The organism is Arthrobacter sp. TJ-217, from assembly GCF_058269255.1.
Map to the genome: position 1 here is coordinate 46,440 of NZ_JBZCNJ010000005.1, position 57,362 is coordinate 103,801.

Genomic DNA, 57,362 nt, shown 5'->3' on the forward strand with positions numbered 1-57,362 from the left:
CATGCTGAATCCACTGACGCCGCTGACGCCGCGAGAGACGCTGGCATGCTGAATCCACTGACGCCGCTGACGCCGCGAGAGACGCTGGCATGCTGAATCCACCGACGCCGCTGACGCCGCGAGAGACGCTGGCATGCTGAATCCACCGACGCCGCTGACGCCGCGAGAGACGCTGGCATGCTGAATCCACTGACGCCGCTGACGCCGCGAGAGACGCTGGCATGCTGAATCCACTGACGCCGCTAACGCCGACCAGGAGTATGACGGTAGGTCGGTCGCATCTGTCCGCCCAGGCCCAAGAAATGTCGGCCGCGATGCGGAACCTGTACTCGGAGATCTCAGGATGGAAAGCTCATGCCGATCGCAGGCGCCGAAGAATCTCATCGGTCAGTTCCCTGTCGGAAATCTCTTCCAGCGCCCAGCGTTGACCGGCTGGCCCCGCCGCTTCCGCCTCAGTGATGAGGCCCATCGCAACGAGGCCATCCAGGGGGCGAATTCGGTAGGCGCGGCAGATAGAAACAACTGCCTCCGCCCTAATCGCACCATCCAGCTGTCTAGCGAGAGTGCTTGGCTCTAGGCCTGCTTTCACCGCCATTGCCCTCACGCTGCGTTCGGCGGTTGCGTCGAGAAGGTAGCTCTTTATCTTAGTGGTCACCAACGAACAGTGTCTCACTCTTGAGACATAGTCAACATAGTTGCGAAACCGCAACTGCGCAGGGATGCCCATCAGACCCGAGCGATAGGCCGGGCAGCCGCTCGGCGACGAGAATGGGCGCGGATCTATCTTGCCCGAGCCGTTAATTATCGAGCACTCTCTTACTCTTATTCAAGCCTGACTTTAGAGGGTGCCGAACGTAGGCCACTCTGCTTCCATCGCACGATGGCCTTGGGTTGCCCACGATCTATCGGTCCGCCAAAAATCTCATTACTTATTGAGTGGCTACAGGACAGTCCGGATACTGGGCGTCACCGGTCAACTTCCCGACAAGACTCGACACGGTTCGTGAATCGCCTCCACAGATTTGCCGTTCCGTCACGTTGCCGGTGGCGGTTCGATGAAGGAGCCGTGGTTGGTCCTTGAGGTACACGATGTCGCCGTCTCGCTCGGCCACGACATATATCTGTTGCGCAGTTCCGTCGATGATCGCTGACTCAGGGAATATCCAAGGGGGGCTGAGGAAAAATATGGGAGTAATTAGGGAAACCAGAAGGGGTTGTACGAGATCGAAGCGGAATTTCAGCCAGCCAAAATTTCGCTTCCACTTACGCTTCTGGGCGAGCCGATACGTCGCGTGCATGGCAAAGAGTGAAAAGCTGATACCTGCTACGAAAAGCGACGAGTAGTAGAACCCGGCCAGGACGAGCGCCGTCATGAGTATCACTAGAATCTGGCCTTCCATCCCGGCCCCTCTGGTCATTCGAGCGACATGGATATATGCGTACACCGCGGCCGCTAGCGCCAGAGTTGGAACTACGTTGATCACCATCGCAGAAACAGTAGTCAAGAAGTCGACATTGCCTGCGATCGCCAAGGCGGTGGTCATGTTCCCTTGGGCGATGCTCAAGATTTGGAGGCCATAGTAGATCGCTCCGATTGCGCCAATAGTGACAGGTATTCGTAGACCCGCCCTGTGCATTGCCATAAGCCTGTCCGATGCCTTCCAACTGGCCCCACGACGCGTCGGGCAATGACAGCTTAGGGCGATAGCCGCAGATTCGCATTTTCGCCGGTGTGTCACCGGCATCTCGTTTGTAAAGACGCCGAAGAACGGGGAAGGAGGGGTTACCGCATTTCACGAGTCAATAGGACCCCGATTAGGTCATTCCGTGATAGCACGTCGGCATACCCGTGCTTAGCTCTAGACGCGGTCGATTGGCAGAATGGGTCGTTGTGAGCGGGGCCGCCCACGTCGACTGGCGTCGGTTTAGCAACCGCGACGCCAGCGCAACACTCGGCCGCGCGTATGCCATTGGGCAAGCCGGCTCAAGTAGGATGAACGCCCCGAAGGCCTTGGAAGGAGGGTTGCGGAAAGAAGGTGTGGCTGTGCGGCAGTCAGATTTCGTCCGCAGCGTCGCTTACGTCCATCCAATTCATGCGGACGGATGTGTTCAGATGGTTAGTGACCCTCTCAACGCCCCTTTCTACGGCCTTATGCTCAGCGTTGGACAGCGGGTGTCCGAGTCGAAACTTCTTCGCCATAGCGAGCTGAGACGTTTGGGTGACCCGATCAAATGCGAGACTGAGTAAACCTTCCCCATCAGGCCGCGCACTGCCGTCGCGATCTATCCAAGTGGCCATCCGGGGCATGCGCTCCACCATTCGCCCGGAATAGATCGCTGAGCCGCTGAAATACATGAAGGCTTCTCGTTGATCCCGGCACCACCTCGCCGCTGCGCGGTAGGCGAAGCGCTCCGTGTTCTCTTCTGAGGCCCCAGCCACGTACTTCCAGTTCTCTGCGAAATGGAGCCAAATTTCCTGTTGAATATCCTCGGCAGTGAAGATGTTCGAACCTTTGTGCTGTCGCAACGCGGTCCTTCGAACCATTGCTTGCTGATGGCGGAAGAAGTCCGGGGACAAGGTGTCGGTCAAGGCGGGCAGGTCCCTTTCCAGGATTTATGGGATTGATTTGTTGGCGAGTTATTGCAGAACGACGGGATTCAAGACGTGCATGCGGACGTGAGCCGGTTAGTCCGTAGCGGGCTACTACAAGCACCCACCCCCTTGACCAACGCGGGATCTATTACCTTCATTGACAGCTGTGTCCCCCGGGGTGGTGCCTCTATGGTTTTCGTCAAGCCGCTGGGGACATGTTGCGTGGTTGGGGGTCCTGGTAGAGGGTTCCGTCGCGGAGCATGGCGAAGAGGACGTCGGAGCGTCGGCGGGCGAGGGCGATGAGGGCCTGGTTGTGGCGCTTGCCTTCGGCGCGTTTGCGGTCGTAGTAGGCCCGCGAGGGCGGGTGGTGCAGGGCCGCGAACGCGGAGAGGAACAGGGCGCGTTTGAGTTTCTTGTTGCCGCGCCGGCTGGTCCACCACTAGCAGGATCTTCCCGTGTCCGGCGAGCCCGGCGAAGATCTCGCGCAGCTTCGCTTCGTCATTGGGCAGGGCTTTATCGAACAGCCTCCTGCCCGCCCGGTTCAGGGCCACCGCGTGGTGGCCGGACTTGCCGACGTCCAAACCGATGAACACCTCCACGTCCTGCTGATCCACGATCACCGCCATGCCTGCTCCCTCCTCCGTCACGGTCGTGTGCTGGCGGGTCAGCGGCGGCAGGTGTCGCATCCACGTTACGAAGGACCCCTCGTCGTGCCTCTATCAGCGATCAGCTGCCGCCAAGCCGGTCCCGGTGACAACACCCCCCGGATCATTTACAACTGGGGGCAGCAACCATGCCGGAACCGACCGGCCAACACACCCTCATCCTGCAACAGGACCAGGGCTACGAAAAAGGTAACGGGGGCAGCGCGTGCATCAGGTGGGCCGTTTTCACCGAGAGGCGAGGATGTTGATAGGTGCATTACCGGCAAACGTCAGACGGCACGCCCGAAGGGTACGACTGGTCGGCATTCATCGGGGAACAGTCTGCTGCAGTGCCCACCGGTCCAACTCGGCGAGGTTGTACCGGACGGTCCCAAAGAACCGGGCATATCGAGGGCCATCGCGCACGTGTGCCGCCAAGGTCTTTGCTGCTATGCCGAGATATGTCGCGGCCTCGGCCCGGTTGAGCCACGTTGCCCCCGTGATTTCTCTCGCAGTCGCTGCGTCGATCATGTTTTCAGCTCGTGTCGGCATGGTGCCCCAATCCGTGTTCATTTTTCGGACAACGAAAAAGAGCCACGAGGGAGACGACCCAAAAGGTCAGTCCCTCGCAACTCTCTCGTTAATTTGTATTCAACTCGGTGGCATAGGCCAAGTGAAGGAAAACTTCAATCGAATTCCCTCAACCCGTCAACAGCACCATACAGGTAGTGCAGCGGGGGCCAGCCTATGCACGCACAAACCTGACCCATGAGCCGCTTCAATAATGTCTTGGGGAGCCGGATAATCTTGGGTCCATGGCGATCAAAAGGACAGGCTCCTCAAAGAGCCCCTGGGTGGTGGACTGGACCGACCTTCACGGTAAGCGTCGACGGAAGCGATTTTCGACAAAGAGCGAGGCCCAGGACTTCGACGCGAAGACGCGACAGTCGCTGCGCGGGGGAACCTACATTAATCCGAAGCTTGCCCAAAAACTGACGGTACGCGCGCTGTATGAGGATTGGATCGAAAGGATTGCGACGGTGGGCGCCACGGGCCGCAGGCCCGCCAGCTTGAGAACCGTGGACAACTATCGACGGCAGTATGAAAACTACATCGCCCCCAGGTGGGAGGATTCCCCGATTGCGAATGTTAGCTACGAGGCGACCTCGGATTGGATCACCACCCTGAAAGGCAGGGACGGGGGAGGCGCTGGAGCAGCGACGCGACGAGACGTCGCACTGACCTTTGGTCGACTCATGGGGCATGCGGTCAAGAGGAAATACCTTCCAAGCAACCCGGCTAAAGACGTCACTGGCGAAGCCGACTACGTGCCTGAAAAGCGCAGGAAGAGCGAACATGTGTACCTGACTCTTCCCCAGCTACTGAGGGTGGCGAGTTATGCCAAGGAGTACGAGTTACTGATCATTTTGGCAGGGCTGACCGGCCTGCGATGGGGGGAAATTACCGCCCTTACAATCGGGGACGTACGCTTGGGCGATAGGCCGCAGCTCACGGTTACGAAAGCTTGGTCCGAGGTTCGTGGTCAAGCCCTACTTGGCCCGACCAAGGGCGGCGAGAACCGAGTCGTTCCAGTCCCAGCAAGTCTGTCGCACAGACTCTCAGACGCAATGGCCGGGCGCTCAAGCGGGGAGCTCATTTTCCGCTCCGTGCGGGGCCATCGGCTCCGAAACAGCTTGTTCACTCGCCGCCACTACAAGCCGGCCATCACCGCGGCGTCAGAGGGGCAGGAGAATTTTCCTCGGCCCACCTTCCACAGCCTCCGTCACACGGCGGTGAGCCTCGCAATCAAGAACGGGGCGAACGTGAAGGTCGTGCAGAGGATTGCCGGACATGCATCCGCAACCATGACACTGGACACTTATGCCGGGCTTTTCGACGATGACCTCCACGACAGCGCGAAGCGCCTTGATGATGCGCTCGCCAGCCTCAACTTCAAATAAAATGTCACTTTTCCGTCACCATAGGCAGTCACTTCCCATGTCTTGCAACGGACATAGCTCTCACTCGTAATGAGAAGGTCGCCAGTTCGACTCTGGCAGGAGGCTCAACGAAACCCCTGGAATCTGCGGATTCCGGGGGTTTTCTGGTTCCAGCTCCCAGCTGTGTGCCTGCGGCGCGCCCGCTCCGCCCTTTACGGTCAGGGCGGCTTGCGGGATGATCGGTGCCGGGAGTTGATGTGGAACAAGAACCCGATCTGGTTGACCATACTGCCGTCCGCGCCGCACGGTTCATCACGTCGAACGCCGGCGGGCCGCTTTCCCTCGCCGATATCGCCGACCACGTTAGCTACAGCCCCTTCCACCTGGCCCGGCGCTTCGAGTCGTACATCGGCATTCCGCCCGGCAGGTACCTTGCGAACTCACGGTTCGCACGTGCCAAGAAGCTGCTCCTCGAAACCGATGAACCGGTGGTGGATATCTGCTTCGAGGTGGGATTCACCTCCCTTGGTACATTCAGCAGGAGGTTTGCCGAGGATGTCGGGTTCAGCCCGGGCCGCTTCCGCGTGCTGCCGCACATCCTGGCCGACCACCCGCCCCGGCCTGTCTATCTGCCGCCCCGTCACCCGGGCGGCGGCGTGGTGACCGGAACCCTTGAACTGCTCCCCGCCGCTGCCGAGGCGGTCGGTCATACCCCTGCGGTATATGTTGGCCTGTTTGCGACGCCGTCTCCCCGCGGCCGGCCGGCCGCCGCATGCCTGCTTGATGGCACCGACACGTTCGTGTTCCTCAACGTTCCGGCCGGAAGGTACTGGGTGCTCGCCTACGCTGTTCCGGGTGCCGCGGATCCGGTGGGGCAGTTGGCTCCGCCGCACAGCGTCCTGGGACGGGCGCCGGGGCCGGTCGTGATCACGCCGTCGTCGGCCTTTCACAGCGTGGGCATCGTGCTGGCGCCCGCGAGGGACTGGCAGCTGCCCGTGCTGCTCGCCGCTCCCGCTCTTGCCTCGGCCGGCACCTGATCGACGGGACCTCCGCCGCAGCCGGACGGGCCCTCACGGCCCGGACTGGCGCACCTCGTCCCGGCCCAGCTGGCCGGCCAGCCACTGCCGTTGGGCGTGGCGCTGGTGGCTCTGCCCGCCCTCGTGGTTGTTGAACGGGTAGGCAATGATCTCCTTGACCGTCCCGGCGTAGGAGTTGAACGCGGCATAGACGGTCGACGGCGGGCACACTGTATCCATCAGGGCCACTGAGAACAACGCCGGTGCTGCGGCCCGCCGGGCGAAGTTGACCGCGTCGAAGTATGAAAGCGTGGTGAGGGCCGTCTCCGCCGTTCCCCGGTGCACAGCGAGATACCTGACAATCTCGGAGAACGGGTCGGTCTCGCAAATCTCCAGCGCCCTCTCGAAATGGCACAGGAAAGGGACGTCGGGCAGGACCGCCGCGAGGTCCGGAACCAGGCCGGCAACCGCAAGGGAGATTCCTCCACCCTGGCTGACCCCGTGCACCGCGACCGTGTCAGGGTCGACCTGCGGCAGCGCGCGGGCCGCTTCGACGGCACGCACGGCGTCGGTGAAGACCCTGCGGTAGTAGTACGACTCCGGGCTTCCGATCCCGCGCGTCATAAAGCCCGGGGTGCTGGCCCCGGAGCCGTGCGGGTCCGGTGTCGAGCCCTGCCCGCCGGCGACGGCGCCCTGCCCCCGGGTGTCAACCAGCAGGTGCGCATAGCCCGCGCTCGCCCAGTGCAGCTTCTCCCCGGGCAGGTCCCTGCCGTCGTTGTAGCCGATGAATTCGACGACGGCCGGCAGCGGCCCCGTGGCTTGGGCGGGGGTGGTGAGCCAGGCGCTGATACGGTCACCGCCGAAGCCACGGAAGGAGACATCCCGGACGGTCACCGTCGTGTACGGGGTGTCGACCACCCGGGCGGCGACGTCGAGGTCGTGCTCCCGCGCCTGACTGAGGGTCCGATCCCAGAATGCGTCGAAATCCCCAGGCTCCCGCACCGCCGGCCGGTATCCCACGAGTTCGGCGAGCGGCAGGTCGGTGCGGGGCATGGAGGCTTGTCCTTAGCGGAAGTCGGCGATCGTGGGGTCGGCGCCGAAGCGGCCGGCTTCACCCTTGTCGAGGGCGTTGATTGCCTGGATGTCCTCGTCCTCGAGCGTGAGGTCCAGCGAGGCCCAGTTCTCCTCGATCCGGGACAGGGTCACGGACTTGGGGATGACGACCATGCCCAGGGCCAGATGCCACGCAAGGACAACCTGGGCGGCGGTGGCGTTGCGCCGCTTGGCGATATCCTGCAGCACCGGATCATCGAGCAGGCCCCTGCCGGAGCCCAGCGGTGAGTACGACTGGTGCAGGATGCCGTTGGCTTCCTCGAAGGTGCGCAGTTCCTGCTGGTTGAAGTAAGGATGGGTCTCAACCTGGTTAATGACCGGCGTCACTCCGGTGGCGTCGATGAGTTCCTGCAGCGTGTCGACTGTGAAGTTCGAGACGCCGATGCTCTTGATGCGGCCCTGCTTCTGCAGTTCGATGAAAGCCTTCCACGTCTCCAGGTACTTCCCCTGCTTGGGCTGCAGCCAGTGGATGAGGTAGAGGTCGAGGGATTCGAGCCCGAGGCGGTCCATCGACTCATCGAAGGCGCGAAGGGTGGTGTCGTACCCCTGGTCGCTGTTCCACAGCTTTGTCGTGATGAATAGCTCGTCCCGCTCCAGCTCCGATGAGGCGATGGCGCGGCCCACGCCCGCCTCGTTGCCGTAGATCTTGGCGGTGTCGATGTGTCGGTAGCCGGCCTTGAACGCCTGGCCCACCACGTCTTCGGCCACATTGTCCTCGACCTGCCATACGCCGTAGCCGAGCTGCGGGATGGTGGAGCCGTCGTTGAAGGTCAGATTCGGTGATGTAGTCATATCAGGACAACTAAGCACACTTGAGATTTATTTCGCAAGGCAACCATCGGATGTTTCAACCCGCCCCGGCGGTCAGCCGGGCAGCTGCGCCTCGGCCTCCACCACGTCCTCGGTCACCAGTGCCGCGCGCCTGCGCACGTTTTCGAGACCCGCTGACGCCACCCCCCAGCGTTCGCCGTCGAGCCGGGTCATGGCGGCGGCCTCAGCCGTCGTTGCGAGGGTGTTTCCGGCGCGGGACAGCGCCCGGTGCACCTGGATGCCGCCCCCTGGAATGTCGAGCCCCTCGCTGGGCCAGCTTGCGTGGGCGAGCGCGCACACGGCGCGCACCCGGGGCAGCAGTTCGGCGAGGGTGTTGGCAACGGCCACGAGCTCGTTGTACAGCTCGTCGTCCTCAACGCCCTCAAGGACCTGATGGTAGCGGTCGAGCCCCCGCCGGAAACGGTCATGGGCACGCCGCCACACCCCTGTACCGAGCTCAGCGTCATCCTGGCGGCCCTGTCGGGCCGCTGCGAAAAAGGCCATGTAGTACTAGAGGTACTGGCCGGGACGGCGGGAATCCGGTGGGTGTGTTTCGTCGTGGCCCCGGGCGGCGACGCGCTTGGGTTCGCCATCCTCACCGACGACGATGCCCGGGCCGATCACCGTCCCCGGCGGAAGCTGACGGAGTTGAAGCTTTGCGGCCAGCTGCTGGTTTGCCATCTGCTGGGCGGCAAGGGCGGTCTGGATGCCATGGAACAGGCCTTCAAGCCAGCCAACGAGCTGCGCCTGGGCCACCCGCAGCTCGGCGTCGGTGGGCACCGAGTCCCCGTTGAAGGGCAGATTGATGCGCCGGAGTTCGTTCACCAGTTCGGGCGCGAGGCCGTCCTCAAGCTCGGTCAGGGACCGGTCATGGATTTCGGCGAGGCGTGTGCGGCCGGCATCGTCGAGCGGGGCCGAGCGCACTTCCTCGAGGAGCTGCTTGAGCATCGTGCCGATCCGCATGACTTTCGCAGGCTGGTCGACGAGTTCGGCGAGCGTGGCCGGCCTGCCCTGTTCAGGGGCCCCGGGTGCTGCATCGGGGCCGCCGGCCTTCGGCGTCGTCTCCTGGCCGCCGTCCTCCTGCATCGGCCCGGCAGGCGGTGGAACGCTGCCCGATGGGCTCCCTGGCTGTTCACTCATGTGCCTATATTCTCACGCCCGCCGCCTGCCCGACCGGGAAGTGACGTTCGACGGGCACCTGCGCGGCGGGCCCGCCGGGCCGCGTTAACGCAAGAACCGGCCGGAGACTCCCCGTGGGAAATCTCCGGCCGGCCCGGATGCCGAGGTGCCCCTAGCAGCAGCGGCCTTCGGGATTGCTGTCCTGACGGTCGGTTTTGTCCCGCCAGAACTCCCGCTCGCTCATTGGCTTCTTGCTGCTGTGGGTTGCAGCATGGTGCTCAAGGTACGCCTGGTACGCGTTTTCGCCCATGACCCCCTTGAACAGCCAGGCCAGTTCGCGCGCGGTTTCACGCGCCTTGCCGAAGACGGTTGCCGTGCTCATCAGTGCCCCGACCTCACCGGGCGCTTATTGAGCTCAAGGGCGTTCCACTGCCGTTCGAGATCCTTCTCCGCCGGAGTGGCGATCAGGCCGGACGGTGCGTAGGAGCGTGAGGGAACCGCGGGGTCCTCCATGCTGGTTCCTCCGCCGTTGCGGTAGGCCTTGATCGTGGCGAGGATCGCCGTGATGATCACGATGATCGCCAGCGTCACGAAGACGATGGACAGGGTGCCCTGGATGAAGGTGTTGGTGACCACCTTCTCCATCGCCTCAACCGTCGGGGCGTTGCCGAAGCTCTGCTCGCCGGCGGCAAGGGCGTCCTTGAACGCGTTGTGTTGCGCCCAGTAGCCGATGGCGGGCACCGGGGAGAAGATCTTCAGGAACGACGCCGAGATGGTCACCACGGCGGCGAAGGCCAGCGGAAGGGCGGGGATCCACAGGTATTTGAAGGCCCCCTTCTTCGCGCAGATGGCCATGCAGACGGCAAGCGCGATGGCGGCGAGCAGCTGGTTGGCGATGCCGAACAGCGGGAACAGGGTGTTGATGCCGCCCAGCGGGTCGGTGACGCCCATGATCAGGATCGCCCCCCAGCCCGCGACCATGATCGCTGTGCAGACCCAGGCCCCTACCCGCCAGGAGGTGTCCTTGAAGCGCGGAATGAAGTTGCCGATGCTGTCCTGGAGCATGAACCGCGCAACGCGGGTTCCGGCGTCGACTGCGGTGAGGATGAACAGCGCCTCGAACATGATGGCGAAGTGGTACCAGAAGGCCATCGCCCCGGACCCGCCGAACAGGCCCTGCATGATCTGGGCGATGCCGACGGCGAGCGTCGGTGCGCCGCCGGTGCGTGACACAACAGATTCCTCACCGACATTGCCGGCCAGCTGGGTGAGTGCCTCGGGTGCGAGGTTCACGCCGGTCAGTCCGAGGCCGTTGACGAAGGCGACAGCGCCCTCAACCGTGCCTCCGGTTGCCGCCGCCGAGGAGTTCATGGCGAAGTAGATGCCGCGGTCGATCGAGAGCGCCGCGACGAGCGCCATGATCGCGACGAAGGACTCCATGAGCATTCCGCCGTACCCGATGAAGCGGGTCTGGCGTTCTTTCTCGATCAGTTTCGGCGTCGTTCCTGAGGCGATCAGTGCGTGGAAGCCCGAGAGGGCACCACAGGCGATCGTGACGAAAAGGAACGGGAAGAGCGGGCCGGGGACGACCGGGCCGGCGCCTGTCGCAGCGAATTCGCTGACAGCCGGCACGCTGATTTCCGGACGCGTGATGATGATGGCCACGGCCAGCAGCACGATCGTCCCGATCTTCATGAACGTCGAAAGGTAGTCGCGGGGTGCAAGGAGCAGCCAGACCGGCAGGACGGCGGCGATGAACCCGTAGATGATGATGCCCCAGGCGATGGTGACGCGGTCGAGGGTGAAGAGCGCGACGCCCCACTCGGTTTCGGCGATCCAGCCGCCGGCAACGATGGCGAGCATCAGCAGGACGAATCCGATCAGTGAGACCTCGGTGACCTTGCCCGGCCGCAGGTAGCGCAGGTAGACGCCCATGAACAGCGCAATGGGGATGGTCATGGAGACCGAGAACACGCCCCACGGGCTCTCACCGAGGGCATTGACGACGACGAGGGCGAGGATGGCCACGATGATGATCATGATCGTCAGGGTCGCGATGAGGGCCGCGGTGCCGCCGACGACGCCAAGCTCCTCCCGGGCCATCTGGCCCAGTGAGCGGCCGCCGCGCCGCATCGAGAAGAACATAACGAGGTAGTCCTGCACCGCACCGGCGAGGATCACTCCGAAGATGATCCAGAGCGTGCCGGGGAGGTAGCCCATCTGGGCTGCGAGGACCGGGCCGACGAGCGGGCCGGCGCCGGCGATCGCGGCGAAGTGGTGTCCGTAGAGCACGCGGCGGTCGGTGGCGACGTAGTCCTTGCCGTCGGCCTTGTACTCGGCGGGGGTGGCCCGGCGGTCGTCGGGCTGGAGCAGCTTCCGCTCGATGAACTTCGAGTAGAACCGGTAGGCGATGAAGTAGGTGCAGACAGCCGCGAAGACGAACCAGATGGCGTTGACTGTCTCACCCCGGACGATGGCCAGCATCACCCAGGCGATGCCGCCCAGCAGTGCGATGCCTACCCAGATGGCGATCTTGGCCGGTGTCCACCGGCGGTCCTCCGCGTCAGCCACCGCCGCGTCGATTGCGGTGGGCGGAAGGTCGGGGTCGGTCTTGAGCACTCCTTCGTGCCCGTGCGCCCCGTTGTGCTTCTCACTCATGGTGCTCCCTATGAATACGAGTGGTGTGATGCACAGAAAGGTAGCAACGTACTGAGGTGCGCGTCACATCTCAAGGCCTTCTCCGGGGTTTAGTCGCCGAAAGGCCGTGGATCTGCGGCGAACGACGCCGCTCCGGCATGCCCGTGCGTCCCCCACCCGGTGGTGCGGGCGGGGAGCCAAGGGTCAACCGGTGGGACCTACCGGTCGTCGTCGTTGGCGTTTGAGCCTTCGCTCAGGCTTGAGTGGGTCCGGGTGCGTGGATCTTCGCCCTCGTTGGCGGTGTCGTGCGGCCCACTGTCAATGCCGTCGGGCACCTGGTCGGCAAGGTTCTGGGTCAGGCTTTCGGCCGCCTGGGACAGTCCGCCCTTGTTGTCCTCGTTTTCATCTGCCGGGGTCTGGTTCGACACGGAGTTCCTCCTCGTCGTGGATGCCGTTCGGATGCCTCAAGCTTTCCACGGTTGACGGGCTTTCGGAAGCACACTTACGGACCGGCGGGGGACGCTTCGACGGCGAGCAGGATCTTTCCCGTGTGGTCCCCGGAGTCGAAGTACGCGTGCGCTGCCGCGGCCTCGGCAAGGGGGAAGGTCCGGTCCACGAGGGGCCGCACCCGGCCCTGGCCGACGAGTGGCCACACATGCTCCCGAACGGCGCTCATGATCCGCGCCTTCTCGCTGATTGAACGTGGCCGCAGCAACGTGCCGGTGAGCCAGGCACGCTTGGCCAGGAGCGCACCAAGGTTGAGTTCGGCCGTCACGCCGCCCTGCAGCCCGATGACCACCAGGCGCCCGCCGTCGGCGAGCGCCTCGATGTTGCGCTGCAGGTACTTGGCGCCGATGACGTCGAGGATCACGTCGACACCCGCCCCGTCCGTCGCCGAGACAGCCTCGGCGACGAAGTCCTGGTCGCGGTAGTTGATGAGCGTCTCGGCCCCCAGCGATGCGGCGAGACGCAGTTTTCCGGCGGATCCCGCCGTGACCAGCGGAACCGCACCAAACTCGCGGCAGAGCTGTATCGCCATCGTGCCGATCCCGCCCGCGCCTCCGTGGATCAGCACCCGCTCCCCGGCCTTCAGCCCGGCCGTCAGGAACAGGTTGGAGTAGACAGTGGCGGCGGCTTCGGGCAGGGCGGCGGCTTCGACGAGGCTCACGCCGCCGGGCGCCTCGAGGACCTGACCCGCCGGAACGGCGACCCGCTCGGCGTAACCCCCGCCGGCCAGGAGTGCGACGACCGCGGCGCCCTCACTAAAGCTTGACCCGTTCGGGTCGGCCACCCTGCCCGAGACCTCAAGGCCCGGATAGTCGGATGCGCCGGGAGGCGGCGGATACACGCCGCGGCGCTGCTGAACGTCGGCCCGGTTCAGGCCGGCGGCAACCACCTCGATCAGCACCTCCCCCGGGCCGGGCACGGGATCGGGAACCTCGCGCAGTTCGAGGCTTTCGGGCCCCCCGGGACGGCTGATCACTACGGCTTTCACTGGCTGTGTCCGATCGCAAAGGGATTTGGGGGGAGCAGGTTCACCATGAAAGACTACTGAGGGGAAGGTTGTCCGAGCGGCCGAAGGAGCTGGTCTTGAAAACCAGTGGGCGGTTACCCCGTCTCAAGGGTTCGAATCCCTTACCTTCCGCTCCCTGAGAAACGGTTCCGGCTTCGGCCGGGGCCGTTTCTGTTTAAGCACGATCGGCCCCCACACTCCTCCTTCTGTCAAGGATCCCGGAAAAAAGCCGCGCGGGATGGCGCGTGCTCTTCCCTTCGCCGTCATCGGGAGTTAAGGATGATCTGGTTGACTGCTCGCGAACCACGAATGTCACATGCGTCACTTATTCTTGGCGCAGCTCCACCCGGCCAATAAGGCCGACCCCCACTCATGGCTGTACCCAGCCAGAATTACTGAAAGTCGGACCGAATGAAAAACTCGCCATGGAAAGGCGCGCTGAGCGCGGCGCTGGCGGTAGGAATGTTCGCCACACCGGGGGCAGCGCTCCCGGCGGCCGCGGAGGAAGCAACCCCCGCCGCCGGAGCATCAGTTCTGATCAACGAGGCCTATGTCACGGGCGGCAGCGATGGAGCGCCGTTCCGCAACAAGTTCATTGAGCTCTACAACCCCACCGACGCCGCCGTGAACCTCGACGGCTGGTCGCTCCAGTACCGGTCTGCGACGGGCACGGCGGCCCCGACGGGCACCACCCCCCTGACCGGCACCATCCCTGCCCGCGGCCACTTCCTGGTGCAGGGTTCGAGCAACTCTACCCATGGAGCGCCCCTTCCCGCCCCAGACGTCGTGGGGAACCTCAACTTCAGCGGGAGTTCCGGGACAATCCTGCTCGCCCGCCAGAGCACCGCTGTCAACCCGCTGGCCACGCAGTCGGTCGTCGGGCACGCCGTCGTGGCTGACCTGCTGGGCTACAGCACCTCGAACACCTTTGAGGGCGCCGCCGCATCAGGGCCGGGCGGCACCCAGAAGTCGATGAACCGCACAAACGGCGCCGACGCCGACAACAACCGGGCGGACTTCGCGCTCTCCAGCACGATCACCCCCACCGCCTCGTCGGCAACTCCCACAGACCCGCCCACCGATCCGCCGACCGAGCCTCCGGCACCGGTGCCGGCGGTGGTCATCCGCGAGATCCAGGGTTCCGGGGCTGAAACCCCGTTCAAGGGGAAGACTGTCACCACCCGCGGCAAGGTGACGGCGGCCTACCCCACAGGCGGTCTCGCAGGGTTCTATCTCCAGACCCCCGGCACCGGCGCGGCCGCGGACCAGGACGCATCAGATGCAGTGTTCGTCTTCTCCCCCGCCACCGTCGGTTCTGTCGCCGTCGGCGACCATGTCGAGGTGACCGGGACGGCCGGGGAGTTCTTCTCCCTGACCCAGATCACCGTCGCCGCGGGTTCGCTGACCAAGCTCAGCGAACCCGCCGAGGAAGTCAAGGCTCCGTCCCTTCCCCTTCCGGCGTCCGCAGAAGCCCGTGAGGCGCTCGAGGGTATGCTCCTGACCCCCGAAGGCACCTTCAGCGTCGCCGACAACTACTCGCTGAACCAGTACGGCGAGGTAACGCTCGCGGCCGGCACTAAGCCGCTCCTGCAGCCCACCGAAGTCGCTCCCCCGGGCACCCCCGAGAACGCCGCAGTGGCCGCCGACAACACCGCACGTTCGGTTCGGCTCGACGACGGCGCAACGACCAACTTCCTCAACGACGCCAACCGGAACAAGCCCCTCCCCTACCTCACGCCGGACCAGCCGGTCCGGGTGGGCTCGACGGCCACCTTCACCTCGCCCGTCGTCCTTGACTACCGCAACAGCGCCTGGAAGTTCCAGCCGGTCGGTGAGCTGACTCCGGCGACCGCCGGAACCCTGCAGCCGGTCGCCTTTGCGGGCGGGCGCCCAGCCGCTCCCGCCAATGTCGGAGGCAACCTCAAGATCGCCTCATTCAACGTCCTTAACTACTTCCCGACGACCGGCGACCAGCTCACCGGGTGCACCTACTACACCGACCGCGCCGGCAACCCGATCACCGTGCGCGGCGGGTGCGACGCCCGCGGTGCCGCGAACGCGGAGAACTTCGAGCGGCAGGAGGCGAAGATCGTCTCGGCGATCACCGCTCTCGGTGCCGACGTCGTGACCCTCGCCGAAATCGAGAACTCAGCGAAGTTCGGCAAGGACCGCGACAACGCGCTCGCCACGCTGACAGCAGCGCTGAACGAGCGCAGCCCCGGCGTCTGGGATTACGTCCGTTCGCCCGCCGCGCTGCCTGCCCTCGAGCAGGAAGACGTCATCCGCACGGCGTTCATCTACAAGAAGGCAGCGGCCGTCCCGGTCGGCGAGTCGGTCATCCTCAACGACAACACGGCCTTCGCCAACGCCCGCAAGCCCCTCGCGCAGGCGTTCGAGCGTCCCGGCGGCGGCGCGGAAACCCGCTTCCTCGCCATCGTCAACCACTTCAAGTCGAAGGGTTCCGACCCCAAGACCGGCGAGAACGCCGACACCGGCGACGGCCAGGGCGCCTGGAACGCCGCCCGGGTGCAGCAGGCCACCGCCCTCGTTGGCTTCGCCGATAGGATGAAGGCCGAGGCGGGAACCGACAAGGTGTTCCTGACCGGTGACTTCAACGCCTACTCCGCCGAGGATCCCCTCCAGGTCCTCTACAAGGCCGGCTACCTCAACCAGGGCGAAAAGACCGACAAATACTCGTACATCTTCTCCGGCCTGAGCGGCTCGCTCGACCACATCCTCGCCTCACCGGCCGCCGATGCGACCGTGGCAGGGGTGGACACCTGGAACATCAACGCCGGCGAGTCAGTCGCCCTCGAATACAGCCGCTACAACAACAACATCACCAACTACTACTCCCCCGACCCGTACCGGGCCAGCGACCACGACCCGGTGATCGTGGGGCTGAACCTCGACGCCGCCGACGCGACCACCGAGCTGAACCTCCTGAACATCAACGACTTCCACGGGCGCATCGACTCCAACACGGTGCGTTTCGCCGGAACCGTTGAGAAGCTCAAGGCCGACTTCCCTGAGGGCAGCTCCGCGTTCCTCTCGGCCGGTGACAACATCGGCGCCTCGCTGTTCGCCTCGTCGCTGCAGCAGGACAAGCCGACGCTGGACGTGCTTAACGCTCTTGACCTGCGTGCTTCGGCCGTTGGAAACCACGAGTTCGACGGCGGCCTTGCCGACCTCACCGGACGCGTCAGCGACACGGCCAAGTTCCCCTACCTCGGGGCGAACGTCTACGCCAAGGGCACCGAGGATCCGCTGCTTGAGGAATACGCCCTCCTGGAGGTGGGCGGGCTCGACGTCGCCGTCATCGGCGCCGTCACCGAATCCACGGCAACCCTCGTCAGCCCGGCCGGCATCGCCAACGTTGAGTTCGGCGACCCGGTTGAAGCAGTCAACCGGGTGGCCAAGGAGATCGAGGCGGCCGGGCTTGCCGACGTCATCGTTGCCGAGTACCACGACGGCGCCGGCGACGGCGTTGCCGAGGGCGGAACGATCGAGGAGGAGGTTGCCGCCGGCGGGACCTTCGCCGACATCGTCACCCTGACCACCCCACTCGTCGACGCGATCTACACCGGGCACACGCACAAGCAGTACGCCTGGGATGCACCGATCCCCGGCGCCCCCGGGGAAACCCGGCCGATCCTGCAGACCGGATCCTACGGCGAGTTCATCGGCCAGATCACGCTGACGGTCGACAGCGCCACGGGCGACGTCGAGTCCTACGTGGCGCGGAACGTCCCCCGGACCACCGACAGCAACGAATCCCTCGTCGCTGCCTACCCCCGGGTCGCCCAGGTGAAGGCAATCGTCGACGCCGCGCTGAAGGAGGCAGCCGTGATCGGCGGACAGCCGGTCGCATCGGTGACCGCCGACATCACCACCGCATTCACCGGAACCACCCGCGATGACCGGTCCTCCGAATCGACGCTGGGCAACCTGGTTGCCGATTCGCTGAAGACGAGCCTTTCCTCGCCCGAGCGCGGCGGTGCGGAGATCGGCGTCGCCAACCCGGGAGGCCTTCGCAACGAGCTCTACTACGGACCCGACGGGGTGATCACCTACGCCGAAGCCAACGCGGTTCTCCCGTTCGTGAACAACCTGTGGACCACCACCCTGACCGGTGCGCAGGTCAAGGAACTCCTTGAGCAGCAGTGGCAGCCCGAGGGGAGCTCGCGCTCTTTCCTCGCGCTGGGGCTCTCCAAGAATGTGAGCTACACCTTCGACCCGGCGCTGGAGCGCGGTTCGCGTATCACCTCGGTGACCGTCAACGGCGAGCCGATCGATCCCGCCCGGGGCTACCGGATCGGAACGTTCAGCTTCCTGGCCCAGGGCGGCGACAACTTCTCCGTCTTCGCCCAGGGCACCGGCGTCAAGGACTCCGGCCTCGTCGACCGCGACGCCTGGATCTCCTACCTGAAGGACAACAGCCCGGTGTCGCCGTCCTTCGCCCGCCGCGGGGTTGTCGTCGAGAACGCACCGAGTGCGGTGCGGGCCGGCGAAGCGGTGTCCTTCGGGGTATCCCGTCTGGACCTGACCTCCCTCGGCAGCCCGGTCAACACCTCGTTGAGCGCGGCCTACGTCGGAAGCGACGGCACAACCACGCAGCTTGGGACAATTCCCGTTGCCGCAGGGGCTGCCGCCGTCACCGTGACGGTTCCTGCGACGGCGTCGGGCGCGGGGCGCATCGTGCTCACCGCCGCCGAGTCCGGAACCACCGTGACGCTCTTCGTCACCGCCGAGCAGGGAGCCGTCAAGCCTCCGGTCTGCGGTGACGGAAACGGCAAGGGTGGGGAAAAACCGGGGAAGGGCGCCGATAAGCCGGGCGGCCCGAAGTGCACCCCGCCCGGGAGGCGCTGACCCGGCCTGATCCCTCAGCGGTTACGTTGAGTCCGCAGATCACCACCCCACGGGACGCCCGTGGGGTGGTGATCTGCTATTTGGGGAGGGTCAGGCCTGGTGTTCAGCGGTTTCGCGGGGCTGCAGGGCCCGAAACGAGGCGAGCAGCGCTGCGGCGATGTCGTCGGCGTCGCGCAGGGTGCGTCCGCCCGCGTCGAGTGGAGCCCCGGCCTCGGCGGCGATCGCCGTCCCCCACTGCACCGACGCCAGCTGGAGGCCGAGCACGTACAGGTTGGCCTGAGGCTCACCCGTGCCGCTCACGGGGCGGTACGGCGGCAGCGTGACGTCGAGGCCGGCGGAGAGCACCGGCACGCCGTCTTCGGCCATGCGCAGCCGCGGCCGCACAACGCCCTCCTCGACCATCTGCCGGAGCAGCACTGACAGGCTCGTTGCCACCTGGTTCGCCGGCATCATCGCCTCAACGAGGTAGCCCGCCATGAAACCGGTGCCCGCCACCCACGGCGAGGACGCGCGGAAGATTCCCTCATCCGGGTCGATTCCGAACTTGGGGTTCGACCCAACGAATTCGACGAGCCCCGCCCGGGCCAGGGCGGCGAGCTGGGCGATCCGCAGCGGCGGCGGCCCGCTGGCGAGCCCCTCGACGAGCGGTTCGAACCAGCCGCGCAGCTCGGCGTCCCAGGCCGCATCGGTCAGCCCGCCGTCGGCCACCACCTGCTTGATCACCGAACGGCCCGCGTTGAGGGCGCCGATGGCCATCTTCAGCGGATCGTCCTCCCCGCGGGCGGAGCTTGCGGCGTCTTCGTCAAGGTAGTCGATGACGGCGGCGGTGAACGCCGCGCTGTCGGGGAACCTCCGCCGCGCGAACGGCTGGGCCAGTGCCTCGACGTCGAGCCGCAGCGTCACGGGCAGCGCGCCTTCGAGGACTGCCTCGAGTGCCGCCTGCCACCCGGGGCCGGGGATGTCGAGGGCCGCGCGCAGCTCGGCGAGCACGGTGGGGGCGGGGCGCAGGAACCGCTCGGGCTGCACCCGCGCGAGCGTGGAGTAGTAGGCGGCAATGACGTCGCGGTGGAGCAGGGGCCACACGTCGTGGTCGAAGCCGGGCTGGATGCCCGCGGCTGTGAAAGCGCCAAGCGCCTCAAGGGTGCAGTACCGGAGGGTGACGCTGCGCGGCACGTACGAGTCGATGACGGCCTTCGCCCGGTAGGGGACACCCCTGCGGGAGGCGGCGATGAGGCGCGGTTCCTTCCCGGACGGGATGTAGGTCAGGCGCCCGTCGGGGCCCTCGGTGAACCTGCCGCCGCGGCCTTCGGACAGCTGGATCATGACGTCGAAGAAGTTAAGTCCCAGCCCCCGGACGAGTACGTCCTTGCCGGCCGGAAGGCGTTTCCAGTCGAGGTCGCCGGGAACGGCCGGCGGCCAGTACTGGAGTCCGTGGAGGGCCGCGCCGTCCTGGAGTTCGCTCTGTTCCGGGCTGAGCCGGGCCGGCAGGTGCCCCAGGGCGAGGACGACGCCGTCGGCGCTGAGCCGGGTTCCCCCGCCGAGGGTCAGGTCCCAGCGCGGGCCGGTCCGGGTGAGCGCGAGCACTTCATCGGCGTGGTGGACCACCCGCACGCCCTCGCCCGGATCCGCCGCGAGTGCCGCGTAGACCCAGGCGAGGTACCTGCCGTACAGGGCCCTGCTGGGGAAGTCGGCGCTGCCGAGGCGTGCGGCCTCGGCCGTTTCATCGGCGGTCAAGCCGTCGATGGCTCCGGCGGCCGCCGCTGTCCGCCACTTCTCGAAGTCGAAAGGGACACGTGAGGCAGGGACCTCGCGCGCGGCACCGCGGACGGGAACCACAGTGGGGTAAAGGGCGGGGGTGTTCATGAGGAAAAGCCGCGACTGGTCGGTGCGCCAGACATGGCCGGGCCCGGGCGGGAACGGGTCGATCACGTGGATGGTGAGCTTGCCGGAGGGCACCGGCTCGGCACGCCAACGGGCGATCAGCCGCTCCACGACGGAGGTGCCGCGCGGCCCGCCGCCGATAACGGCAACCTCTGCGCCCTCCATGGTGATCATCCGCCAAGCTTATCGAACGTGCACGGACCGCCTGCACGCGCTGCCGGGCCGGGCCTGCATAGGATGGCCCAATGAACAGCACTCCGGCACCGCACTCGGACGCCCCCGACGACGAATTCCTCTGGCTCGAAGACATTTACGGGGACAAGCCGCTCGACTGGGTCCGGTCGCACAACGCCGTCACCGAGGACCAGCTCATCACGCCGGAGTTCCTTAAGCTCGAGCAGGACATCCTCGCGGTGCTCGACTCCACCGAGCGGATTCCCCTGGTGGGCAAGCGCGGGAACCACTACTACAACTTCTGGCGCGACGCCGCCAACCCGAAGGGGCTCTGGCGCCGCACCACCTGGGACAGCTACAGCTCACCCGAACCGGAATGGGAGGTGCTGCTCGATGTCGACGCCCTCAGCAGGGCCGAAGGCGTTGACTGGGTCTGGGGCGGGTCGATGTTCCTGCGCCCACCCGAGGGCGAGCCGTACCGGCGGGCCCTCGTGGCTCTCTCCCCCGACGGCGGCGACGCGTCCCGGTACCGGGAGTACGACGTCGACTCCCTTACCTTCGTGGCGGACGGCTTCGACATCCCCACGGCGAAGAGCCGGATCAGCTGGGCCGGGCCCGACGCCCTGCACGTCGCGACCGACTTCGGGCCGGGATCGATGACCTCGAGTTCCTACCCCCGCACCGTCCGTACCGTGCGCCGCGGCGAAAGCCTCGAAGACGCCCCACTGTACTTCGAGATTCCCGAAGAGCACATGATGGCGGTTGTCGTCCACGACTCCACCCCCGGCTTCGAGCGCGACATCGCGGTCGACACGATCGACTTCTATTCACGGCGCACCCACCTGCGCAATGGTGACGCGTGGGTGCAGCTCGACGTGCCAGACGACGTCGACGTTTCCCTCCATCGGGAGTGGATCGCTTTGCGCCCGCGCACCGACTGGACCGTCGGCGGTGCCGTTCACCAGGGCGGATCCCTCCTGGTGATGCCGCTCGAGGCCTTCCTTGCCGGAGACCGCGCCTTCACCACGATCTTCGCCCCGGACCCGGCGACCTCCCTCCAGTCCTGGAGCTGGACGCGGAACTACCTGCTGGTAAACCTCCTTCGCGATGTCTCATCGGAGATCCTCGTGCTCGACCCGGCCGACGGCTGGTCCGCTTCCCCCCTTGGCGCCCCCGGCCTGTCCACCGTCGACGCCTATGCGGTTGACGACGAAGACGAGGACGCCGGCGACGACTACTGGCTGATCGCTACCGGTTTCCTGACCCCGTCGACGCTGCACCGGGGCACGATCGGTGCCGGGAGCGGCCCGGTGAAGGCCGCTCCGTCCTTCTTCGACGAGGACCGGTTTGCGGTGGAGCAGCACTTCGCCGTCTCCAAGGACGGGACGCGCGTGCCCTACTTCCAGGTGGCGGCCAAGGACCTGCGGCTCGACGGCGGCAACCCGACGCTCCTGTCCGGGTACGGCGGCTTCGAGCACGCCCTGACCCCCGCGTACAGCGGCGTGATCGGGCGCGGCTGGCTCGATCGCACCACCGAGGACGGCCGGCACGGGGTCTACGTCCTGGCGAACATCCGCGGCGGCGGGGAGTACGGCCCGGGCTGGCACAGGGCCGCGCTCCAGGAGAACCGCCACCGCGCCTTCGAGGACTTCGCGGCGATCGCCGAAGACCTCGTGGCCCGTGGCGTCACCCGCCCGGAGCTGCTTGCCGCTTCGGGGCGCAGCAACGGCGGCCTCCTCGTGGGGAACATGCTGACGAACTATCCCGAGCTCTTCGGCGCGATCTCCTGCGGTGTCCCGCTGCTCGACATGCGCCGCTACACCAAGCTCTCTGCGGGCTACTCCTGGATCGCCGAGTACGGTGACCCGGACAAGCCCGAAGAGTGGGAGTTCGTCCGCACGTTCTCCCCGTACCATCTGCTGCGCAAGGGCGCCGCCTACCCGAAGACCCTGATCTGGACCGCGACGAGCGATGACCGGGTGGGGCCGGTCCAGGCGCGGAAGATGGCGGCGCGCATGGAAGCGATGGGAGTGAAGAACGTCTGGTTCCACGAGGCGCTCGAGGGCGGCCATGCCGGTGCCTCCGACAACCGGCAGGCGGCGCGGATGCACGTGATGACCTTCGAGTTCCTGTGGAAGGCGCTGACCGGCGTCCTGTAACCGGGGGCGTCAACGGTTTTGCTCTTGTGTGCCCTTCTGGGTAACCTTGGGTGGCTAGCAATAGCCATTGGAGACGTGCCAGAGCGGCCGAATGGGCTTCACTGCTAATGAAGTGTGGGCCTAAAGCCTACCGGGGGTTCAAATCCCCCCGTCTCCGCGTCAAGACCCCCTAGCGATAGGGGGTCTTTTTGCGTTGCGGGTCCGGAACAGATCCGCAACGCACGGCTCAGGCCCGCAGCGCCAGGGTGAAGGGAAGCACCGATTGCGCTCCCGCCTTGCGCAGCGCCCTTCCCGCGACCGTGATTGTCCACCGGCTGTCGGCAAGATCATCGACAAGCAGCACCGGACCCGGATTGGCGGCGAACCACGCCGCTCCCTCCTCGGGGACCTGGAAGCGGTCCCACACGGAGGCGAGCCGGAACGCGCTGTTCCCGCCCGGCTGCCCCTCCGGCCACCCGTGCGGAAGGTTGAGGGCGCCGAGGTGGGGTATGCGGCCGATGCCGGCAAGGGCCTGGGCGAGGGACGCGATCAGGGCCGGGCGCCGGCGCGAGGGCATCGACACGACGGCGACCGGCCGGGTTTCCCAGTTCCACTGGGCCAGCACCTTCACGCAGGCCTCGACGACATTCGGCTCAAGGGGTGCGTCGGGCGCCGTCTCGGCGAGCAGTTCGCGCAGGACCGAACCCCAGCCAAGGTCGGTCATCCGTGCCAGCGCCCTGCCCGGAGCCGAGACCTCGTCGGGCTTCAGCTTGCCCTTCACCGGCACGCCGAGCTTGTCCATCCCCGAGGGCCACTGGCCGCGCGGTTCAAGCTCGACGCCCACCCGGCTCAGCGCCTGCTGGGCGCTGTCGGAGGCTTCCTGGGCGACGTCGTCGGAGTACCACGCTCCGGCGCAGTTGTCACAGCGTCCGCAGGGGGCTGCGGCGGGATCGTCGAGGGCGTGAGCGAGGAACTCCATGCGGCAGCCGGCCGTGTTCTCGTAGTCGAGCATCGCCCGCTGCTCGGCGACGCGCGCCTTCCGGATCCGGCCGTAGCGGTCGGCGTCGTAGGTCCACGGATTTCCCGTGCTCTCCCACCCGCCGGTGACCTTGCGGACGGCACCGTCGACGTCGAGGACCTTGAGCAGGAGCTCAAGGGGCGAGCGTTTCAGGTTGACCCGGGCCTCCAGCGCCGGGGTGGAGAGGACGGTGCCGGGTTCGAGGGCTTCGAGGACGCGGTGCGCGGCGTCTTCGGAGGGCATCGAGGCGGTGGCGAAGTATTCCCAGATGTCGCGGTCCTCGGGGCCGGGAAGCAGCAGCACGTCGGCGTTGGGCGTGCCGCGTCCGGCGCGGCCCACCTGCTGGTAGTAGGCCACCGGCGACGACGGCGCTCCGAGGTGCACAACGAACCCCAGGTCGGGCTTGTCGAAGCCCATGCCCAGCGCGCTTGTCGCGATGAGCGCCTTGACCTCGTTGGCCTTGAGTGCCGCCTCGGCCGCTTCGCGGTCGGCAGGGTCGGTGCGTCCGGTATAGGCGCGCACCGGATGCCCGTGCTCGCGCAGCAGGCGCGCGGTGTCTTCAGCGGCCGAAACGGTTAGGGCGTAGATGATGCCGCTGCCGGGCAGCGAGTCGAGGTGGGTCAGCAGCCAGGCGAGCCGGGAGCGGGCGCTGGGCAGCCGGAGGACCCCGAGGCGCAGCGAATCGCGGGCGAGCTTGCCCCGGAGGGTGAAGACGTCGGTGCCCCCTGTGCCAAGCTGCTCCTCGACGTCGCGGACGACACGGGCGTTGGCCGTGGCCGTCGTGGCGAGGACCGGCACCCCGGCAGGGAGGGAACTGATAAGTTCGCGCAGCCGCCGGTAGTCGGGGCGGAAGTCGTGACCCCAGTCGGAGATGCAGTGTGCTTCGTCGATCACCAGCAGGCCGGTCCTGCGCATCAGTTCCGGCAGCTGGTGTTCCCGGAAGGCGGGATTGTTGAGGCGCTCCGGCGAGACGAGCAGGACGTCGACCTCGTTTGCCTCAAGCCGAGCCGTCACTTCCTGCCACTCGGTCTGGTTCGCCGAGTTGATCGCCTCGGCCCGCACCCCTGCGCGGGCGGCCGCGGCGACCTGGTCGCGCATCAGCGCCAGCAGCGGCGAAACGATAAGGGTTGGGCCCGCTCCGCGCGAGCGCAGCAGCAGGCTCGCGACGAAGTACACCGCCGATTTCCCCCACCCGGTCCGCTGCACCACGAGGGCGCGCCGACCGCCCTCGACCAGCGCTTCGATCGCCTCGTACTGCCCGTCGTGGAAACGCGCGTCCTCCCTGCCCACGAGGGTGCGGAGGATTGCTGTTGCCTGATCACTGAGGGTGGTTGTCTCGGCCATGCACCCCAGTATCCCAGCCGGCACCCCCTCTTTCCGGGCCGGGGCCCCTTTGGGGATATCCCACGGCATGCACAATGGGGGAGACAAAGGCCGGGGAGCCAGAGATAGACTGCGAGCGTGAACAGTACCTATGATCTCTCTGCATCGTTCAAGGCCTACGACGTACGCGGCATCGTGGGTGAGACAATCACCGTCGAGACCGTGACGGCGGTTGGGGCGGCTTTCGTCGATTCGCTTGGCCTCGCAGGGCAGACGGTCCTCGTCGGCGGCGACATGAGGCCCTCCTCGCCCGAGTTCTCCAAGGCGTTCGCGAAGGGCGCCACCCGCCGGGGAGCGGACGTGGTGCTGCTCGACCTCATCTCCACCGATGAGCTGTATTTCGCCAGCGGAACCCTCAACGCCGCCGGCGTGACCTTCACGGCGAGCCACAACCCGGCCGAGTACAACGGGATGAAGCTCACGCGCCCGGGCGCGGTTCCGGTCTCCTCCGAAACCGGCCTCAAGGAAATCCAGTCCCTCGCCGAGCAATACCTCGAGCGGGGCTTCATCGCCTCGGTTGACCGGCCCGGACAGATCAGCGTGCACGACGTCCTCGAGGACTACTCCCGCTTCCTGCGTGCCCAGGTCGACCTCTCGGCGTCGCGGCCGCTCAAGATCGTCGTCGACGCCGGGAACGGCATGGCCGGGCTGACCACCCCTGCGGTGCTGGGCGACCGGCTGCTGCCTGCCCTGCCCTTCGAGATCGTTCCCCTGTACTTCGAGCTTGACGGCTCGTTCCCCAACCACCCCGCCAACCCGCTTGAGCCGGAGAACCTGCGCGACCTCCAGGCAGCGGTTGTCGCCCATGGAGCGGACATCGGCATCGCGTTCGACGGCGACGCCGACCGCTGCTTCATCATCGACGAACAGGGCGATCCCGTCTCCCCCAGTGCCATCACGGCGATGGTCGCCCGGCGCGAAATCGCCCGCGCCCAGGCCGCGGGCGAGGAGGAACCGGTGATCATCCACAACCTGATCACCTCCCGCGCGGTGCCCGAACTCGTCACCCGCTCCGGCGGCCGGCCGGTCCGGACCCGCGTCGGCCATTCCTTCATCAAGGCGGTCATGGCCGATGAGGGCGCGGTCTTCGGCGGCGAACACTCGGCCCACTACTACTTCCGGGATTTCTGGAACGCCGACACCGGCATGCTCGCCGCGATGCACGTGCTCGCCGCGCTCGGCGAGCAGGATGGTCCGCTGTCGGATCTTGGCCGCGAATACGAGCCGTACTTCTCCTCGGGCGAGGTCAACTCAAGGGTTGCCGACGTGCCGGCCGCGGTGTCCCGCGTGCGTGAGGAATTCGAAGTCGACGGCGTCTCAATTGACCGGCTCGACGGGGAGACCTTCACCGCGGACAACGGCAACTGGTGGTTCAACCTCCGGCCTTCGAACACCGAGCCGTACCTGCGCCTCAACGCCGAAGCGGTGAACCCGCAGACCCTGAAGGAGATCGTGAACCGGGTCCTGGCGCTGGTGCGCCAGTAACTCTCCGGCACATCTGCCTTCGGGCCGCGCGTGCTCCCCTAGGATGGTCGAATGAAAACGGGGCTCGAACGCGTTCAGGCCGATGCCGCGGCGCGCGGCATCCCGGTGGAGTTCATCGCCCGCTCGGCAATTGACCCAAACACGGCCGACCGGTCGAACTTCGTGAAGTCAATGGTCGTCAAACGCCACGACGGAACGTTCCTGTTTGCCCTCATCCCCGTTCCCCGGAAGATCTCCTGGCCCAAGCTCCGCACGGTGGTGGGGGTGAACAAGCTGGTGCTGCCCGATGCCTCAACCGCGTTCGAGGCAACCGGACATGTGCGGGGCACCATCACGCCGCTCGGCAGCACAACTCCGTGGCCGGTGTTCATCGATGAACGCCTCGCTGGCCGCCGCATCGGCATGGGCAGCGGGGCTCTCGACACGGCTGTGTTCCTCGACTCCGATACCCTCATCCGCAAGCTCACCGCGACAGTCGCCGACATCTCCGACTAGCACGCAGGAAGACGGGCGGCCCCGCCTACGAAGGGCCACCCGCCTTCCGGCCCTAAGGCCGGTTCAAACGCTCAGTTCAGCTGCTTGGCGCTCAACCGACAGTGAAACTCAACCGACAGTGAAACGCTCCTTGAGTTCGTTGAGCTGCCCGCGGAGTTCCTCGGGAAGGGATTCGCCGAACTGCTCGTACCACTGCTCGATTCCCTCAAGCTCGGCTGCCCATTCGGCGGAATCGACGTGCACTGCGGCTTCAACCTCGGCCGGGGTCATGTCGAGGCCGGTGAGGTCGAGGGCATCCGGGGTCGGGACGAACCCGATGGGGGTCTCCACGGCGTCGGCGGTTCCCTCGATGCGCTCGACAACCCATTTCAGGACGCGCGAGTTGTCACCGAATCCGGGCCAGGCGAACCCGCCCTCGGCTGTGCGCCTGAACCAGTTCACGAGGAAGATCTTCGGCAGCCGCTCCTGGTTGGCCTTCGAACTCAGGGCGATCCAGTGCTTGAGGTAGTCCCCGGCGTCGTAGCCGATGAACGGCAGCATCGCCATGGGGTCCCGGCGTACCCGCCCGATCTGCCCGGCCGCCGCTGCGGTCGTCTCCGAGGAGAGGGTTGAGCCCATGAAGATGCCGTTCGCCCAGTTGCGGGACTGCGTCACAAGCGGCACCGTGGTCTTGCGGCGCCCGCCGAACAGGATGGCCGAGAGTTCGACGCCGTCGGGCCTGTAGTATTCCTCGGCGAGCATATCGATCTGGTCGATCGGCGTGCAGAACCGGGCGTTCGGGTGCGCGGCAGGTTCCCCGGACTCGGGGGTCCACTCGTTGCCCCGCCAGTCCGTCAGGTGGGCGGGCACTTCCTTGGTCATTCCCTCCCACCACACGCCGCCGTCGTCAGTCAGGGCGACATTGGTGAAGATCGAGTTTCCCTTGGCGATGGCTCGCATCGCGTTCGGGTTCGTCTCCCAGCCCGTGCCGGGGGCGACCCCGAACAAGCCCGATTCCGGGTTGACCGCGCGCAGCTCACCCTCCTTCCCGAAACGCATCCACGTGATGTCGTCACCGAGGGTCTCGACCTTCCACCCTTCGATGGTGGGGTCGAGGAGGGCAAGGTTGGTTTTTCCGCACGCCGAGGGGAACGCGGCGGAGAGGTAGTAGCTCTTCTGCTGGGGCGAGGTGAGCTTGAGGATCAGCATGTGCTCGGCGAGCCAGCCCTCGTCGCGGGCCATCACCGATGCGATCCGCAGCGAGTAACACTTCTTGCCGAGCAGCGCGTTGCCGCCATAACCGGAGCCGAAGGACCAGATGGAGCGTTCCTCGGGGAAGTGGACAATCCACTTATCGTCGTTGCACGGCCACGGAACGTCCGTTTGGCCCGGCTCAAGCGGCGCGCCGAGGGAATGGAGTGCGGGGACGAAGTCGGCGTCGAGTTCGGTCATCCGGTCGAGCACATCGGTCCCGATGCGCGCCATGATGCGCATGGAGGCAACAACGTACCCGCTGTCGGAGATTTCGACGCCGAACTTGGGATCCTCCGCGTCGAGGTGTCCCATGACGAATGGGATCACGTACATGGTCCTGCCGCGCATCGACCCGTTGAAGAGCAGGCGCAGCTTGTTCTTCATCTCCCCCGGATCCATCCAGTTGTTGGTGAAGCCGGCCGCACGCTCGTCCTCGGAGCAGATGAAGGTCTGCTCCTCGACACGGGCGACGTCCTTGGGGTCCGAAAACGCCGCGAAGGAGTTGGGGAAGGTTTCGGGATTGAGGCGGACCAGGGTGCCGGCCTCGACCAGCTCATCGGTCAGCGCCCGGTTTTCCTCTTCCGATCCATTGACCCAGTACACGCTGTCCGGCTGTGTAAGCGCCGCGACTTCCTCAACCCAGGCAAGCAGGCGAGCGTGGGTGGTGGGCGCTGTGCCGGCGGTTCCCACCGCGGCAGCAGGACTCTGGTCGGCCGTGCCGAAATTACCGTCAACCTTCTGGCGCACGGAATCTCCCATTACTGTTCCCTTCGTTGGGTGCATGGTGTGTATCGATGCTAAGGCGGCGGAACCGGCGCTCCGGCGGCTTTTTTGCCGTGCGGGGTGCCCGGCGTTGAGGGAAAACACTGCAACTGCACGGAATCGGCCCGGCCCATGCTTCGTTTATGTGACGAAGGTCACATAGACCGGTCTAGTTCACGGGGAGCCTTAGAGGCAATTAGGTGCAGATGCTTTTTGCCTGTAAAGTTGTCTACGGCCAAACGGCCCGCTGGTAAGACGGAAGGCGCAACGCCGGAAGAGCTTATTGGATGCGTGCGTAGCTCAACGGATAGAGCATCTGACTACGGATCAGAAGGTTGGGGGTTCGAATCCCTTCGCGCGCACATCGATGTGAATGAGGCCCCGGTTCCGACCGGGGCCTCTTTTCTTTTCCGCTCCCGTCCGTAGACCGTGCTCCTTCGCCCGGGGACACTGCTCCTTGGCGAGGGTGGACCAGCCCGGGCTGTGCTCCGAAGCGGATTGGCGGGCGCCACCCGTAAAGTTCCGTTAATAAACCCCCGGTCGAGGAAATCGCAGCCGCTGCAGGCTTCGATCCGGACCGGCAGGGCAGCCGCCTCCCGACGACGAATTCCCACGCCAGCGCGCAGATTCCCGCCACCCGCCATGAACACCAGCGTCGCGGCACCCCCGGCCCTCCCTTCCGTTCCCCGGCGCCCGGCCCAAGGACTCTTGCCCCGTTCCGGCGCAGGTGGAAAGCTCTGCACATGAGCGAAGCACGGGAAACCGATGTGATTGTGATCGGCGCAGGCGCCGCGGGCGAAAACGTGGCCGGACGGGTTGTGGCCGCGGGCTTGGAGGCGGTGCTTGTCGAATCGGAGCTTGTGGGAGGTGAATGCTCCTACTGGGCATGCATGCCCTCCAAGGCACTGCTGCGCTCCGGCTCGGTCCTCAACCGCGCACGTTCGGTTGCCGGCGCGCGCGAAGCCGTCACGGGCAAGCTCGACGTGCAGCAGGTCCTTGAGCGGCGGACCACAATGACGAACAACTGGGACGACGCTTCCCAGGTGAGCTGGGTCGACGGCGCGAAGATCAGCCTGCTGCGCGGCTCGGCCCGAATCAGCGGCGAGCGTGAGGTCGAGGTGACGAACGACGACGGCGTCACCCGCGTCAGCGCCCGCCATGTGGTCGTCCTCGCAACCGGCTCAACGCCGAACGAGCCGCCGATCAAGGGGCTTGCCGGCCTTGACTACTGGGGCACCCGCGATGCGACCTCGGCGAAGGAAGTGCCGGAGCGCCTCGCAGTGCTCGGTGGAGGCGTCTCGGGAGTCGAGCTGTCCCAGGCCTTCGCGCGCCTTGGCTCGAAAGTGACAATCGTGGCGCGGCACCGGATCCTGGGGAACTACCCGGCCGAAGCGGTCAAGTTGGTGGAGAAGGGCCTGCGCCGGGACAACATCGAAATCCTCACCGACACCTCAACGGAGTCGGTCGAACTCGATCCCGACGGGCGGTTCATCCTCACGGTCTCCGGGAACCGGCACGTCCGGGGGGACAAGCTCCTCGTCTCGACAGGGCGCACAGCGCACACCCGGGGGCTGGGCTTGGAGGAACTGGGAATTGATCCCAAGACGTTGTCCTTCGACCAGACCGGGCGCGCTGTCGGCGCAGACTGGCTGTATGCGGTCGGTGACGCCGCTGCGAAGGTGTTGCTCACCCACCAGGGCAAGTACGAGGCCCGCGTCACCTCCGATGCCATTGTGGCGCGTGCAGCCGGTACGCTCGGCGACACGGCGCCCGAGTGGAGCAAATACACAGCCACGGCCGACCACTACGCCGTCCCCCAAGTGGTTTTCACCGATCCGGAGATCGCAATGGTCGGACGCACCGCGGAACAAGCACGCGCCGACGGCATCCGCACCTCCGAGACCTCGCTCCCCATCACCGTCGCGGGGAGTCAGATCCATTCGGACGATTACAAGGGGTGGGCCACCATGGTCGTTGACGAGGACCGGAAGGTCATCGTCGGCGTCGCCTTCGCCGGACCCGACGTCGCTGAACTGCTCCACTCGGCCACAATCGCGATCGTTGGGGAAGTGCCGCTCGACCGGCTCTGGCACGCAGTACCGCCGTACCCCACCGTCAGCGAGGTCTGGCTCCGTCTGCTCGAAAAGTACGGCCTCTAGGCCCTGGGTAGAACTAGGCCCTGGTACAACTAGGCCCTGCGTACGACGAAATCGGTGACGGCGGCATCCCGTCCGTCCAGTTCGGCCCAGTCGCGGTCGTGCCTGAGGACTGTGAGTCCGGCGGTGGGATAGTGGGTGGCCATCTCCATGACGGCGTCCTCGTCGGAGTCGACCGACGCCAGGCGCATGGCGAGATCCTGGACGCCCGGCATGTGCCCGACGACGAGAAGGCTCGTGACCGTTGCCGGAACATTATTGATGATGGCGAGGATCTCCTCGGGGCGGGCCGCATACAGCCCCTCCTCGAGCTTCGGGGTTGGTGCCTTGTCCCCGAGCTCCTTGCACACCCACGTGGTCGTCTGCCGGGCGCGCAGCGCCGTGGAGCACAGGATCAGGTCGGGGACGGAGTCGTTGTCAACCATCCAGCGACCTGCGAGCGGGGCGTCGAGGTGCCCACGGGTGCTCAGTGAGCGCTCATGGTCGGGCACTCCTGCCCGCCATTCGGCCTTCGCGTGGCGCAGCAGCATGAGCCGCTTGAGGTGATCGGTTGCCATGGGCTGAAGTCTATCGGCCCGGGAAGGCGTCCTAGATCGAGTACTCAGGTGCTGCCCACACCACAACTTCAGGGTGGTCGTAGAAGCGGTACCCCTGCCCGCGTACTGTGCGCACGGTGTTGGCCAGGCGCCCGAGCTTGGAACGCAGCCGGCGGATATGCACATCGATGGTGCGCTCGTTGGGCACCTCGTCGACGTTGCGCCACAGACCGCAGAGCAGTTCCTCGCGGCATACAGTCCGGGCCCCGTTTTCAACCAGGTAGTTCAGCAGCTCGAACTCCTTGAACGTGAGGTTCAGCGCTTCTCCGTCGAGGTGCACTTCACGGCGTGAGAGGTCGATGAGGACTCCGCTGGGGCGGGCCGCCGCACCGGGCTGGGGGTGCTGGTGGTCCGTGCGGGGGCGGCGCATCACCGTGGGATCACCGAGCGCGGCACGGACGACGTCGATGTCGCTTCCGGGTGCGTCTGCCGGCGCGAGGGCCACTGCTGCGTGGCTTTCCGCTGTGGGAACGATCGAACGGACATAGGCCCGCACGTCCTGTGCCAGGCGAGACAGGGTGGTCCCGTTGGCAGCGGCGGTTTCCTCGTCGAGGGCTACGTAGAGTACGAAGCCCCGTGCGCTCGTGTCGCCGGAAACGGCCTGAGGCCCGGGAATCCCGTTGGGCGTCACCACAGGAGTGGGCGCGGTGATTGGGTGCTTGGTGCCGCCGACGGACTGGAGGGGTCGGTGGGCAGGCGGGGCGAAGGATGGAGCAGCCGCCTGGGCGTAGGTAGAGTGCCCCTGCCCGTACTGCGGCCTGAGGGCACTGCCGCCACGGTTCTGGGGAGTGCGTAGGGATATATGGACGTAGCCCGATGGAACTGACATGAAAACGACCTCAATGTGATTCGCCGTAATGACGGCGCGAATGCTGGGGCGCCCGGTCTGAACGAGATCTAAGTGGTTCCCGTCGGCGATCGGGGAATGCGTATTTAGGTTGGGGTAGAACCGTTACGCGTGCATTCGACAACTGCGGAATCCCACGCGGTGCGCGGGGCCCGCGGCGAGAGCTGCGGCTGCAGATGCTCCTGAGTTGGTGTTCACGCTCCAAATTATTGCACGCAATAATCCCTTACTCGCAAGTAACAAGGAACTCAACATTCGTGGAGTACGTTACGCTCGCGCGCCGCGATCAGCCGACGATCCCGTAGAGCCGGTCACCGGCGTCGCCCAGGCCGGGCACAATGTAGGACTTTTCGTTCAATCGCTCGTCGATCGAGGCAAGTACGATCGTCACGTTTTTGCCCTCGAGTTCCTCCTGCAGGGCCGCGAGACCCTCGGGAGCGGCGAGGAGGCAGATGCAGGTCACGTCGGCCGCTCCGCGCTTGAACAGGAACTTGATTGCCTCGCGCAGCGTCCCGCCCGTGGCGAGCATGGGGTCGAGTACGAATACCTGCCGCCCGGTCAGGTCATCGGGTAGCCGCTCGGCGTAGGTGATTGCCTCGAACGTCTCCTCGTTCCGTGCCATGCCGAGGAACCCGACCTCGGCCGTCGGCACAAGGCGCGTCATGCCCTCGAGCATGCCCAGGCCCGCCCTGAGGATCGGCACAACCAGCGGCGTGGGCTTGACCAGTCCGGTGCCTTCGGCGCTGGTGACGGGTGTTTCTACGGTCACCTTCTCCACTCGAACGTCACGGGTCGCTTCGTAGGCGAGCAGGGTGACAAGTTCCTCGGTCAGCATGCGGAACCCCGGAGAGGACGTCCGCTTGTCCCGGAGAACGGTCAGTTTGTGAGCAACAAGGGGATGGTCGACTACCAGTACGCGCATAGGTCAAAAGTACCATTGGGATCATGACCCCTTCCCTTCCCGGCTCCGCTTCCGACCACGAGCGGTGGATGGGCCTGGCGCTTGAGGCCGCCGCCCGAACGGGCGCCAGTGGCGATGTGCCAATCGGCGCCGTCGTAGTGGGGCCCGGCGGGGAGGTACTCGGCACCGGGTGGAACCAGCGGGAGGAATTCGGAGATCCGACAGCCCACGCGGAGGTTCAGGCGATCCGGCAGGCCGCAGCGGTGCTGGGCGGCTGGCGGCTGGAGGGCTGCACCCTGGTTGTCACCCTCGAGCCGTGCGCCATGTGCGCCGGCGCTTCGGTGCTCGCCCGGATTCCTCGGGTGGTCTTCGGTGCATGGGATCCCAAGGCGGGAGCGTCAGGTTCGGTGTTCGACGTGCTGCGTGAACGCCGGTTGAACCACTGGACCGAGGTGTTCCCCGGAGTCCGCGAGGCCGAATGTGCGGCCCTGCTCAAGGACTTTTTTGCAAGCCACCGGACGGGTTCCGCCCCCGCACTGTGATGCCTACGCTTGATGGACAGGCACCTCCAAGAAGCTTTTCCGAGAAGCAAGGAGCACTGATGGATACCCAGCAGGACGGCATGCAGGAACTGAGGAAGATCCTGGACAAGGCGGACATCGCGATCCTCACCACAACGAACCTGCAGGGACAGCTCGTCAGCCGCCCGCTTGCGGTGCATGGGAAGGACTTCGACGGCGACCTGTGGTTTTTCACCGAGGACCCCTCGCCCAAGGCGGACGAAATCCGGGCCAACCCGCAGGTGAACGTGTCGATCAGCACCGGGAAGGGCTACCTCTCGATCGCAGGCACCGCCTCCCTCAGCCGCGACCAGGCGAAGATCGACGAGCTCTGGGGTCCGTCGGTTTCGGCATGGTTCGAGAACGGCAGGGACGATCCGGCCGTCTCCCTCATCAAGGTGGACGCGCATTCGGCTGAGTACTGGTCGATGGACTCCCCCCGGGTCGTGTCCGTCGTCAAAACGGTTAAAGGCCTCGTCACAGGGCACAAGCCGGACCCAGGGAAGAACGAGGTCATCGAGCTCTGAAGGCCCGGATTCGGGGGTTCACGGACGCCGGCCGGAGCCCGTTTGGGCACTGGGCGCCAAACCCGGTAAAGTAGCGGCGTTGGTGACGTGTCCGAGCGGCCGAAGGTGCAACACTCGAAATGTTGTTTGGTGTAAAAGCCAACGTGGGTTCAAATCCCACCGTCACCGCCAACTGAAAAGGCCCCTACTCCCCCGCTGTTGCTGGGAAGTAGGGGCCTTCGCTTTGCCCAGCGGTGTCTCATTGGCAAAGAATTGGCAAAACTCTTCGCGAGACATGCTTCCGCACCGGGTCACGAAGCGGGCGCAGGCAGATTTCAAGCGACCCGCGCTGGGGGGCGGCTGCCCTCAGGACATGCTGTCCTCGGTGCCGGGAAACAAGTCGAGGAATTCCTGCGCGCGCCCCTATCACCGTCCAGGATGGCTGAACCCGATTCGATGGACCGGCCTAGGGGAGAACCTGCGAAACAGACGGTGTACTCGGTCGGCTCTCGGCATCCCAGACAGTGTCCTTCTAGCGCTGACCAGTATTTTTAAGGCTTGTGGTGTTGGCCTGTACCCCAAGCAACACTCTAGAAAGAGTGGCAAAACCCGTGGGAGCACCATGACCGACCGCCGCACTTTCGCACATGGCTTCTGCGCCCTCGTTGGGACCCGTCGATGCCTGTGACTTTTCTCGAAGATGGCGGGCTTTTTGGAGACTGATTGGCGGGGTAGCTGCGCCAACAAGCACAACAGGACGCAAGGGGTCGGCGTCCCCTGAGGCTTTTTGCCACCAGCGATCGAGCAGGCTTCCCCGGTATACGGTCCGGGCTGCCGGAGCATCGGTCGTGCATCAGATGCCTTAGCGATGGGTTCCATGACGTTGTGGCCGTTGGGTTTCGGGCAGCAGGTCTCGGCGTGTCATAGCTTACGGGGCCGCCCTGCCCGGGAACGTTCGTTTCCAGTGAGGTCGTCTATGCCGCTTTGAGCGGACTATCGGCTACATGCACCGTATCGCGTCTTTTTCGTTGTGCTTTCGGTTGATTCATGGCAGAGGAAAGAGGGTAGGAGCGGTCTGCTGGTAGACCTCCGCCTGTATATCGACCGCTGATCAATCGGTTTTTCACCAGCACGAGCTTTCCAACCGCCGTTCTCCGGCCGGTCCCGGAGCTGTGCATCAATCGATGCCTGACATTCGGTAGCTTCACCGGCGAGGGATGCGAAACGCTGGACGCAGCGCCTGCGTCGGTACCTGGTGAGACCATGGAGTATGTCTTTATCACTCGTCGAGGTCCTCAAGGTTCTCGGCAACCCTACGCGTTTTCAGATTATGGAGTGGTTGCGCACGCCCGAAGAGTCCTTCGCGGAGTACGAACCCATTGCCGATCGCGAGGAGTATGGGGTGTGCGTGACGCACCTCGCGGCCAAGACGGGTCTTGCGCAGCCAACCATATCGGTCTACATGAACTCCTTGGAGCGGGCCGGCCTCGTGGAATCGACTCGAATCGGCAAGTGGACGCACTACCGGCGCGTCGGCACGCAGGTGGACGAGCTTATGGCGCAGCTTCAACACCGGATCTAATAGACGATTTGCTAAATGTCTATATGATGAGGGCATGACTTTCACTGATTCGAGCAACCCCATCAGGCGTGCGTTGATCGTTCACGCCCACCCCGAGCCCGCCTCGTTCTCGTCCGCCCAGGCTTCTGCAGTTGCCCAGCAGCTGAGGTCGGAGGGCGTCGAGGTCGACTTCATTGATCTGTACGACATTGGCTGGAACCCTGTTCTGAGCCGCGAACAGTTCATGGACGGCCCGGGCTACTTCAAGCCCCAGGCCGAGCAGATGCAGGCCTTCGCTGAAGGCACGCTCCCCGAACCGGTCGGGGCACACCTGGCCAAGCTGCAGGACGCCGACCTGCTCGTGCTGTCATTCCCGGTGTGGTGGTTCTCCATGCCCGCAATCCTCAAAGGCTGGATCGACCAGGTGTTCGTGCTCGGCGCCATTTTCGGCGGCGAGTACGGCATTCTCGACGAGGGCGGCATGACGAACAAGAAAGCCATGATGCTCCTCACGACGGGAGGCGCTGAGCAATCCTTCGCCTCCGGCGCAGCCTCCGCGCCCGGCGGCTACGGCGAGCTCGATGACTTCCTCTACCACGTCCACCGCGGGATGTTCGAGTTCGTCGGGTACGACGTGGTGCAGCCCTTCGTCACTCACGAGCCTGTACGCCTCAGCGATGAGCAGCGTGAGCAGGCACTCGTCAAGGCTCGGGCCTACGTCACCGAGACGCTCCTGATCGAACCGGCCGCTGTCCGCTGAGACGTTCATAACCGAAGAATTGGAGCACAGTCATGATCACTAAAACCAACATCGATGTCCCTGGGCTCGGCGACTCCCGCAAGTACGCCTACCTGCAGTGCGTAACGGCCGGCGATTTCGCGTTCGTCGCCGGGCAGACCGGCGTCGATAAGGACTACAACATCGTTTCGCCCGAGTTCGGTGCCCAGGCCCGTCAGGCCCTCCACAACGTCGGACTGGCTCTCGAGGCCGCGGGCACGAACCTGGCCAACATCGTCAATCTGACGGTGTACCTGGCCGACGCCCGCGATGCGTTCGAATTCATCGACATCTGCCACGAACTGATGGACGAGAACTTCGCTCCGACCGCCATTGTCGGAGGAATCGACTTCGTCCTCTCCGGTCTGCGCATCGAGGTACAGGCCACCGCTGTGATCGAGCGTCCCTGAGGCCAGCGCACCTGAGGGAGGGGGGACGGCCCCGCTGCCGTCCCTCCCTCCCTACACCGCAGCTGCGGTGCTGCTGATTGAAAGAAACACTATGCACGTCCTTCTTACCGAAGCGACCGGCTACATCGACTCAGCCGTCCTCAAGGCCCTCATTCAAGGTCGCCACTCCGTCGTCACCCTCGTCCGCACCGAGGACCCCGCCGACCGCCCACGCGACCCGGAAGTGGACGCCGTCGTTAGCCACATACGCGATGCGGCCATCATCACCGCTCTTGCATAGAAGGTCGACACCGTGATTCACACGGCCGCTGCCAGGCCTCGACAAACAATTCAGCCGCTACCCCCAGCTCTACAGCCGGCTCGGCTTCGCTCACCAATACAGACCGCTAGGACACGACGAACTAGTTTTCGTCCTCCACCGCCAATGGACCCGCCTCGGTCAGAAGTTCAACCCGGACGACTTCACCGACGCCCAAGCCGCCGCAACCATCGAACGCATCACCCGCGGTAACTTCCGGCTCCTCGAGCGACTCTTCCCCCAGATTGAGCGCATCCTCAAAATCAACGACCTCCACGTCATCACCAACGACGTCGTGGAAGCAGCCCGCAGCACACTCGTCATCGGCACCACTTAGCCAATGCCACCCCGCCATCGAAGGCAGATAAAACCCCGCCATCTTCGAGAAAGTTCACACTATGCCCTCCAAAGTGTCACAGAACGTCCTGGTGCACAACGGGTCGTTTGTGACCTATGCAGTCTTCGCTCTTGGGAGTGCCGAAGGGACTTTTGAGTGACCCGGTTGTCATTTGGTTGTCGGGTTAACGCGCGGTTTTAGCGAATGGGCTCGTTTCTGTCCGTTAAGGTGCGTAGGCGGTCCTCAAGAAATGTTCGTTCGACGGCGTTGTTGGTCCGTGCCAGTGCTTCGGTGTAGGCGGTCCGCGCTTCACTGGTGCAGCCTAACTGCCGCAGCAGGTCAGCCCTCGCGGCTGGCAGATAGACGTACCGGGCCAGCTGAGGTTCCCCGGAAAGGGCGTCCAAAGCGGTCAGCCCCGCAGCAGGGCCCAAAGCGAACCCCACTGCTACAGCCCGGTTCAGCGATACTACGGGTGAGGGCCACAGTTGAACCAGAACGTCGTATATAGCAAGAATCTCGTGCCAGTCAGTATCCTGCCAGGTGCGCGACGTGGCGTGCACGGCTGCAATAGCTGCCTGCAGTGCATACCTGGACGGCGGCCGGGCTCTCAGTGCCTCCCGGACCAAGGACACACCGTGGGCAATAGTGTCGTGGTCCCAGCGGGAACGGTCCTGCTCTTCCAATAACAGCAACCGTCCCCCAGACGTTGTTCGGGTTTCCCGGCGCGCATCGGTAAGCAGCAACAACGCCATCAACCCGGCCACAGCAGGGTTGTCCGGAAGCAGCCGACGCAGCATGAAGACAAGCTCAAGGGACCGTTCCACAAGATCACGACGCACCAGCTCCTCCCCCGCCGGTGCGGTGTGCCCGGCCGTGAAAAGCGAATAAACCACAAGAAGGACGGCGTCGATCCGTTCGGGCAGGTCAGCAGCGGAAGGAACCCGGTACGGCACGCGGGCGACGGTGATCTTCTTCTTCGCCCTGGTGATACGCGCCGCCATTGTCGGCTCACTGACCAGAAACACACGTGCCACTTCCGCGGTAGACATCCCGCACAGCAGCCGCAGCGTCAGTGCAACCTGGGCCGGCTGTTCCAATGCAGGGTGGCAGCATGTCACCACAAGCCGCAGCCGATCATCAGGAATCGGCGGGTCCTCTCCGATTGTGTCCTCAGGACCCGGCAAAATATCGTCCTCGACAAGCAGCGGCAGGTACCTAGCTTCAACCTTCCGGTGCCGAAGTACATTCAGTGCCCGCCTTCGCGCCGCCGTTGTCAACCATGCGCCAGGTTTATCGGGCACACCGTTACGGCGCCAGTCCGTCAACGCAGTCGCAAAGGCCTCCTGCACGCACTCCTCCGCGATGTCCAGGTCACGAGTGACACGCACCGTCGCGGCGAGCACAAAAGCCCAATCACGACGGTGCGCGTCGGCCACGGCAGCCGCGACCGAGGCGGCGTCCGTGAAACTCACGGCGTGTAAACCGGGTTAGCCCTCAAAGTTCACGATGGGACGGACTTCAACGCCCCCGAACCGGGCAGGAACTGTCTTGGCGACGGCCAACGCAGTATCAAGGTCGGGAGCTTCAATGACGTAGTAGCCCCCAAGCGCCTCCTTGGTTTCCACGAATGGTCCATCAACTACGTCTGACCCACCACTGATGCTCGTAGCCGTCGCGGTCGGGTGCAGCCAGTCACCCCCAATAATAGAAGCGCCCAGGGCAGGAACACCCTTGCTGAAAACAGCGTGCTCCTGCATCACCTCATCCATCAACTCCGGCGGGGCAGCCTCGTATGAGCTCTCATTTTCATAGATCAGGATCAGGTACTTCGACATATTTTCTCCTCAGGGTTCGAGGACCCTATCCAAGGTCCTTACTATCCTGACACCCGACCACCGCGGACATCGACAGCAGACCGCAAAACTATGAGGAAAATCAGACCCGCGGAACGGCGCAACAAGCAACCGGATACGGTCGTTTATGCCACCCCGCTCGTACGAACGATCTGGTCATCACTGGATTCGGACAGATGCGACAGCCGGGCGAATGCACCGGGCACTATCCAGTGCTGTCCATCCCGTGCCTGTACAGCCGGCGTACAAGTGCATGTCAGCTCAGTGCGCTATCAACGATGAGCGTCCCAGCTACAAATCAGTTATCAGATGGCCTCGACCGAAATTGTCGGAGCCGACGGGGATCGATACTGTTGGGCTCATGAAGTCCTGCTGAGCCTCCTTCGACCCTCCTCCATGCGCCTGTGTATGGCGCGATCGAAAGGTTCACCATGTCCACTTCCCTGCCCCTGCACGGCAAGACCGCCCTCGTTACCGGTGTCTCTCGGCGCCGAGGTATCGGCTTCGCTGTCGCCACGAAGCTCGCATCGCTCGGCGCGAACGTCGTCATCCACCATCACCGACCGCACGATCTGGACCTCCCCTGGGGAGGAGACGACCTCAGTACGGTCCGAGCCCAGATCCAAGCGCAGCTGACTGAGGGCGCGCAATTCGCTGATGTCCCCGCAGACCTCTCTGACCCGTCCACCATTCCCCCGGTCATAGCCACTGCCGCCGCCCTCACCGGAACGATAGACCTTCTCGTATGCAATCACGCGAAAAGCGGAGACGACGGCAGCATCCTCGACATGACACCTGAGCGGCTGAACTCATTCTGGAACGTCAACACCCGCTCCACCCTGCTCCTTACCGCCGAATTCGCACGACTCCGGACACCTCGGAGCGAAGAACCGCGACGGCCCGGAGACCGGATCGTCGGTACCGGGCCATATGTAGGGGCCCAGGGTCACGTGTTCTGGATGACATCCGGACAAATTCACGGCGCAATGCGCGGAGAAGTAGCGTATGCCACCAGCAAGGCAGCACTTGCCGGAGTCACCCGCACAGTTGCTGCCGAGCTTCTGGAGCTCGGGATCGTGCTCAACACAATCAACCCGGGCCCGGTCAACACCGGATACATGGATCCCGGAACCACTGACAGGTCCCTCGAGGATCTCAACCAATACATTGCGAGCACACCGTTCGGTCGTGTCGGGATCCCAGAGGACCCGGCGGAACTCATCGGATGGCTGGCCACCTCGGCGGGGAGCTGGGTCGTGGGGCAGATACTCACCACTGACGGCGGATTCTCACTCTAACCGCCCGGCTCACCCGCCAGTGGGCCCAGGCCAACGGGTACTCCGTAAGCCCCGTGGCCGGATCCCCCAGTCCATCGTCGACGCCTACCATTAAGCCTCGACGTAGCCGCACCACCCGGAGGCAGTGACGGCGGTATCAACCAGCGAGGTTCGACGGGACCGTGTCGGTCTCATTGAACAGATCAACGTGGACCGAACGGAGGTTGAGATCGTGTCCAAGCGTGGATCCGCGGTGTTGATGTCGAAGGATGAGTACGACGCGCTGGAGGAGACAAGCTACCTGCTGAGCTCACCCGGGAACGCTCGCCGCCTCATGTCGTCTCTGGAAGTCGCCCGCCAGACCGCACCTTGATCGGTGGCAGCTTCATCCGGTCAGACTTCGCACCTCGGGTGAAGTTTCACGGCCGAGCCCCTCGTCAAGAGTTTTTCAGCCGGTCAGCCAGGATCTTGCGGCGCAGCGCATCGAACACCTCGTCCTTGTTGGCCGGGTCGTATCCCCTGCGTCCGGTCATCAGCTTCCTCCTTGCAGCCCGCTCGTTCCATAATCGCCGGTCGCCGACGGATCGACCACGACGCCAGCACTGCCATGGCGAAACCTTACGGCGACATCTCGAAGGTCACCCACAACATAAGCGGCATTATGTTGTGGCGTTGGCGCATGGCGGGAGGTGTGCAAATTTCTCAACCAAGTCGCCTACTTGCCCTCGGATCACAAGCTCGACCTGGACGAGGAAATTATGCTGGATCGGGGAGTGGGACTCCCGATCGTTCCCGACGCGCAGTATCCCGACATTGCGGGCATCCGCCATCACCTGTCCACGGGGACGTCCTGGGGCCCAACATTCACTGACGACGGATTCGCCTTCGCGGCCACTGATTCACAGAGGGCTCTGAGTGATGTCAGGGCCCGCAGCGGTCGTCCGCCCAAGGACCTCGTCCTGCGCGAGCCTGTCGTCCACCGGGGACTCTGCCTCCCTGCGCAACCGCACCGCAGCAGGCGTCTGTTCGAGCACACCTTCATCCCAGACTTCCTCGACACCGGAGGGATCAGGTCATTCCCACCCAGTGAACCGTCCCCAGACGCGACGAAAATAGCCCAAGCCTTGTTCGGTAGCGTCCTACGGCGGGCAGAAGTAGCAGGGCTCGAAATAAGTGAGGCCGAAAAGTGCGAACTGGCCGCCTGGATTCATCACCAGGACCCGGGGCTCAAGGATGATTCTCTGCCAGACGACCCTCCGCCAGGTGACGCTGCACCTGATGGAAAACCAGATGACCCTGCCCGTTAGTAGGCCCTTCAGCGCACGGGATGAGGTGTCGATCCGTATACCTAGTTGTTCAGCGAGTGCCGGGGAGACCAGAGCCAATATGGCGACGAGGGCAACTGCCACGTAGCGAGGCCCCGCTTCCCCTTGTAAACAGAGGGAAGCAGGGCCATTGCTTTGTCTGGCAGGTACCCGTAAAACGCCGGCGCACAGGCGGCAACTGACGGCCGCCTTATCGTCGGGCGGCCGCCAGTTGCAATGGGCTGCAGGCGTTAGTGCTCCGCTTCCGCAGCGGCCTTCTCGGCGTCCTTCTCGGCACGCAGAGCCTGCGCCTCGTGCTGCTCCTCGGCCTTCTCCTGGTGGATGACCTCCGCGAGGAGCTTCTCCATCTCCTTGGCCACGCCGGCGGCCGAGGCTGGGTTCTGGCCGGTCACCAACCGCTCGTCAACCACGACCTTCTCCTCGAAGACATCAGCGGAGACGTGGGTGGCGCCCTGTTCCTCCAGCCGGTCGGCCAAGAAGAACGGGATGACCTTGTCCTTCCCCGCGGCAACCTCTTCCTCGTTGGTGAAGGCGGCCACCCTCCGGCCCTCGACGAGGCGGAACCCGTTGTCCAGCTCCACGTTCACCAAACCGGCCGGCCCGTGGCAGACCGCTCCCACGACGCCGCCGGCGTTGTAGACGCTGGCCACCAGGTTCTGCAGGCCTTCGCTGTCCGGGAAGTCCCACATGGTGCCGTGGCCACCCACGAGGTAGACGGCGTCGTACTGGTCGGGGTTCACGACGTCGACGCGGGCAGTGTTGTAGAGGCCGGCACGCGTGGTCTCGTCCTCCGTGAAGGCGACCTGGATCGGGTCATCCGAGTCCACCGTGTCGCGCGGGGGCTGGCCGCCCTTGATTGACGCAAAGTCGACGAAATGCCCGGAATCCTTGAAGACCTTCCAGGGATGTGCAGCTTCGGCCACGTTGTAGCCGGTCTTCTCGCCGGTATCGCCGATCTCGGAAACGCTGGTCAGTACCATGAGGATTTTCTTCATGAAGTGCTCCTTTCGTCCACCTTCCACCCTACGCCCCGCCGTATTCGGGCCCTCCCTTCCGCGCTCCCACACCTCATGAAGGAGGTCTACGGGCTGTTTGGTCGACCTGATCCACGCGGAGCATCTGCGCGGACACACCGACCTCCTCCAGCCAGAGCAGGCCGCTGTCGCGGCGGTACAGGTCGACGTCGAGCTGCGCCCACCGCGTTCCGCCGGTCGGGTCTTCGCCTGCGGGCGTCTACTCGATTGCGCCCTGATAGATGGCGTCCTCGCCGGTCGAGGTTGGGTCCGTGATCTCCATCTGGATGATGTCCGCATCAGCAGCGGCAATGCCGTAGGCAAACTTTGCGGTTTGGGTTCCGCCGGCCGGGATCGTCGAGAGGACGTCCATGCCGATGCCCGTGTCTGAATCGACAACCGGCTGAACCGCTGTCCCTGAGGCACCGGCACGAACCGTTGGCAGATTCATCAGGCCGCCGTCCACTTCTTCCTCGCTGTTGTTGACCACGGTGATCTCGAAGACCGCATACTGGCCGTCGACTGCCCCTGCTGCGCTACCGGAAGCGGCCTGGAAGCCCTGGGATTCAACGGTCACCTCCACACCCCCCTCGAAGGTCACGGTGTCGCCGAACGCCACACTCTGATTGGAGGGGACTTCCTCAATTGCGTCCTGTGTCGTGGGGGCCTCGCTCGGGGGCGTTCCTGCCGGGTCCGCCCCGCCACAGCCCGACAGCCCGAGCCCGATGAGCAGAGCGGCGGTAAGTGCGATGGAATTCTTCATGATTCCCCCCAAATTGGAGTCGCTGACCGGAACTTGGCCGCGTACCTACACTCTAATTTCCGGGTCCGGCAGTTTCACCTAAATTACCTGACAGGCGCACACCGGCGGAGTCTGGGCAGAGTGCACCCTGCGCGCAACCGTCGGAAACGTCACCGAACTCCAGTCCCCGGGCTTCTGCATCACGTCGCGTCCGTCCGGGAACAAACAGCGCCTCGTTGGTGTTCTAGTGGGTGAAAAGGCAGAAGCAGTCCCCAGCCAGGGATTGCCGGTGAGAGGCGTACCGCCCACCCCGCCCTTTCCCTAGCAAAAGGAGCAAGTTATGAAGGTTCGCAACTCGCTGAGGGCATTGAAGCAGATTCCCGGATCCCAGATCGTACGCCGCCGCGGACGCACCTTCCTGATCAACAAGAAGGACAGCCGCGTCAAGGCTCGCCAGGGCTAGTCCCTCCAACACTTCCAGCTAACGCCGAAGGGACCCCGCCGCACTGCGGAGGGGTCCCTTTTTGCCGTCTCTTTTTGCTGCCCTGTTCACAGCTGGGCCGCCTACCGTCGGGCCGCCCGTCTCCCCGCCGGGGCACCGGCCGCGCGGAGCCGCCGGTGCGTTTCCTCGGCGCTGACGTACTCCCCCACGGTGGCGAACGTCCCCAGGGATGCAACGGAATTCACGATGGTGTCCGGGTACACATGCACCAGGTTGAACGCCTGGCCGCCGTCATGGCCGCGGGAGGCGCCAACCTGAACGTTGAGGTCCTGCGTGTAGCAGGTGGCCGACGCCACCGACACCGGTATGCCGGCGAACATCGCACTCGAGGAGAAGTGGAGGTGGCCCGCAAGGATCAAGCGGACGTCGGTGCCGCGCACCACTTCGCCAAGGAGGTCCTGGCGGCGCAGTTCGGTGAGGATCGCAAGGTTCTGGATCATCGGCATCGGCGGATGATGCATCGCAAGGAGGGTGCCCTCGGCGGCAGGGCGGGTGAGCTCAGCGGCCAGCCAGTCGAGCTGGCGGGCGGTCAGCTCGCCGTAGTGGTGTCCGGGAACCGAGGTGTCAAGGACAATGATGCGCAGGCCGCCCAGCCAGTGAACTTCGTCAAGCGGGGTCTCCTCCGGCCGCTCGCCAAGCAGCGTCCGGCGCAGCCTTGCCCGCTCGTCGTGGTTACCCATCACCCAGATCAGCTGCGCTCCAAGTTCCTGCGCCACCGGTTCGACAAGGCACCGCAGCCGCTCGTAGGCCGACGCCTCGCCCCGGTCCGCGAGGTCCCCCGTAAAGACCATCGCCTCGGGGCGGACCCCCGAGGCGACAGTCTCGCGGAGCAGCTGCGTGAGCCGGGCTTCGCTGTCAACGCCGCCGTAAAGCCGCCCGGTGCCGGTGAAGTGGGTATCGCTCAGGTGCAGGATCAGATGTCGAGGGGCCGGATGCTCTGCTGATCCGGCCCCGCCCTGGCTGGCCTCCCCCTCGGCCATGATGGTCAGGCTGTCGCTTCTGCCGACGCGGCGATCCGTGTTTCCGCTGGAGCGAAGACCAGTTTCTCCATGAGGACGGCGATCCGGTCCCAGTGGTGCCGTTTCAGGAGGCGTTTCAGCTCGGGAGTGCCTTCCTCCCCGGCGCGGCCCGCGAGCCTGCGGCACGCCGCAGCGAACCCCTGGCCGTCATCCTGCAGGTCGACAACGCCTTCGAAGTCGGCGACGACGTCGGGGACGCGTGTCGAGACAACGGGCAGGGCGCAGGCGAGGTATTCGAGCGTCTTCGTGGGGCTGATCGACCGGGTTGCCTCGTTGAGGGCAAAGGGCATCAGGGCGACGTCGAGGTTGGCCATCAACCGCGGCAGGTCGGCATACTGCTGCTGGCCCAGGTAGCTGATGTTCGGTGCCTGGGGGAGGCTGGCCGGGTCGATCTTGCACACCGGCCCGATCATCTGGATGTCCCAGTCCGGCAGCAGCGCCGCGGCCTCCGCAATGAGGTCGAGGTCGAGCCGCTCGTCGAGAACGCCGACATAGCCGGCGACCGGGCGGTGCCTTTCGCGGTTGGCCCGCCGGGCGGCGGCCGCATAGTGCTCTGTCGAGACACCGCTTGGCACAAGGTGGGCGTCCTCGCGTCCCTGCCGAACGACGGACCGGTGGAGGGAGCGGCCGCCGGCGAAGACGACGTCGGCCCGGCGGAGCGCCTGGCGCTGGCGAACGATCAGCTCGGGGGCTGCGTCCTTGAACGCCGCGAGGTCGTCCATGACGTCGTAGACGAGGGTGGTGGGCTGCAGGGCGAGCGCCACCTCGAGGGCGAGCGGCGTATAGATCCACACCACGCGTTCACCGGTCGGTTTACCGAGGAGCTTGGGGAGCTGCTCGATGTAGTCGGGAAGCACCTCGTCGAAGAATCCAACGTGTCTTCCCTGCTCGGGGATCTCGAGCCAGACCCGGGTCAGCCCGTCCTCCGTCTCCCGGGTGGCAAGGCGGTTCTCGGTCACTTCGACGCCGGCGGGTGTCAACGGTTCCTCGACGAACCAGGTGGTGCGCCCGACGGTGCTGCCGATCCTCGATATGAGCTGCTGCGGCCGCTGCCAGACCCAATCCCACCGCAGGTGCGACAAAACAATGAGTTCACTTTGCATCGACGATCCTCAATTCCATTCGGGTAGTGGTACGGGGAAGGCTTGAGCCCTTGTCGGTCTCGGGAGGCTCCTGCCAGTCCCAATGCGACATTTGAGGGAAATATCCCTGAAGCCAGGTGTTGACCGGCTCGGCGAAACGGTAGGCAGGCAGGTCCGCCGCCCGGGCTCCGCCGGCGGCGAGCGCATAGGAGATTGACATCACCGAACCGCGGCGGTCCATGGCCTCGTCGAGCCAGTACACGCCGACCGGGTCGATATGCCCGTCGCAGCGGAAGAGAAGGGAATCCCAGTCGGTCGAATCGATGACCGGGAACCAGCACAGGCCCTCAAGCTCGACGCCGCGCGCCTGCGCCGCCTCGCACTGCTCGAGCACGTACTTCAGCCAGGTGGCGCGGTCCGACGTGTGTCCCCGGACGTTGGTCTCGGTGAGGATGCACGGGAGGCCGTAGCGCTCCCAATACTGCTGGATCTGGTCGGCCAGGGGCAGCGGCGACGGCGTGGGCGTCGACCCTCCCTCGATCGAGAAGTTCCACTGGCAGTGGGCGTAGTAGTCAAGGCCAAGCACGTCGACGAAGCCCGGCTCGATGCCCTGCAGCCGTTCCCCGCCCACCGGGGCGAGGTCCCGGCCGAGCTGGCTGTCGGCGTCGTACCCCTTCCCCAGGAAGCTGTCGATCGCCAGGAAGCGACGGTCGTTGGCCATATCGGCGTACCCCTGCCCTGAAGCATCGGAGCCCGTATGGAACTCGCAGGTATCCACCCAGACGTGCCGCGCTCCCGGCAGGAGCTGCCGGTACATGCGGCTCGCTTCGGCGACGGCCGGAATGACGTTGGCGAGCTGGTCGACAAATCCCTGCAGCCCGGAGTGGTAGGGCGGCCAGATGCCCTCGTGGCCGGTGAGGAAGAGGGTTGAGAAAGGCTCATTGAAAAGCGTGTATTCCTCGACCCACGGGTAGCGGCGGGCGAAGGCTTCGGCATAGCGCAGGTAGGCCTCCCCAAAACGCGGATCGGCGAACCCGTTGGTCAGCCAGGTCGGGTAGCTCGTGTGGTGGACAAGGTCGACGATGGGGCGGAACCCGTGCGCGCGGAGGTATCCGAGCACCTCATCGGTGCCGCTCCAGTCGAAGGTGCCTTCCACCTGTTCCACCCGGTGCCATCGGACGGGATACCGCAGACGGGTAATGCCGGCCCGGGCGAGGAGCCCGAGGTCCTCCTGCCAGCGGAGGTCGTGCTCGGTGGTCTCGAAAATGTCCCGGTCGTGCGCGGGCAGGAAGGTGCTCTCAAAGCCGCCGATAATCTCGATCGGCGGGCCCGGGGGCGGGATGCTGGCCATGATCTCCTCCTGTCGGTGTTGTGCCGGTGGCGTGCGCTGCGTGGATGGCAATACTAAGCATGCTTAGTGAAATTGGGCGATGAATATTTTTCGAAGGGTGTTTCTTCCCGTTTACCGAGTTCTTCGTATACGACGTCGAGCAGTTCGGCGGCACGGAGGTTCAGCCTCCTCGACTCATCGAGGTCCCCGTCAAGGCGGACCAGTTCCGCTGAAAGCCGCTCCACCTCCGCCTGGAGTGCGGGTATGGAGTCGAGCCGCTCCTTGACCCCGGGCAGCGCCAGGCGCACCACCGCCTGGAGCGGTGTCTTGAGCTTTTCGCGCAGCTTATTCATTCGTTTCCCTTCTTACCCGTACCTGCCGGACCTCGATGCCGGCGGACTCTGCGGCAGGCACCGTCGCCTCCTCTTCAATGACCAGCCGGTAGCGCCGCAGCTGCTCCTGGAACCGCTGCCAGTCGACCGGACGGTAATCGCTCCAGCTCGTGGAGCCGACGGCTCCGCCCGTGCCGACTTCGAAAAACCCCCTGCCGCCGTCCGCCAGCAGGTGCTCAATCAGTTTCAGGGTGGTGTCCCACCCGAGCGGGCTGAGCGCGTTGAAGAGCTGGTTGCCATAGACGTGGACCGGCCGGCCCATTCCGGCGCATTCCTTACGCAGGTGCAGGGCGTGCCGGGCCATGTTCAGGTTTACCCGCTCATACCGCAGCCCTCCCGGAACGCCGTCGGCCGAGGCGCGGGCGTATGCGAGGGCTGGGCGGCTGAAGTCGACGGCGAGGACGTCGTGGCCGAGCCCGGCAAGAAACCGGGCGTCGGCTCCAAGGCCGCAGCCGAGGTCGAGCACACTGGACCCGGCGGGAAGGAAATCGGGCAGGCTCCTGACGAACTGTGACGGTCGAGGCGCCGGAGCGGCCTGGATTTCGGCCCGGTGAAGGTCCTCCCAGTTCTCGCGGTCCACATCGAAGTGGTTGAGCCACCAGAAGAACCTTCGGGCGGCCGCAGGCGGTGTGACGAAGCGGAACGTGGGGTCCGGGACCGCCCAGCCGGAACCGTAGATCGCGGCGAGCAGCTGGGGAGGATCGGCGGGACCGGGCAGCTGCCGGGCGTTGACGGCAAGAGGTTTCAGCGGCAGGATCCGGACGAGCTCCGCCCGCTCCCGGGCGTGGAAGGGCCCGTGGAACCACCCTGAACAGACAAAGTAGGTGAAGATGTCGACGTAGAAGCGGTCGCCGACCGTCCCGCCCGGGAACATGAGCTGCAGGTGCCCTCCCGAGTGGCGGACCACCTCGTACCCCTGGCTGGTGAGCAGCCGCTCCACGGCGAAGCTTTCAAGGACGACGTCGGTCGGGTTCTCGTGGGCGCTCAGGTAGGCGAGGTCGGCGTCGTCGTCATGGGCCATGATTCTGCCGTTGCGGACCGGGCCGAGCAGCGTGCCGCCGGTGACGAAGAGCTCGAGGCCGAGCCGGTCGCGCAGCAGCGAGATCACATGCTCGGCCTCGTCGAGCACGTCCTCGATCAGCGAGGCATCGCGGCCTTCGAAGGACCGCGCGATCCTGCCCCACTTGTTGACCACAAGGGGAACGCCGGTAGCCGGTTCGCACAGCAGCAGTTCCCCGCCGCTCTCGTCGAACTGAACGGGCTGCTCGTCGGTGAGCAGGTCGCCGTCATGTTCGACGGCGAGCAGGGCCCTGCCGGTGAGCCGTTCGGCGAGCGCGGGCGGCCAGTCGATGGTCAGGCCGTCGAGCTCACCCTGCTCCGGGACCCGGAAGGTCCAGATCCGGCGCCCCGAAAGCAGCACCGATACGGCTGAACCTGGGGAAAGCACTGCACCGGATACCCTCAGCCGCTGGGTATCCGCAGTGATCCACCCCTTCACTTAGCCGTTTCCAGTGGCACGCTCAGGGGGTCGGACTGGGGCAGCCGTACGTCGAACACCTGCCCCGTGATGTCCGAGGCGAGGACTTCGGCGCTCACCCGCGCAACGGTCGTCGCCTGGACCAACGAGTGTTCGTCCTCAACGCCGAAGGCCTTCACCCGCATGGGGGTCGCCGTCCGGCTGGGGCTGATGCAGTTCACCCGGATGGAGTCCTCGCTCCACTCGTCGGCGAGCGCCTGCGTCAGGTTCACCACCGCCGCCTTGGTGGCCGAGTAGACGGTGTATTTGGCCCGCCCCCTGGTGTACGAACTCGAAGAGTAGAGCAGCAGCGAGCCGCTGGACGCCGCAAGATAGGAGTGCGACTCCTGCGCAACGATGAACGCCGCCATCAGGTTCACCCCGACGTCGTGCTGAAGCTGCTCATCGCTGAGCTCGACCAGCTTGCCGATGGTGAGCACGCCGGCGGTCAGCACGACGTGGTCGATGCTGCCGTAGGTCGCGGCGGCGGATGCGAGCGCCCGCGCAACCGAGGAACGGTCCTCGACGAATGTTCCGCTGCCGGTGCGGCTGTGGCAGACAACGTTCGCCCCCTCGTCCTCGAGCTGCCGGGCCAGCGCCTCACCGATGCCCGAACTGCCGCCGAAGACGACGACGGTTGAGCCGCGCAGGCTGGTGGCCGGGTACGGGACCGGCTCGACCGTGCGGTGCTTGAGCTGGAAGAGCTTGTCGGCCAGGTGGATGTCGATGGGGTGGGTGAGCTTGATGTTCGCTTCATGGCCCGGAACCACGATGATCGGGACGTCGGGCTGGTACTTGAGCACCACGGAGCAGTCATCGGTCGCCGCGAAGTCCGGGTCCTGCCGCGCCAGGGCATACGCCTTCATGATGGTTTCCCACCGGAACGCCTGCGGGGTCTGACCGCGCCGGAGCGAGGCGCGCGGCGGGACCGCCCGGATGATGTCCGCTTCATCGACTTCGATGATCGTGTCGGCGGAGGGGATGCCGGTGTCGACGGCGTCATAGGTGTCGAGTGCGTCAACGCAGGCACGGATGATCGAGGTGTCAACGAGAGGCCGGACCGCGTCGTGGAAGACGACCTTCGCTCTCGGATCGGCGATCTCCCGCAGGGCGAGATACGAGGTTTCATTGCGGTCGCAGCCGCCGGGGAGGATCTTGGTGATTTTCGGGTACCGCGAAGCGGGAAGCAGTCCCTCGGCCTGGTGAATTGAGCCCTGGTCCATCATCACGAGGATCTCGTCGATGAAGCTGCAGTGCTGGAACACCTCGGCGGTGTGCTCAAGGCTGGTACGTCCGGCGATGGGGACAAGCTGTTTGGGGATATCCAGACCCATGCGGGTGCCGATTCCACCGGCGAGGAGGACGGCGACGGTCCGGGGCCGCGTCGTTCCGTCCGCGGGCAGCCCGTTTTCGCTGGTGCTTGTGTTGCTGTGATCGGTCATGCGGCCACCCACCTCTCGTTTCCTTCGGAAGTTTCGTAAGCGTACTGATAATTCAGCGACTGGGCATCTATTATTTTTTGCCGCAAGGACTGTTGCTTTTTACCTGCTGGACACGAAATGTTCACCCGTCGACGCCGCGATAACCTGAGGGAATGGCGATCCGGGTACTTGCGGTAGGGCGGAAACACGAGAGCTGGGTACTCGAGGGCATCACCCGTTATGAGAAAAGGCTGAAAAAGCCCTTCGACCTCAGCTGGCAGTTCCTCCCCCATTCGGCGCGTGAGGCCGACTCTGCACGGAGCGAGGAATCGGAACGGCTGCTCGGCAAGGTCACCGGGACGCGCGACTACGTGATCCTCCTCGACGAACGCGGAAAGGCCCTGGATTCGCCGGCCCTTTCAACCGCGCTGCTGCGGCCGCTGGAGACCTCCCGGCCAGTGACGCTGATCATCGGCGGCGCCTACGGAGTCGATGCTTCGGTCCATTCGCGGGCTGATCTCGTGTGGTCGCTTTCACCGCTTGTCTTCCCGCACCAGCTGGTCCGCCTGATCCTCACCGAACAGGTGTACCGCGCCCAGGAGATCGCCGGCGGGCGCTCCTACCACCACGAATGAGCGGCCTGGCCCAAGATAACGATCCCGCGACTTCACGGCACGCCACGCCTTTGGGCGGACTGCCGCGGCGCCGGGCCGTCATAGGGTTGGCCCATGAGATCCCGGGTACGTAACCACCACTGGCTCGCAGCCGCTGCGGCCCTGAGCACCATCACCGTCCTGAGCGCATGCGCTCCATCGGCGGCCCAGGACGACCGGCAGCCAGCCGCAGACAGCGGGTCAGCCACCTCCGCCGAGGCCTCGCCGTCGGGCCCCGCCTCGTCCCCGGACGACGCCGGTTCCGAAACCCCGGCGAGCGCCGCCCCCACGACCTCCGGGCCGGACGGTTCGGCAACGCCGTCCGCGGAGGAGGGCGCCTGCACCGCCGCAATGCTTTCCGGGGAGATCACGACCCAGCCGGGCAGCGGTTCGGCCGGGAGCGTCTACCGCACCCTGGAACTGACAAACACATCGGCTGAGGCCTGCGAGATGAAGGGTTTCCCCGGCGTCTCCTACGTCGACGCCGCCGGCAAGCAGATCGGCGCCCCCGCCGACCGCGAGGAGGGAACCGTCTCTTCGTTCGCCCTTGAACCGGACGCGACGGCCACGGCCGTCCTGCGCCAGACGAACGCCGGCAAGTTCGGTCCCGACTGCAACATCACCGCGGCAAGCGGCGTGAGGGTCTACCCGCCCGGGGCCACCGACTCCCTGGTGCTTGAGCAGCAGAGCGAAGCGTGCGCGGCCACGTCGGTCGTGCTCATGGGCGTCGGGCCAATGCAGCCCGTCGGCTGAGCAGAGCGGCCCGTAGCCGCAGGATCCCGGAATGTCAGGACTCTGAGGGATGATGTTCTGGTGACATCGGTGCTGTCGAAATTCACGCCCGCCACGCACGAATGGTTCGCGGGCGCGTTCTCCGCGCCCACTGCCGCCCAGGAAGGCGCGTGGAAGGCGGTATCCGAGGGATCGAACGCCCTCGTCGTGGCCCCCACCGGATCGGGCAAGACGCTCGCGGCGTTCCTGTGGGCCCTTGACCGCCTGCTCGTGGGAAAAGACCCGGCACCGGACGAGCCGGATTCCACCAAGGACACTGCCAACAAGGACACTGCCAAAGGGTCGGCAAAACCCAAGCGGAGCACCCGCGTCCTCTACATCTCCCCCCTCAAGGCGCTTGCCGTGGACGTCGAACGCAACCTCCGGGCACCTCTGATCGGCATCACGCAGACGGCCAAGCGCCTCGGCCTTCCCGCCCCGTCGATCACCGTCGGCGTGCGCTCAGGCGACACCCCCCAGGCCGAACGCCGGGCCATGTTGACCCGCCCGCCGGACATCCTCATCACCACTCCGGAATCCCTCTTCCTGATGCTCACCTCCAGGGCGCGGGAGACCCTGACGGAGGTCGACACCGTCATCGTCGACGAGGTCCACGCCGTCGCCGGGACCAAGCGCGGCGCGCACCTCGCGGTGTCCCTTGCCCGTCTCGATGCCCTCCTCGGCACCCCCGTCCAGCGCATCGGCCTCTCGGCCACAGTTGAACCGCGCGAAACGGTGGCACGGTTCCTCTCCGGGAACGCACCCGTGCAGATCGTCGCCCCGCCCTCGAGTAAGAAGTGGGACCTGACGGTCTCCGTTCCGGTGGAGGACATGACCGACCTCGGCGGAGCCCCCACCCCGGCCAGCGGTGCAAGCAATGACCACGGGGGCGGCGGTGCCGACGGGTACGGCGGTGACGCTGGTGCGGTTCCGCAGGCGAGCATCTGGCCCCACGTCGAGGAACGGATCGTCGACCTGATCGAGGAGAACCGTTCCACAATCGTTTTCGCGAACTCACGCCGGCTTGCGGAACGGCTGACGGCCCGCCTCAATGAGATCCATGCCGAACGGCTCGAACGCGATGCCGTCTGGGCCGGCGAGGGTTCCTCCCCGGACGGCTCAAATGGCTCCTCGCCCGGCACAGGCGCCGCGCCGGCTGGAACGACGCCCCGTCCTCCGGCGCAGATCATGGCCCAGGCAGGCCAGAGCGCGGGAGGTGCACCGCTGCTGGCCCGCGCCCACCACGGCTCGGTTTCAAAGGACCAGCGCGCCCTCATCGAAGACGACCTCAAGTCGGGGCGCCTGCGCTGCGTCGTGGCGACAAGCTCCCTGGAGCTCGGCATCGACATGGGCGCCGTCGACCTCGTGGTGCAGGTCGAGTCTCCACAGTCCGTCGCCAGCGGCCTGCAGCGGGTGGGCCGCGCCGGCCACCAGGTCGGCGAGGTGTCCCAGGGCGTCCTGTTCCCCAAGCACCGCGGCGACCTCGTGAACACCACCGTCACCGTGGAGCGCATGTTGGCGGGCAAGATCGAGCCCCTCTACATCCCCGCCAACCCGCTGGACATCCTCGCCCAGCAGACGGTTGCCGCAGCGGCGCTGGGCACCATCGACGTCGAGGAATGGTTCGACGTCGTACGGAAGTCCGCGCCGTTCGCCACCCTGCCGCGCTCGGCCTTCGACGCGACCCTGGATTTGCTTGCGGGACGCTACCCCTCCGACGAGTTCGCCGGGCTCCGCCCCCGGATCGTCTGGGACCGGATCGAGGGGACCATCACCGGACGCCCCGGTTCCCAGCGCCTCGCCGTCACCTCCGGCGGAACCATCCCCGACCGCGGCCTGTTCGGCGTCTTCCTCGTCGGCTCCGAAGGCGAGGGTGCCCGCGCCGGCGGCCGCCGGGTCGGGGAACTGGACGAGGAGATGGTGTACGAATCCCGGGTGGGCGACGTCTTCGCCCTCGGCGCCACAAGCTGGCGGATCGAGGAGATCACCCACGACCGCGTCCTTGTCTCCCCCGCCTTTGGGCAGCCGGGCAAGTTGCCGTTTTGGAAGGGCGACTCCCTGGGCAGGCCGGTGGAGCTGGGCAGGGCGCTGGGCGCCTTCGTCCGGGAGATGTCCTACGCCCCGGAGGATCAGGCCCGGGAACGGTGCCAGCGGATCGGGCTCGATGAATGGGCCTCCGGGAACCTGCTGACCTACCTCAAGGAGCAGCGCGAGGCCACCGAGGTGGTTCCCAACGACCGCACGCTGGTCGTCGAACGCTTCCACGACGAGCTCGGCGACTGGCGCGTGGTGCTCCACAGCCCCTTCGGCATGCCGGTGCACGCCCCGTGGGCCCTGGCCGTTGGGGCGCGGCTGGAGCAGCGCTACGGCATGGACGGCTCGGCGATGGCCTCCGACGACGGCATTGTGCTGCGGGTGCCCCTGATGGAGGATGAGCCGCCCGGGGCGGAGCTGTTCCTGTTCGACGCCGACGAGCTCGACGGAATCGTCACGGCGGAGGTGGGCGGGTCGGCGCTGTTCGCCTCACGTTTCCGGGAGTGCGCCGCCCGGGCGCTGTTGCTGCCGCGGCAGAACCCGAGCAAGCGCAGCCCCCTGTGGCAGCAGCGGCAGCGGTCCGCGCAGCTCCTCGACGTCGCTAAGAAATACCCCACCTTCCCGATCGTCCTTGAAACAGTGAGGGAGGTCCTTCAGGACGTCTACGACCTGCCCGCCCTGAAGGAGCTCGCTGCCTCGCTTGAGCGCCGGGAGCTGCGCATGGTGGAGGTCACCACGCAGCAGGCGTCCCCCTTCGCCCGCTCCATGCTGTTCGGCTACGTCGCATCCTTCCTGTACGAGGGGGACTCCCCGCTCGCCGAGCGGCGGGCCGCCGCGCTCTCGCTGGACCCGACGCTCCTCAACGAACTCCTCGGCCGGGCCGAACTGCGGGAGCTGCTCGACTCCCGCATCATCGCCGAGACCGAAAGCGAGCTGCAGCGGCTGCGCCCCGACCGGCGGGCCCGCGGCCTCGAAGGGGTGGCGGACCTCCTGCGCCTCCTGGGACCGCTGAGCATCCCCGAGATCGCCGAACGGCTTGAGGGGACCGGCGCGGTGTCCGACAGTGATTTGTCCGATGGGGACTTGTCCGACGGGGACTCCCCGACATCCGCGCACGCCACCGAAGCGGAGGCCGCCGTCTCGGTCGAGGCGCTCCTGCGCGCCAACCGTGCGCTGACAGTCCATATCGGCGGGGTCGAGCGGATCTCGGCCGTTGAAGACGCCGCCCGGCTGCGGGACGCCCTGGGTGTTCCCCTGCCGATGGGCATTCCGCTGGCGTTCATCGAACCGGTCGCCGATCCGCTCGGTGACCTCGTCAGCCGCTACGCCCGCACCCACGGGCCCTTCACCGCCGCCGAGGCGGCGGCCCGCCTGGGGCTCGGCGTCGCTGTCGTTGCCACGGCCCTGCAGCGCCTCGCCGCGGACGGGCGCACCGTGGAGGGCGAGTTCCGTCCCGCCGAGGCAGCGCCCCAGCTCCAAGCCGGAGAGACGGCGACAGTCCACCCCACCGCGCCCAGCGAGTGGTGCGACGTCGAGGTGCTGCGCCGGCTGCGGCGGCGGTCCCTCGCGGCGCTGCGCCAGGAGGTGGAGCCGGTCGATCCGGCCGCCTACGGGCGGTTCCTTCCCGTCTGGCAGCACGTCGGCTCCACCCTGCGCGGGCTCGACGGCGTCGCCACCGTGGTGGACCAGCTTTCGGGGGTGCCCATCCCGGCCTCGGCGTGGGAGCCGCTGATCCTCGCGCAGCGCGTTGGGAACTATGCGCCGGCGATGCTCGACGAGCTGACGGCCACCGGGGAGGTTGTCTGGTCCGGTGCCGGGTCGCTCGCCGGAAACGACGGCTGGATCGCGCTGCACCTCGCCGAAAACGCACCGCTGACCCTGCGCCCGGATCCCGCCTACGAGCCCTCCCCGCTCTCGGCGGCGCTCCTTGAGCTCCTCGGCGGAGGCGGGGGCTACTTCCTGCGCCAGCTCAGTTCGGCCCTCGACGTCGACACCGTGCCTTCCGAGGCGGACCTCGTGACCGCCCTGTGGGACCTCGTCTGGGCCGGGCGCGTCAGCAACGACACCTTCACGCCCGTCCGCGCGCTCCTCGCCGGGGGACGGACGGCGCACAAGCAGCGCCAGCCCCCGGCCCGCGCCCGCACCTCCCGCGCCGGGCGGCTTGGACGCGCCCCCGGACGGTCGCTCACCAACAGTTCAATGAGCCTCGCGGGAGGGCCCGACGGCGCCTCCGGGTACCAGCGGACCACCCCTCCGGTCGCGGCGGGGCGGTGGAACCTGCTGCCTCCGCTGGAGAACGAGTCGACGCTGCACGCCCATGCGACAGCCGAGCTCCTTCTCGACCGCTACGGCGTCGTCACCCGCGGCGCTGTCGGCAGCGAAGGGGTGCCCGGCGGCTTCGGCCTGATGTACAAGGTGCTGGCCCGGCTTGAGGAGATGGGCCGGTGCCGGCGCGGCTACTTCATCGAGCATCTGGGCGCGGCGCAGTTCGCCGTCCCCTCAACAGTCGATCGGCTGCGTTCATTCAGCGCCGACACCGACCTCCAGCCGGACGCCGACGCACCGTCAGGAAAGGTGCCCAAGGCCACAGCGCTCGCGGCGACCGATCCGGCCAACCCGTACGGGGCGGCCCTCGCCTGGCCCCAGGCCGAGGGCGGGC

Annotated in this window: 47 protein-coding genes, 4 tRNA genes and 3 pseudogenes (1 of these 54 only partly in view); 24 read left to right on the forward strand and 30 right to left on the reverse strand. The window is 65.7% G+C overall.

Going from position 1 to position 57,362, the window contains the following annotated elements:
* Positions 1-352: 352 nt before the first annotated feature.
* The 6 genes and pseudogenes from AC4D2R_RS10255 to AC4D2R_RS10280 form a co-directional block, all read right to left on the reverse strand.
* Entirely contained in the window at positions 353-655 is a 303-nt protein-coding gene (locus tag AC4D2R_RS10255) for a hypothetical protein (protein ID WP_490939898.1), read from the reverse strand.
* Between the two features lie 274 nt (positions 656-929).
* Positions 930-1,565: a hypothetical protein gene (locus AC4D2R_RS10260; protein WP_490939899.1), complete on the reverse strand. Its 636-nt coding sequence runs from the start codon at positions 1,563-1,565 to the stop codon at positions 930-932.
* 488 nt (positions 1,566-2,053) lie between these two features.
* Positions 2,054-2,590 carry a hypothetical protein gene (locus AC4D2R_RS10265; protein ID WP_490939900.1) on the reverse strand — a complete coding sequence of 179 codons (537 nt, stop codon included), beginning with the start codon at positions 2,588-2,590 and terminating at the stop codon, positions 2,054-2,056.
* Positions 2,591-2,792: 202 nt separating this feature from the next.
* A pseudogene (locus AC4D2R_RS10270) lies at positions 2,793-3,023 on the reverse strand (IS110 family transposase); the annotation flags it as partial.
* Between the two features lie 49 nt (positions 3,024-3,072).
* Positions 3,073-3,279 (reverse strand): annotated as a pseudogene (locus tag AC4D2R_RS10275) (IS110 family transposase); the annotation flags it as partial.
* Positions 3,280-3,564: 285 nt separating this feature from the next.
* Positions 3,565-3,789, reverse strand: coding sequence for a helix-turn-helix domain-containing protein (locus tag AC4D2R_RS10280; protein ID WP_490939901.1), 225 nt, complete (start codon positions 3,787-3,789; stop codon positions 3,565-3,567).
* A gap of 263 nt (positions 3,790-4,052) precedes the next feature.
* Between AC4D2R_RS10280 and AC4D2R_RS10285 the strand changes: the two genes are divergently transcribed.
* Both AC4D2R_RS10285 and AC4D2R_RS10290 read left to right on the forward strand, forming a co-directional pair.
* The gene (locus AC4D2R_RS10285) at positions 4,053-5,198 is read left to right on the forward strand and encodes a tyrosine-type recombinase/integrase (protein ID WP_490939902.1); all 1,146 of its coding nucleotides are present in this window, start codon (positions 4,053-4,055) and stop codon (positions 5,196-5,198) included.
* A gap of 236 nt (positions 5,199-5,434) precedes the next feature.
* Complete coding sequence (locus tag AC4D2R_RS10290) at positions 5,435-6,214, forward strand: helix-turn-helix domain-containing protein (protein ID WP_490939903.1); 780 nt, start codon at positions 5,435-5,437, stop codon at positions 6,212-6,214.
* A gap of 33 nt (positions 6,215-6,247) precedes the next feature.
* On the opposite strand, the gene AC4D2R_RS10295 is transcribed toward AC4D2R_RS10290, so the two are convergent.
* The 8 genes from AC4D2R_RS10295 to AC4D2R_RS10330 form a co-directional block, all read right to left on the reverse strand.
* Positions 6,248-7,246, reverse strand: a complete 999-nt coding sequence (locus AC4D2R_RS10295; protein ID WP_490939904.1) for an acetylxylan esterase — start codon at positions 7,244-7,246, stop codon at positions 6,248-6,250.
* Between the two features lie 12 nt (positions 7,247-7,258).
* Positions 7,259-8,098: an aldo/keto reductase gene (locus tag AC4D2R_RS10300; RefSeq protein WP_490939905.1), complete on the reverse strand. Its 840-nt coding sequence runs from the start codon at positions 8,096-8,098 to the stop codon at positions 7,259-7,261.
* Between the two features lie 72 nt (positions 8,099-8,170).
* Positions 8,171-8,620 (reverse strand): hypothetical protein, encoded by a 450-nt coding sequence (locus tag AC4D2R_RS10305; protein WP_490902449.1) that lies wholly within the window; start codon positions 8,618-8,620, stop codon positions 8,171-8,173.
* Positions 8,621-8,626: 6 nt separating this feature from the next.
* Complete coding sequence (locus tag AC4D2R_RS10310) at positions 8,627-9,256, reverse strand: bacterial proteasome activator family protein (RefSeq protein ID WP_490939906.1); 630 nt, start codon at positions 9,254-9,256, stop codon at positions 8,627-8,629.
* A gap of 151 nt (positions 9,257-9,407) precedes the next feature.
* Complete coding sequence (locus AC4D2R_RS10315; protein WP_490902453.1) at positions 9,408-9,617, reverse strand: YbdD/YjiX family protein; 210 nt, start codon at positions 9,615-9,617, stop codon at positions 9,408-9,410.
* Complete coding sequence (locus AC4D2R_RS10320; protein WP_490939907.1) at positions 9,617-11,893, reverse strand: carbon starvation CstA family protein; 2,277 nt, start codon at positions 11,891-11,893, stop codon at positions 9,617-9,619. The genes AC4D2R_RS10315 and AC4D2R_RS10320 overlap by 1 nt, the downstream gene beginning before the upstream one ends.
* A gap of 197 nt (positions 11,894-12,090) precedes the next feature.
* Positions 12,091-12,300: a hypothetical protein gene (locus AC4D2R_RS10325; RefSeq protein WP_490902455.1), complete on the reverse strand. Its 210-nt coding sequence runs from the start codon at positions 12,298-12,300 to the stop codon at positions 12,091-12,093.
* A 74-nt stretch (positions 12,301-12,374) separates the two neighbouring features.
* Complete coding sequence (locus AC4D2R_RS10330; RefSeq protein ID WP_490939908.1) at positions 12,375-13,367, reverse strand: NAD(P)H-quinone oxidoreductase; 993 nt, start codon at positions 13,365-13,367, stop codon at positions 12,375-12,377.
* 62 nt (positions 13,368-13,429) lie between these two features.
* Here AC4D2R_RS10330 and AC4D2R_RS10335 point away from each other — a divergent pair.
* A tRNA-Ser gene (locus AC4D2R_RS10335) sits at positions 13,430-13,517 on the forward strand.
* A gap of 279 nt (positions 13,518-13,796) precedes the next feature.
* Entirely contained in the window at positions 13,797-18,254 is a 4,458-nt protein-coding gene (locus AC4D2R_RS10340) for an ExeM/NucH family extracellular endonuclease (protein ID WP_490939909.1), read from the forward strand.
* 90 nt (positions 18,255-18,344) lie between these two features.
* On the opposite strand, the gene AC4D2R_RS10345 is transcribed toward AC4D2R_RS10340, so the two are convergent.
* Complete coding sequence (locus AC4D2R_RS10345) at positions 18,345-20,309, reverse strand: FAD/NAD(P)-binding protein (protein ID WP_490939910.1); 1,965 nt, start codon at positions 20,307-20,309, stop codon at positions 18,345-18,347.
* A gap of 71 nt (positions 20,310-20,380) precedes the next feature.
* Here AC4D2R_RS10345 and AC4D2R_RS10350 point away from each other — a divergent pair, with 71 nt between their 5' ends.
* Entirely contained in the window at positions 20,381-22,468 is a 2,088-nt protein-coding gene (locus AC4D2R_RS10350; RefSeq protein WP_490939911.1) for a prolyl oligopeptidase family serine peptidase, read from the forward strand.
* A gap of 69 nt (positions 22,469-22,537) precedes the next feature.
* Positions 22,538-22,625, forward strand: a tRNA-Ser gene (locus AC4D2R_RS10355).
* 69 nt (positions 22,626-22,694) lie between these two features.
* On the opposite strand, the gene AC4D2R_RS10360 is transcribed toward AC4D2R_RS10355, so the two are convergent.
* Positions 22,695-24,809, reverse strand: coding sequence for a RecQ family ATP-dependent DNA helicase (locus AC4D2R_RS10360; protein WP_490939912.1), 2,115 nt, complete (start codon positions 24,807-24,809; stop codon positions 22,695-22,697).
* A 117-nt stretch (positions 24,810-24,926) separates the two neighbouring features.
* Here AC4D2R_RS10360 and AC4D2R_RS10365 point away from each other — a divergent pair, with 117 nt between their 5' ends.
* Positions 24,927-26,333: a phosphomannomutase/phosphoglucomutase gene (locus AC4D2R_RS10365; protein ID WP_490939913.1), complete on the forward strand. Its 1,407-nt coding sequence runs from the start codon at positions 24,927-24,929 to the stop codon at positions 26,331-26,333.
* 51 nt (positions 26,334-26,384) lie between these two features.
* Positions 26,385-26,828, forward strand: coding sequence for an aminoacyl-tRNA deacylase (locus AC4D2R_RS10370; protein WP_490939914.1), 444 nt, complete (start codon positions 26,385-26,387; stop codon positions 26,826-26,828).
* 108 nt (positions 26,829-26,936) lie between these two features.
* Here AC4D2R_RS10370 and AC4D2R_RS10375 read toward each other — a convergent pair whose 3' ends face one another.
* Positions 26,937-28,820, reverse strand: coding sequence for a phosphoenolpyruvate carboxykinase (GTP) (locus tag AC4D2R_RS10375; RefSeq protein ID WP_490939915.1), 1,884 nt, complete (start codon positions 28,818-28,820; stop codon positions 26,937-26,939).
* 292 nt (positions 28,821-29,112) lie between these two features.
* On the opposite strand from AC4D2R_RS10375, the gene AC4D2R_RS10380 reads away from it, so the two are divergent.
* Positions 29,113-29,185, forward strand: a tRNA-Arg gene (locus tag AC4D2R_RS10380).
* Positions 29,186-29,566: 381 nt separating this feature from the next.
* Positions 29,567-30,982: a dihydrolipoyl dehydrogenase family protein gene (locus tag AC4D2R_RS10385; protein WP_490939916.1), complete on the forward strand. Its 1,416-nt coding sequence runs from the start codon at positions 29,567-29,569 to the stop codon at positions 30,980-30,982.
* 29 nt (positions 30,983-31,011) lie between these two features.
* Here AC4D2R_RS10385 and AC4D2R_RS10390 read toward each other — a convergent pair whose 3' ends face one another.
* The 3 genes from AC4D2R_RS10390 to upp all read right to left on the reverse strand — a co-directional run bounded on the left by AC4D2R_RS10390 (position 31,012) and on the right by upp (position 33,344).
* Positions 31,012-31,536: a SixA phosphatase family protein gene (locus AC4D2R_RS10390; protein ID WP_490902474.1), complete on the reverse strand. Its 525-nt coding sequence runs from the start codon at positions 31,534-31,536 to the stop codon at positions 31,012-31,014.
* Positions 31,537-31,567: 31 nt separating this feature from the next.
* Positions 31,568-32,404: a winged helix-turn-helix domain-containing protein gene (locus AC4D2R_RS10395; RefSeq protein WP_490939917.1), complete on the reverse strand. Its 837-nt coding sequence runs from the start codon at positions 32,402-32,404 to the stop codon at positions 31,568-31,570.
* 304 nt (positions 32,405-32,708) lie between these two features.
* Positions 32,709-33,344: a uracil phosphoribosyltransferase gene (gene upp / locus AC4D2R_RS10400; RefSeq protein ID WP_490902479.1), complete on the reverse strand. Its 636-nt coding sequence runs from the start codon at positions 33,342-33,344 to the stop codon at positions 32,709-32,711.
* 23 nt (positions 33,345-33,367) lie between these two features.
* Between upp and tadA the strand changes: the two genes are divergently transcribed.
* From tadA to AC4D2R_RS10440, 8 genes and pseudogenes are all read left to right on the forward strand, one after another.
* On the forward strand, positions 33,368-33,865 hold the full coding sequence (gene tadA, locus AC4D2R_RS10405) for a tRNA adenosine(34) deaminase TadA (protein WP_490939918.1): 498 nt from the start codon (positions 33,368-33,370) through the stop codon (positions 33,863-33,865).
* Between the two features lie 59 nt (positions 33,866-33,924).
* Positions 33,925-34,410, forward strand: coding sequence for a pyridoxamine 5'-phosphate oxidase family protein (locus tag AC4D2R_RS10410; RefSeq protein ID WP_490939919.1), 486 nt, complete (start codon positions 33,925-33,927; stop codon positions 34,408-34,410).
* 81 nt (positions 34,411-34,491) lie between these two features.
* Positions 34,492-34,581 (forward strand) — tRNA-Ser (locus AC4D2R_RS10415).
* 1,078 nt (positions 34,582-35,659) lie between these two features.
* Positions 35,660-35,971, forward strand: a complete 312-nt coding sequence (locus tag AC4D2R_RS10420; RefSeq protein WP_490939920.1) for an ArsR/SmtB family transcription factor — start codon at positions 35,660-35,662, stop codon at positions 35,969-35,971.
* A gap of 34 nt (positions 35,972-36,005) precedes the next feature.
* The gene (locus AC4D2R_RS10425; protein ID WP_490939921.1) at positions 36,006-36,710 is read left to right on the forward strand and encodes an NAD(P)H-dependent oxidoreductase; all 705 of its coding nucleotides are present in this window, start codon (positions 36,006-36,008) and stop codon (positions 36,708-36,710) included.
* 32 nt (positions 36,711-36,742) lie between these two features.
* Entirely contained in the window at positions 36,743-37,138 is a 396-nt protein-coding gene (locus AC4D2R_RS10430; RefSeq protein WP_490939922.1) for a RidA family protein, read from the forward strand.
* A gap of 91 nt (positions 37,139-37,229) precedes the next feature.
* Positions 37,230-37,418: a hypothetical protein gene (locus AC4D2R_RS10435; protein WP_490939923.1), complete on the forward strand. Its 189-nt coding sequence runs from the start codon at positions 37,230-37,232 to the stop codon at positions 37,416-37,418.
* Between the two features lie 28 nt (positions 37,419-37,446).
* Positions 37,447-37,773 (forward strand): annotated as a pseudogene (locus AC4D2R_RS10440) (TniB family NTP-binding protein); the annotation flags it as partial.
* Between the two features lie 197 nt (positions 37,774-37,970).
* Here AC4D2R_RS10440 and AC4D2R_RS10445 read toward each other — a convergent pair.
* Positions 37,971-39,245: an RNA polymerase sigma factor gene (locus AC4D2R_RS10445; protein WP_490939924.1), complete on the reverse strand. Its 1,275-nt coding sequence runs from the start codon at positions 39,243-39,245 to the stop codon at positions 37,971-37,973.
* Positions 39,246-39,260: 15 nt separating this feature from the next.
* Positions 39,261-39,608 carry a YciI family protein gene (locus tag AC4D2R_RS10450; protein ID WP_490939925.1) on the reverse strand — a complete coding sequence of 116 codons (348 nt, stop codon included), beginning with the start codon at positions 39,606-39,608 and terminating at the stop codon, positions 39,261-39,263.
* A gap of 449 nt (positions 39,609-40,057) precedes the next feature.
* Between AC4D2R_RS10450 and AC4D2R_RS10455 the strand changes: the two genes are divergently transcribed.
* A complete protein-coding gene (locus tag AC4D2R_RS10455; protein ID WP_490939926.1) occupies positions 40,058-40,924 on the forward strand; it encodes an SDR family oxidoreductase in 867 nt (288 codons plus the stop codon).
* A 124-nt stretch (positions 40,925-41,048) separates the two neighbouring features.
* Positions 41,049-41,276: a type II toxin-antitoxin system Phd/YefM family antitoxin gene (locus AC4D2R_RS10460; RefSeq protein WP_490939927.1), complete on the forward strand. Its 228-nt coding sequence runs from the start codon at positions 41,049-41,051 to the stop codon at positions 41,274-41,276.
* 1,182 nt (positions 41,277-42,458) lie between these two features.
* On the opposite strand, the gene AC4D2R_RS10465 is transcribed toward AC4D2R_RS10460, so the two are convergent.
* Positions 42,459-43,223, reverse strand: coding sequence for a type 1 glutamine amidotransferase domain-containing protein (locus AC4D2R_RS10465; protein WP_490939928.1), 765 nt, complete (start codon positions 43,221-43,223; stop codon positions 42,459-42,461).
* A 238-nt stretch (positions 43,224-43,461) separates the two neighbouring features.
* Positions 43,462-44,004, reverse strand: a complete 543-nt coding sequence (locus AC4D2R_RS10470) for an LptM family lipoprotein (protein ID WP_490939929.1) — start codon at positions 44,002-44,004, stop codon at positions 43,462-43,464.
* Between the two features lie 319 nt (positions 44,005-44,323).
* Here AC4D2R_RS10470 and AC4D2R_RS10475 point away from each other — a divergent pair, with 319 nt between their 5' ends.
* Positions 44,324-44,446, forward strand: a complete 123-nt coding sequence (locus tag AC4D2R_RS10475) for a ribosomal protein bL36 (protein ID WP_490902503.1) — start codon at positions 44,324-44,326, stop codon at positions 44,444-44,446.
* Positions 44,447-44,547: 101 nt separating this feature from the next.
* Here the strand turns inward: AC4D2R_RS10475 and AC4D2R_RS10480 are convergent, their stop codons facing one another.
* From AC4D2R_RS10480 to AC4D2R_RS10505, 6 genes are read right to left on the reverse strand one after another with little or no spacing between them, the layout of a single operon-like run.
* The gene (locus AC4D2R_RS10480; protein ID WP_490939930.1) at positions 44,548-45,465 is read right to left on the reverse strand and encodes a phosphodiesterase; all 918 of its coding nucleotides are present in this window, start codon (positions 45,463-45,465) and stop codon (positions 44,548-44,550) included.
* A gap of 5 nt (positions 45,466-45,470) precedes the next feature.
* Positions 45,471-46,607: a glycosyltransferase gene (locus AC4D2R_RS10485; RefSeq protein WP_490939931.1), complete on the reverse strand. Its 1,137-nt coding sequence runs from the start codon at positions 46,605-46,607 to the stop codon at positions 45,471-45,473.
* Positions 46,597-47,937: a family 1 glycosylhydrolase gene (locus AC4D2R_RS10490; protein WP_490939932.1), complete on the reverse strand. Its 1,341-nt coding sequence runs from the start codon at positions 47,935-47,937 to the stop codon at positions 46,597-46,599. Before AC4D2R_RS10490 ends, AC4D2R_RS10485 begins: the two co-directional genes overlap by 11 nt.
* A 53-nt stretch (positions 47,938-47,990) precedes the next feature.
* Positions 47,991-48,269 carry a hypothetical protein gene (locus tag AC4D2R_RS10495; protein ID WP_490939933.1) on the reverse strand — a complete coding sequence of 93 codons (279 nt, stop codon included), beginning with the start codon at positions 48,267-48,269 and terminating at the stop codon, positions 47,991-47,993.
* Complete coding sequence (locus tag AC4D2R_RS10500; protein ID WP_490939934.1) at positions 48,262-49,806, reverse strand: class I SAM-dependent methyltransferase; 1,545 nt, start codon at positions 49,804-49,806, stop codon at positions 48,262-48,264. The genes AC4D2R_RS10495 and AC4D2R_RS10500 overlap by 8 nt, the downstream gene beginning before the upstream one ends.
* A complete protein-coding gene (locus AC4D2R_RS10505) occupies positions 49,803-51,266 on the reverse strand; it encodes an SDR family NAD(P)-dependent oxidoreductase (RefSeq protein ID WP_490939935.1) in 1,464 nt (487 codons plus the stop codon). Before AC4D2R_RS10505 ends, AC4D2R_RS10500 begins: the two co-directional genes overlap by 4 nt.
* A 152-nt stretch (positions 51,267-51,418) precedes the next feature.
* Between AC4D2R_RS10505 and AC4D2R_RS10510 the strand changes: the two genes are divergently transcribed.
* The 3 genes from AC4D2R_RS10510 to AC4D2R_RS10520 all read left to right on the forward strand — a co-directional run.
* The gene (locus AC4D2R_RS10510) at positions 51,419-51,880 is read left to right on the forward strand and encodes a 23S rRNA (pseudouridine(1915)-N(3))-methyltransferase RlmH (RefSeq protein ID WP_490939936.1); all 462 of its coding nucleotides are present in this window, start codon (positions 51,419-51,421) and stop codon (positions 51,878-51,880) included.
* 93 nt (positions 51,881-51,973) lie between these two features.
* A complete protein-coding gene (locus tag AC4D2R_RS10515; RefSeq protein WP_490939937.1) occupies positions 51,974-52,651 on the forward strand; it encodes a DUF4232 domain-containing protein in 678 nt (225 codons plus the stop codon).
* A gap of 42 nt (positions 52,652-52,693) precedes the next feature.
* Positions 52,694-57,362, forward strand: the 5' portion of a protein-coding gene (locus AC4D2R_RS10520; RefSeq protein ID WP_490940144.1) for an ATP-dependent helicase. It continues 281 nt past the right edge of the window; only the first 4,669 of its 4,950 coding nucleotides appear in the window; it begins with the start codon at positions 52,694-52,696; its stop codon lies beyond the right edge, outside the window.

What these genes read in the sequence shown, in the direction of transcription:
- AC4D2R_RS10375 (WP_490939915.1), bottom strand. Translation starts at nt 28,820, where the DNA reads ATGGGAGATTCCGTGCGCCAGAAGGTTGACGGTAATTTCGGCACGGCC.
- AC4D2R_RS10485 (WP_490939931.1), bottom strand. Translation starts at nt 46,607, where the DNA reads ATGCAAAGTGAACTCATTGTTTTGTCGCACCTGCGGTGGGATTGGGTC.
- AC4D2R_RS10310 (WP_490939906.1), bottom strand. Translation starts at nt 9,256, where the DNA reads ATGAGTGAACAGCCAGGGAGCCCATCGGGCAGCGTTCCACCGCCTGCC.
- AC4D2R_RS10510 (WP_490939936.1), top strand. Translation starts at nt 51,419, where the DNA reads ATGGCGATCCGGGTACTTGCGGTAGGGCGGAAACACGAGAGCTGGGTA.
- tadA (WP_490939918.1), top strand. Translation starts at nt 33,368, where the DNA reads ATGACCCCTTCCCTTCCCGGCTCCGCTTCCGACCACGAGCGGTGGATG.
- AC4D2R_RS10395 (WP_490939917.1), bottom strand. Translation starts at nt 32,404, where the DNA reads ATGTCAGTTCCATCGGGCTACGTCCATATATCCCTACGCACTCCCCAG.
- AC4D2R_RS10515 (WP_490939937.1), top strand. Translation starts at nt 51,974, where the DNA reads ATGAGATCCCGGGTACGTAACCACCACTGGCTCGCAGCCGCTGCGGCC.
- AC4D2R_RS10280 (WP_490939901.1), bottom strand. Translation starts at nt 3,789, where the DNA reads ATGCCGACACGAGCTGAAAACATGATCGACGCAGCGACTGCGAGAGAA.
- AC4D2R_RS10475 (WP_490902503.1), top strand. Translation starts at nt 44,324, where the DNA reads ATGAAGGTTCGCAACTCGCTGAGGGCATTGAAGCAGATTCCCGGATCC.
- AC4D2R_RS10315 (WP_490902453.1), bottom strand. Translation starts at nt 9,617, where the DNA reads ATGAGCACGGCAACCGTCTTCGGCAAGGCGCGTGAAACCGCGCGCGAA.
- AC4D2R_RS10420 (WP_490939920.1), top strand. Translation starts at nt 35,660, where the DNA reads ATGTCTTTATCACTCGTCGAGGTCCTCAAGGTTCTCGGCAACCCTACG.
- upp (WP_490902479.1), bottom strand. Translation starts at nt 33,344, where the DNA reads ATGCGCGTACTGGTAGTCGACCATCCCCTTGTTGCTCACAAACTGACC.
- AC4D2R_RS10450 (WP_490939925.1), bottom strand. Translation starts at nt 39,608, where the DNA reads ATGTCGAAGTACCTGATCCTGATCTATGAAAATGAGAGCTCATACGAG.
- AC4D2R_RS10300 (WP_490939905.1), bottom strand. Translation starts at nt 8,098, where the DNA reads ATGACTACATCACCGAATCTGACCTTCAACGACGGCTCCACCATCCCG.
- AC4D2R_RS10370 (WP_490939914.1), top strand. Translation starts at nt 26,385, where the DNA reads ATGAAAACGGGGCTCGAACGCGTTCAGGCCGATGCCGCGGCGCGCGGC.
- AC4D2R_RS10385 (WP_490939916.1), top strand. Translation starts at nt 29,567, where the DNA reads ATGAGCGAAGCACGGGAAACCGATGTGATTGTGATCGGCGCAGGCGCC.
- AC4D2R_RS10320 (WP_490939907.1), bottom strand. Translation starts at nt 11,893, where the DNA reads ATGAGTGAGAAGCACAACGGGGCGCACGGGCACGAAGGAGTGCTCAAG.
- AC4D2R_RS10425 (WP_490939921.1), top strand. Translation starts at nt 36,006, where the DNA reads ATGACTTTCACTGATTCGAGCAACCCCATCAGGCGTGCGTTGATCGTT.
- AC4D2R_RS10350 (WP_490939911.1), top strand. Translation starts at nt 20,381, where the DNA reads ATGAACAGCACTCCGGCACCGCACTCGGACGCCCCCGACGACGAATTC.
- AC4D2R_RS10495 (WP_490939933.1), bottom strand. Translation starts at nt 48,269, where the DNA reads ATGAATAAGCTGCGCGAAAAGCTCAAGACACCGCTCCAGGCGGTGGTG.
- AC4D2R_RS10435 (WP_490939923.1), top strand. Translation starts at nt 37,230, where the DNA reads ATGCACGTCCTTCTTACCGAAGCGACCGGCTACATCGACTCAGCCGTC.
- AC4D2R_RS10305 (WP_490902449.1), bottom strand. Translation starts at nt 8,620, where the DNA reads ATGGCCTTTTTCGCAGCGGCCCGACAGGGCCGCCAGGATGACGCTGAG.
- AC4D2R_RS10345 (WP_490939910.1), bottom strand. Translation starts at nt 20,309, where the DNA reads ATGATCACCATGGAGGGCGCAGAGGTTGCCGTTATCGGCGGCGGGCCG.
- AC4D2R_RS10295 (WP_490939904.1), bottom strand. Translation starts at nt 7,246, where the DNA reads ATGCCCCGCACCGACCTGCCGCTCGCCGAACTCGTGGGATACCGGCCG.
- AC4D2R_RS10430 (WP_490939922.1), top strand. Translation starts at nt 36,743, where the DNA reads ATGATCACTAAAACCAACATCGATGTCCCTGGGCTCGGCGACTCCCGC.
- AC4D2R_RS10340 (WP_490939909.1), top strand. Translation starts at nt 13,797, where the DNA reads ATGAAAAACTCGCCATGGAAAGGCGCGCTGAGCGCGGCGCTGGCGGTA.
- AC4D2R_RS10505 (WP_490939935.1), bottom strand. Translation starts at nt 51,266, where the DNA reads ATGACCGATCACAGCAACACAAGCACCAGCGAAAACGGGCTGCCCGCG.
- AC4D2R_RS10455 (WP_490939926.1), top strand. Translation starts at nt 40,058, where the DNA reads ATGTCCACTTCCCTGCCCCTGCACGGCAAGACCGCCCTCGTTACCGGT.
- AC4D2R_RS10465 (WP_490939928.1), bottom strand. Translation starts at nt 43,223, where the DNA reads ATGAAGAAAATCCTCATGGTACTGACCAGCGTTTCCGAGATCGGCGAT.
- AC4D2R_RS10285 (WP_490939902.1), top strand. Translation starts at nt 4,053, where the DNA reads ATGGCGATCAAAAGGACAGGCTCCTCAAAGAGCCCCTGGGTGGTGGAC.
- AC4D2R_RS10490 (WP_490939932.1), bottom strand. Translation starts at nt 47,937, where the DNA reads ATGGCCAGCATCCCGCCCCCGGGCCCGCCGATCGAGATTATCGGCGGC.
- AC4D2R_RS10470 (WP_490939929.1), bottom strand. Translation starts at nt 44,004, where the DNA reads ATGAAGAATTCCATCGCACTTACCGCCGCTCTGCTCATCGGGCTCGGG.
- AC4D2R_RS10390 (WP_490902474.1), bottom strand. Translation starts at nt 31,536, where the DNA reads ATGGCAACCGATCACCTCAAGCGGCTCATGCTGCTGCGCCACGCGAAG.
- AC4D2R_RS10410 (WP_490939919.1), top strand. Translation starts at nt 33,925, where the DNA reads ATGGATACCCAGCAGGACGGCATGCAGGAACTGAGGAAGATCCTGGAC.
- AC4D2R_RS10360 (WP_490939912.1), bottom strand. Translation starts at nt 24,809, where the DNA reads ATGGCCGAGACAACCACCCTCAGTGATCAGGCAACAGCAATCCTCCGC.
- AC4D2R_RS10480 (WP_490939930.1), bottom strand. Translation starts at nt 45,465, where the DNA reads ATGGCCGAGGGGGAGGCCAGCCAGGGCGGGGCCGGATCAGCAGAGCAT.